At 47.3% G+C, this 57,671-nt stretch carries 51 protein-coding genes and 1 tRNA gene (1 of these 52 only partly in view); 29 read left to right on the top strand and 23 right to left on the bottom strand.

The features are described 5' to 3' along the window. Positions 1-1,334, top strand: partial view of a DNA topoisomerase 3 gene (locus tag DW039_RS01900; RefSeq protein WP_008664059.1) — the 3' portion only. It extends 856 nt beyond the left edge of the window; the window shows 1,334 of its 2,190 coding nt (coding positions 857-2,190); the start codon falls outside the window, past its left edge; the stop codon is at positions 1,332-1,334. 11 nt (positions 1,335-1,345) lie between these two features. Here DW039_RS01900 and DW039_RS01895 read toward each other — a convergent pair whose 3' ends face one another. From DW039_RS01895 to aroC, 4 genes are read right to left on the bottom strand one after another with little or no spacing between them, the layout of a single operon-like run. Next, on the bottom strand, positions 1,346-1,900 hold the full coding sequence (locus DW039_RS01895; protein WP_005827192.1) for an NUDIX hydrolase: 555 nt from the start codon (positions 1,898-1,900) through the stop codon (positions 1,346-1,348). A 14-nt stretch (positions 1,901-1,914) separates the two neighbouring features. Beyond that, positions 1,915-2,994, bottom strand: a complete 1,080-nt coding sequence (locus DW039_RS01890; RefSeq protein WP_005833148.1) for an anhydro-N-acetylmuramic acid kinase — start codon at positions 2,992-2,994, stop codon at positions 1,915-1,917. Positions 2,995-3,009: 15 nt separating this feature from the next. Further along, on the bottom strand, positions 3,010-4,365 hold the full coding sequence (locus DW039_RS01885; protein WP_057087210.1) for a dipeptidase: 1,356 nt from the start codon (positions 4,363-4,365) through the stop codon (positions 3,010-3,012). Between the two features lie 9 nt (positions 4,366-4,374). Continuing rightward, positions 4,375-5,451, bottom strand: a complete 1,077-nt coding sequence (gene aroC, locus DW039_RS01880) for a chorismate synthase (RefSeq protein ID WP_008664052.1) — start codon at positions 5,449-5,451, stop codon at positions 4,375-4,377. Between the two features lie 374 nt (positions 5,452-5,825). Here aroC and DW039_RS01875 point away from each other — a divergent pair, with 374 nt between their 5' ends. Next, positions 5,826-7,019 (top strand): DUF4925 domain-containing protein, encoded by a 1,194-nt coding sequence (locus DW039_RS01875; RefSeq protein WP_165853088.1) that lies wholly within the window; start codon positions 5,826-5,828, stop codon positions 7,017-7,019. Positions 7,020-7,138: 119 nt separating this feature from the next. Then, positions 7,139-8,416 (top strand): serine dehydratase subunit alpha family protein, encoded by a 1,278-nt coding sequence (locus tag DW039_RS01870; protein ID WP_034532834.1) that lies wholly within the window; start codon positions 7,139-7,141, stop codon positions 8,414-8,416. Positions 8,417-8,523: 107 nt separating this feature from the next. Here the strand turns inward: DW039_RS01870 and DW039_RS01865 are convergent, their stop codons facing one another. After that, on the bottom strand, positions 8,524-9,096 hold the full coding sequence (locus tag DW039_RS01865; protein ID WP_005833142.1) for a peptidylprolyl isomerase: 573 nt from the start codon (positions 9,094-9,096) through the stop codon (positions 8,524-8,526). A 489-nt stretch (positions 9,097-9,585) separates the two neighbouring features. On the opposite strand from DW039_RS01865, the gene ilvD reads away from it, so the two are divergent. The 5 genes from ilvD to ilvC all read left to right on the top strand — a co-directional run bounded on the left by ilvD (position 9,586) and on the right by ilvC (position 15,667). Next, on the top strand, positions 9,586-11,388 hold the full coding sequence (ilvD, locus tag DW039_RS01860; protein WP_044467846.1) for a dihydroxy-acid dehydratase: 1,803 nt from the start codon (positions 9,586-9,588) through the stop codon (positions 11,386-11,388). Positions 11,389-11,479: 91 nt separating this feature from the next. Continuing rightward, positions 11,480-13,231 carry a biosynthetic-type acetolactate synthase large subunit gene (gene ilvB / locus DW039_RS01855; RefSeq protein ID WP_120381615.1) on the top strand — a complete coding sequence of 584 codons (1,752 nt, stop codon included), beginning with the start codon at positions 11,480-11,482 and terminating at the stop codon, positions 13,229-13,231. Between the two features lie 32 nt (positions 13,232-13,263). After that, a complete protein-coding gene (gene ilvN / locus DW039_RS01850) occupies positions 13,264-13,824 on the top strand; it encodes an acetolactate synthase small subunit (protein ID WP_005833135.1) in 561 nt (186 codons plus the stop codon). Next, on the top strand, positions 13,824-14,573 hold the full coding sequence (locus tag DW039_RS01845; protein WP_034523242.1) for an acyl-[acyl-carrier-protein] thioesterase: 750 nt from the start codon (positions 13,824-13,826) through the stop codon (positions 14,571-14,573). Before ilvN ends, DW039_RS01845 begins: the two co-directional genes overlap by 1 nt. A gap of 50 nt (positions 14,574-14,623) precedes the next feature. Next, positions 14,624-15,667 (top strand): ketol-acid reductoisomerase, encoded by a 1,044-nt coding sequence (gene ilvC, locus DW039_RS01840; RefSeq protein ID WP_005833131.1) that lies wholly within the window; start codon positions 14,624-14,626, stop codon positions 15,665-15,667. A gap of 61 nt (positions 15,668-15,728) precedes the next feature. Here the strand turns inward: ilvC and DW039_RS01835 are convergent, their stop codons facing one another. After that, positions 15,729-17,624 (bottom strand): AAA domain-containing protein, encoded by a 1,896-nt coding sequence (locus DW039_RS01835; RefSeq protein ID WP_034523241.1) that lies wholly within the window; start codon positions 17,622-17,624, stop codon positions 15,729-15,731. 132 nt (positions 17,625-17,756) lie between these two features. Here DW039_RS01835 and DW039_RS01830 point away from each other — a divergent pair, with 132 nt between their 5' ends. From DW039_RS01830 to DW039_RS01805, 6 genes are all read left to right on the top strand, one after another. Beyond that, the gene (locus DW039_RS01830) at positions 17,757-20,000 is read left to right on the top strand and encodes an aconitate hydratase (RefSeq protein ID WP_057087214.1); all 2,244 of its coding nucleotides are present in this window, start codon (positions 17,757-17,759) and stop codon (positions 19,998-20,000) included. 3 nt (positions 20,001-20,003) lie between these two features. Then, positions 20,004-21,164: an NADP-dependent isocitrate dehydrogenase gene (gene icd, locus DW039_RS01825; protein WP_120381614.1), complete on the top strand. Its 1,161-nt coding sequence runs from the start codon at positions 20,004-20,006 to the stop codon at positions 21,162-21,164. A gap of 12 nt (positions 21,165-21,176) precedes the next feature. After that, positions 21,177-22,520, top strand: a complete 1,344-nt coding sequence (locus DW039_RS01820) for a citrate/2-methylcitrate synthase (protein WP_120381613.1) — start codon at positions 21,177-21,179, stop codon at positions 22,518-22,520. Between the two features lie 248 nt (positions 22,521-22,768). Beyond that, positions 22,769-23,539 (top strand): DUF1295 domain-containing protein, encoded by a 771-nt coding sequence (locus tag DW039_RS01815; protein WP_118264451.1) that lies wholly within the window; start codon positions 22,769-22,771, stop codon positions 23,537-23,539. A gap of 79 nt (positions 23,540-23,618) precedes the next feature. Then, on the top strand, positions 23,619-24,842 hold the full coding sequence (locus DW039_RS01810; protein ID WP_044468476.1) for an NADH:flavin oxidoreductase: 1,224 nt from the start codon (positions 23,619-23,621) through the stop codon (positions 24,840-24,842). A 36-nt stretch (positions 24,843-24,878) separates the two neighbouring features. After that, complete coding sequence (locus DW039_RS01805) at positions 24,879-25,718, top strand: SDR family NAD(P)-dependent oxidoreductase (RefSeq protein ID WP_120381612.1); 840 nt, start codon at positions 24,879-24,881, stop codon at positions 25,716-25,718. A gap of 60 nt (positions 25,719-25,778) precedes the next feature. On the opposite strand, the gene pfkA is transcribed toward DW039_RS01805, so the two are convergent. The 3 genes from pfkA to cmk all read right to left on the bottom strand — a co-directional run bounded on the left by pfkA (position 25,779) and on the right by cmk (position 28,468). After that, positions 25,779-26,759 (bottom strand): 6-phosphofructokinase, encoded by a 981-nt coding sequence (gene pfkA / locus DW039_RS01800; RefSeq protein WP_005827137.1) that lies wholly within the window; start codon positions 26,757-26,759, stop codon positions 25,779-25,781. A gap of 139 nt (positions 26,760-26,898) precedes the next feature. Next, positions 26,899-27,765, bottom strand: a complete 867-nt coding sequence (locus tag DW039_RS01795) for a 4-hydroxy-3-methylbut-2-enyl diphosphate reductase (RefSeq protein WP_120381611.1) — start codon at positions 27,763-27,765, stop codon at positions 26,899-26,901. Positions 27,766-27,772: 7 nt separating this feature from the next. After that, positions 27,773-28,468 carry a (d)CMP kinase gene (cmk, locus tag DW039_RS01790; RefSeq protein WP_034525522.1) on the bottom strand — a complete coding sequence of 232 codons (696 nt, stop codon included), beginning with the start codon at positions 28,466-28,468 and terminating at the stop codon, positions 27,773-27,775. Positions 28,469-28,730: 262 nt separating this feature from the next. Here cmk and DW039_RS01785 point away from each other — a divergent pair, with 262 nt between their 5' ends. From DW039_RS01785 to DW039_RS01745, 9 genes are all read left to right on the top strand, one after another. After that, complete coding sequence (locus DW039_RS01785) at positions 28,731-29,417, top strand: energy transducer TonB (protein WP_005827130.1); 687 nt, start codon at positions 28,731-28,733, stop codon at positions 29,415-29,417. An 80-nt stretch (positions 29,418-29,497) separates the two neighbouring features. Beyond that, positions 29,498-30,472 (top strand): polyprenyl synthetase family protein, encoded by a 975-nt coding sequence (locus tag DW039_RS01780; RefSeq protein ID WP_044468428.1) that lies wholly within the window; start codon positions 29,498-29,500, stop codon positions 30,470-30,472. Positions 30,473-30,490: 18 nt separating this feature from the next. Continuing rightward, entirely contained in the window at positions 30,491-31,192 is a 702-nt protein-coding gene (locus tag DW039_RS01775) for a hypothetical protein (protein ID WP_005827126.1), read from the top strand. 8 nt (positions 31,193-31,200) lie between these two features. Then, entirely contained in the window at positions 31,201-31,980 is a 780-nt protein-coding gene (locus DW039_RS01770; RefSeq protein ID WP_005827124.1) for a TatD family hydrolase, read from the top strand. A gap of 162 nt (positions 31,981-32,142) precedes the next feature. Next, positions 32,143-32,230, top strand: a tRNA-Ser gene (locus DW039_RS01765). A 77-nt stretch (positions 32,231-32,307) separates the two neighbouring features. Then, on the top strand, positions 32,308-33,111 hold the full coding sequence (locus DW039_RS01760) for a MotA/TolQ/ExbB proton channel family protein (RefSeq protein ID WP_009037966.1): 804 nt from the start codon (positions 32,308-32,310) through the stop codon (positions 33,109-33,111). A gap of 5 nt (positions 33,112-33,116) precedes the next feature. Continuing rightward, a complete protein-coding gene (locus DW039_RS01755; RefSeq protein WP_005827118.1) occupies positions 33,117-33,602 on the top strand; it encodes a hypothetical protein in 486 nt (161 codons plus the stop codon). Between the two features lie 36 nt (positions 33,603-33,638). Then, complete coding sequence (locus DW039_RS01750; protein ID WP_005827116.1) at positions 33,639-34,229, top strand: biopolymer transporter ExbD; 591 nt, start codon at positions 33,639-33,641, stop codon at positions 34,227-34,229. After that, complete coding sequence (locus DW039_RS01745) at positions 34,229-34,693, top strand: biopolymer transporter ExbD (RefSeq protein ID WP_005827114.1); 465 nt, start codon at positions 34,229-34,231, stop codon at positions 34,691-34,693. Before DW039_RS01750 ends, DW039_RS01745 begins: the two co-directional genes overlap by 1 nt. A gap of 75 nt (positions 34,694-34,768) precedes the next feature. Here DW039_RS01745 and DW039_RS01740 read toward each other — a convergent pair whose 3' ends face one another. Both DW039_RS01740 and DW039_RS01735 read right to left on the bottom strand, forming a co-directional pair. After that, positions 34,769-35,305: a GNAT family N-acetyltransferase gene (locus DW039_RS01740; protein WP_005827111.1), complete on the bottom strand. Its 537-nt coding sequence runs from the start codon at positions 35,303-35,305 to the stop codon at positions 34,769-34,771. A 24-nt stretch (positions 35,306-35,329) separates the two neighbouring features. Further along, positions 35,330-36,607, bottom strand: coding sequence for an IgA Peptidase M64 (locus tag DW039_RS01735; RefSeq protein WP_120381610.1), 1,278 nt, complete (start codon positions 36,605-36,607; stop codon positions 35,330-35,332). A 239-nt stretch (positions 36,608-36,846) separates the two neighbouring features. Between DW039_RS01735 and DW039_RS01725 the strand changes: the two genes are divergently transcribed. Then, entirely contained in the window at positions 36,847-37,323 is a 477-nt protein-coding gene (locus tag DW039_RS01725; RefSeq protein ID WP_005827104.1) for an Lrp/AsnC family transcriptional regulator, read from the top strand. A gap of 2 nt (positions 37,324-37,325) precedes the next feature. Here DW039_RS01725 and DW039_RS01720 read toward each other — a convergent pair whose 3' ends face one another. The 6 genes from DW039_RS01720 to DW039_RS01695 form a co-directional block, all read right to left on the bottom strand. Then, the gene (locus DW039_RS01720; RefSeq protein ID WP_005833093.1) at positions 37,326-37,814 is read right to left on the bottom strand and encodes a dihydrofolate reductase; all 489 of its coding nucleotides are present in this window, start codon (positions 37,812-37,814) and stop codon (positions 37,326-37,328) included. A 45-nt stretch (positions 37,815-37,859) separates the two neighbouring features. Next, positions 37,860-38,654, bottom strand: coding sequence for a thymidylate synthase (locus tag DW039_RS01715; RefSeq protein WP_005827101.1), 795 nt, complete (start codon positions 38,652-38,654; stop codon positions 37,860-37,862). 72 nt (positions 38,655-38,726) lie between these two features. Further along, on the bottom strand, positions 38,727-39,956 hold the full coding sequence (gene cls / locus DW039_RS01710) for a cardiolipin synthase (protein WP_181979441.1): 1,230 nt from the start codon (positions 39,954-39,956) through the stop codon (positions 38,727-38,729). Between the two features lie 62 nt (positions 39,957-40,018). Next, on the bottom strand, positions 40,019-40,345 hold the full coding sequence (locus DW039_RS01705; protein WP_005827095.1) for a DUF5056 domain-containing protein: 327 nt from the start codon (positions 40,343-40,345) through the stop codon (positions 40,019-40,021). Further along, the gene (locus tag DW039_RS01700) at positions 40,332-40,877 is read right to left on the bottom strand and encodes an RNA polymerase sigma factor (protein WP_009037971.1); all 546 of its coding nucleotides are present in this window, start codon (positions 40,875-40,877) and stop codon (positions 40,332-40,334) included. The genes DW039_RS01705 and DW039_RS01700 overlap by 14 nt, the downstream gene beginning before the upstream one ends. After that, complete coding sequence (locus DW039_RS01695; RefSeq protein ID WP_057281618.1) at positions 40,874-41,500, bottom strand: DUF6249 domain-containing protein; 627 nt, start codon at positions 41,498-41,500, stop codon at positions 40,874-40,876. Before DW039_RS01695 ends, DW039_RS01700 begins: the two co-directional genes overlap by 4 nt. A 196-nt stretch (positions 41,501-41,696) precedes the next feature. On the opposite strand from DW039_RS01695, the gene DW039_RS01685 reads away from it, so the two are divergent. From DW039_RS01685 to DW039_RS01670, 4 genes are all read left to right on the top strand, one after another. Next, positions 41,697-42,086 (top strand): hypothetical protein, encoded by a 390-nt coding sequence (locus DW039_RS01685; protein ID WP_371682730.1) that lies wholly within the window; start codon positions 41,697-41,699, stop codon positions 42,084-42,086. A gap of 73 nt (positions 42,087-42,159) precedes the next feature. Continuing rightward, positions 42,160-44,583, top strand: coding sequence for a TonB-dependent receptor (locus tag DW039_RS01680; RefSeq protein WP_120381609.1), 2,424 nt, complete (start codon positions 42,160-42,162; stop codon positions 44,581-44,583). A gap of 90 nt (positions 44,584-44,673) precedes the next feature. Next, positions 44,674-46,131 carry an rRNA cytosine-C5-methyltransferase gene (locus DW039_RS01675; protein ID WP_005827081.1) on the top strand — a complete coding sequence of 486 codons (1,458 nt, stop codon included), beginning with the start codon at positions 44,674-44,676 and terminating at the stop codon, positions 46,129-46,131. Positions 46,132-46,408: 277 nt separating this feature from the next. Then, the gene (locus DW039_RS01670) at positions 46,409-47,641 is read left to right on the top strand and encodes a serpin family protein (protein WP_005827075.1); all 1,233 of its coding nucleotides are present in this window, start codon (positions 46,409-46,411) and stop codon (positions 47,639-47,641) included. Between the two features lie 56 nt (positions 47,642-47,697). On the opposite strand, the gene DW039_RS01665 is transcribed toward DW039_RS01670, so the two are convergent. The 6 genes from DW039_RS01665 to DW039_RS01640 all read right to left on the bottom strand — a co-directional run bounded on the left by DW039_RS01665 (position 47,698) and on the right by DW039_RS01640 (position 57,115). Further along, a complete protein-coding gene (locus DW039_RS01665; RefSeq protein ID WP_005827073.1) occupies positions 47,698-48,924 on the bottom strand; it encodes a TolC family protein in 1,227 nt (408 codons plus the stop codon). Further along, the gene (locus DW039_RS01660; RefSeq protein WP_057097545.1) at positions 48,917-52,039 is read right to left on the bottom strand and encodes an efflux RND transporter permease subunit; all 3,123 of its coding nucleotides are present in this window, start codon (positions 52,037-52,039) and stop codon (positions 48,917-48,919) included. The genes DW039_RS01665 and DW039_RS01660 overlap by 8 nt, the downstream gene beginning before the upstream one ends. A gap of 168 nt (positions 52,040-52,207) precedes the next feature. Further along, positions 52,208-53,428, bottom strand: coding sequence for an efflux RND transporter periplasmic adaptor subunit (locus tag DW039_RS01655; protein WP_120381608.1), 1,221 nt, complete (start codon positions 53,426-53,428; stop codon positions 52,208-52,210). 119 nt (positions 53,429-53,547) lie between these two features. Continuing rightward, positions 53,548-53,958: a DUF6769 family protein gene (locus tag DW039_RS01650; RefSeq protein ID WP_098032118.1), complete on the bottom strand. Its 411-nt coding sequence runs from the start codon at positions 53,956-53,958 to the stop codon at positions 53,548-53,550. A gap of 62 nt (positions 53,959-54,020) precedes the next feature. Beyond that, a complete protein-coding gene (locus DW039_RS01645; protein ID WP_120138005.1) occupies positions 54,021-55,397 on the bottom strand; it encodes an FAD-dependent oxidoreductase in 1,377 nt (458 codons plus the stop codon). 83 nt (positions 55,398-55,480) lie between these two features. After that, positions 55,481-57,115 carry an ABC-F family ATP-binding cassette domain-containing protein gene (locus tag DW039_RS01640; RefSeq protein ID WP_005827062.1) on the bottom strand — a complete coding sequence of 545 codons (1,635 nt, stop codon included), beginning with the start codon at positions 57,113-57,115 and terminating at the stop codon, positions 55,481-55,483. A gap of 86 nt (positions 57,116-57,201) precedes the next feature. Here DW039_RS01640 and DW039_RS01635 point away from each other — a divergent pair, with 86 nt between their 5' ends. Beyond that, positions 57,202-57,603, top strand: a complete 402-nt coding sequence (locus DW039_RS01635; RefSeq protein ID WP_044468311.1) for a response regulator — start codon at positions 57,202-57,204, stop codon at positions 57,601-57,603. The last annotated feature ends 68 nt before the right edge of the window (positions 57,604-57,671 follow it).

The raw sequence follows: 57,671 nt of genomic DNA, 5'->3' as shown, positions 1-57,671 counted from the left end.
CCGTGACGGATGTCACCAAGAAAGAGGGGAGGGAGGCGCCACTCCGCTTGTTTGACTTGACTTCTTTACAAGTGGAATGTAACAAGAAGTTTGCCTATTCCGCTGATGAGACGCTGAAAATCATCCAGTCTTTGTATGAGAAGAAAGTGGCTACCTATCCACGTGTAGACACTACCTATTTGAGTGATGACATCTATCCCAAATGCCCCGGCATCTTGAAAGGTCTGCGTGATTACGAGACATTTACAGCCCCTTTGACAGGAACTGCATTGTTGAAGTCCAAAAAGGTTTTCGATAACTCGAAGGTAACAGACCACCACGCCATTATTCCTACCGGCCAGCATCCGCAGAATCTGACGGATATGGAGCGTCGCGTATTCGATTTGATAGCACGCCGTTTCATTGCTGTATTCTATCCCGATTGTAAGTTTGCCACTACCACCGTATTGGGCGAGGTAGAGAGCATAGAGTTCAAGGCCACCGGCAAGCAGATTCTGGAACCGGGTTGGCGTGTTATCTTCGGCACCCCCTCGGCACAATCGCAGGAGGAGAAAGAGGAGAAGGGAGAAGAGGAGAATGTGCTTCCGGCTTTTGTGAAAGGAGAAAGCGGACCGCACGTCCCCGATTTGTATGAGAAGTGGACGCAGCCGCCCCGGCCTTATACGGAAGCCACCCTGCTGCGTGCTATGGAAACGGCGGGCAAGCTGGTGGATAACGACGAACTGCGTGATGCGCTGAAGGAAAACGGTATCGGTCGTCCATCTACCCGTGCAGCCATCATCGAGACGCTGTTCAAGCGAAACTATATCCGCAAGGAAAAGAAGAATCTGATAGCCACCCCTACCGGTGTGGAGCTGATACAGATTATCCATGAGGAGCTGTTGAAGTCGGCGGAACTGACCGGTATCTGGGAGAAAAAGCTACGTGAGATAGAAAGGCGGACATATAATGCCGGACAATTCTTGGAAGAATTGAAGCAGATGGTATCGGAAGTCGTGATGAGTGTACTTTCTGATAACAGCAACCGCCACATCACCATCCAAGCGCCTGCTCCCGAAAAGGGCAGTAAGGCTTCTGCCAAGACAGAGGCTGCCGATAAGCCGAAAAAGGAGCCGAAGAAAAGAACACCGAGAGAGTCTGCCGCCGCAGGTAAAAAGACGGAGCAGGCTTCGGGCGCTGTGGCAGCTTCAAGTACGGAGGCTTCCGTACAAGCTGACGATTTCGTCGGTCAGCCTTGTCCGCTTTGCGGAAAAGGTACCGTTATCAAGGGGAAAACGGCTTACGGTTGTTCTGAATGGAAATCCGGATGCACATTCCGCAAGCCGTTTGAATAAGGGTAATCACATTAAATAATTCTCTCCGCCATGTATTTCCAGAGGGGAGCAGCCATCAGCGCCTGGCGGATGCTTCCTTGCTGCAGCAATTCCTTGACCTCTTGCAAGGAAAGCAGGTGTACGGTCAGGTTTTCCGTATCTTCCAACTGTTGCTCGGAGATTTTCTCCACGTCCGTAGCCAGGAAACAGTAGGTAATGTTGGTGTGGGTACTTGGATTGGGAGAGATTTGCATGAACTCTTTCCATACTCCGTTTCCATAGCCGGTTTCTTCCAAAAGTTCCCGTTGTGCGGAAACCATCGGAGAGCCGTCCTCTTCTTCGCATACCCCTGCACAGAGCTCATAGGACGTTTCTTGTATGCCATGCCGGTATTGGCGGATAAAGACAAATTGTCCATCACGGGTGATGGCAATGGTATTCACCCAGTTGGGATATTCCAATATATAATAGGAGGGGATGTGGTTGCCGTTGGGCAGCACTACATGGTCCTTACGCACAGTGAGCCACGGAGCCCGATGAAGGTATTCGCTGGATAAGACGGTCCAGGTGTCTTTTGATTTTTCCATAATGGTAAAATTAACTATATTTTAAACAGCATCCCTCCGATATTATCTGTCGTGGCTCCCGTCACCGAGGCGAGGCATCCGGGTGTGTCCGCCATATAGAGGGCACCCAGGAAAGCAAAGATTAGGGCTTCCTTGTATTCTATGATTTGCCGGCTGGGAATCACGATTTCACACGGACACAAGGCGTCGATACGTTCTATGAGGAACTTGTTGAATGCACCTCCGCCGGTAATCAGCAGTTTTCCGTTACCATCGGGCAAGGGGCGGGCGGTGATGATGCGTGATATTTGCCAGGCGGCATGCTCGTAAAAGGTACGTAGCATATTCTCCATACTCAAGCCATAACGCTCGAGCATGGGATATACCAGCGTTTCCACCCACTCCCGTCCCAATGACTTCGGTCCGGACTGATGGTAGAAATCCATTCCGTTCAGTTCGTCCAGCAGTTCTTGGCAGATGTTGCCTTGCCGTGCTATCTCGCCGTCACGGTCAAATTCCAATCCTATTTGCCGGCAGTAATGGTTGATGACGTAATTCACCGGACTGATGTCAAAAGCGATGCGCCGCCCGTCCTGCTCGAATGAGATGTTGGAGAAACCGCCGATATTCAAACAGAAGTCGTAGTCGGCAAAAAGCAACCGGTCGCCAATAGGTACGAGTGGAGCGCCCTGCCCACCCAGCATGATGTCCAGCCGCCGGAAATCCGAAACGGTAGGTATACGGGTTTCAGCGGCAATGGCGGCTCCGTCACCTATTTGGTACATGATTCTCTTTTGAGGCTCATGGAAGATGGTATGCCCGTGGGAGGCGATAATATCGGGGTGGACTCCAAATTCTTGCATGAACTCGTTGACACGTTCACCGAGAAACTTTCCATAGGAGCTGTGGAAAGTGATGAACTCCAAAGCACTCATTGTCTGTGCACCGGTACCCAATATCTGCTTCATGGCGTCGGGGTAGCTATAGCCTTTTGCACAGTCTATGTGGAAAGACCATTTTCCGGCTTGCTGCCGGAAAGTGCAACAACATACGTCCAGCCCGTCAAGGGAAGTGCCGGACATCAGGCCGATGGCTTGAATTTGGAAGTCTTTCATCCTGATTTTCTTGTTTTATTTATAATTGAGGTAGAATTCGACAACAGCTTCTATTCCTTTACGGAAGATGTCCAACGGTATATTCTCATTAGGTGAGTGGATGGCGTTGGATTCGAGCCCGAAGCCCATCAGAACGGTTTTGATGCCTAGTACTTGCTCGAAAGTGGAGATGATGGGGATACTTCCACCCCGACGCACTGCCAGCGGTTTCTTTCCAAAAGCTTTTTCAAAACCTTTTTCGGCGGCTTGGTAGGCGGGTAGGGTGATGGGGCATACATATCCTTGGCCTCCATGCATCGGAGTGACTTTTACCTGTACTGAATCCGGCGCTATGTCCAGAATGTAGTCGGCAAAGAGCCGGGATATCTTGTGGTGGTCCTGGTGGGGAACCAACCGGCAGGATACCTTGGCGTATGCCTTGGATGGGAGCACGGTCTTGGACCCTTCACCCGTATATCCGCCCCAGATGCCGCATACGTCGAAAGACGGACGGCAACTGTTACGTTCCAGCGTACTGTAACCTTTCTCTCCGAAAAGTGCTTTTACATGGATAGCCTTTTTGTATTTCTCTTCGTCGAAAGGAATGCGGGCTATCATGTCGCGCTCGGCTTGGGGAACTTCTTCCACATCGTCATAGAAGCCCGGTACGGTGATACGTCCCTCTGCGTCCGTCACTTGGCTGATTATCTGGCAAAGTACATTGATGGGGTTGGCAACAGCACCGCCGAAGTGACCGCTGTGTAGGTCGCGGTTGGGGCCGGTCACTTCTATTTCCCAATAGGCCAGTCCGCGCAGTCCGGTGGTCAGTGAAGGCAGGTCTGCACCAAGCATGCTGGTGTCCGAAACCAGAATGACGTCTGCTTTCAGCAACTCTTTGTGCTCCTGGCAGAAGCTTTCTAAGCTGGGCGAACCGATTTCTTCTTCTCCTTCGAAGATGAATTTTACGTTGGTTTGCAGCAGTTCGTTGCGTACGAGGTATTCAAACGCTTTCACTTGTATGAAAGATTGCCCTTTGTCATCATCAGCACCACGTGCCCAGATATGTTCGTCGCGTATTTCCGGTTCAAAGGGGTCGCTTTTCCAAAGTTCGAGAGGTTCGGCTGGCATCACGTCGTAGTGGGCATATACCAATACGGTCTTGGCGTCCGGGTCTACGATTTTCTGTCCAAAAACAATCGGGTTACCTTTGGAGGGCATTACGAGGGCTTCATCCGCTCCGGCTTCGAGCAGCAACTGTGCCCAGCGTTCGGCGCAGGCAAGCATATCGTCGTGATGCTCGGGTTTGGCACTGATGCTTGGAATGCGAATGAGGCTGAACAAGTCTTCCAGCATTTTAGGCTCGTTCTCGGTGATGTATTTCTTTATTTCCATGGGTGAATATTATAGTTGTGTTGTTCTGTCAATCAGGTAATAATCCAACAATGTCATTGCTGTCATTGCTTCCACGATGGGTACTGCGCGTGGCAATACACACGGGTCATGGCGTCCTCGGGCTTTCAGGGTGGTGTCTACACCGTCAATGTTCACGGTGTGTTGCTCCATCAGTACGGTTGCCACGGGTTTGAAGGCTACACGGAAATAGATGTCTTGCCCGTTACTGATTCCACCTTGTATACCGCCCGAATGATTGGTGCGGGTCTCGATACGTCCGTTATTGTTGTAGAACACATCATTCTGCTCCGAGCCTTTCTGCTTTAATCCCTTGAAACCGTCTCCATACTCGAATGCTTTTGCTGCATTGATGCTGAGCATGGCTGCTCCAAGTGCTGCATGGAGCTTGCCGAATACGGGTTGTCCCAGTCCGATGGGGCATCCTTTGACGACACAAGTCACCACTCCTCCGATGGTATCTCCTTCTCCCTTTATCTTGAAGATGAGTTCTTCCATTTCTTTTGCCTTCGCCGGGTCGGGGCAGCGGACCGGATTGGTCTCTATCAGGTCGAGGTCGTATGCGGTATAATTTTCTTCAAGGCGGATAGGACCTACTTGTGAAGTGTACGCCGTGATGTGTATACCCAGCTGCTTCAGCGCCAATTTGGCCAGGGCACCCGCTACTACACGCGAGATTGTTTCACGGGCTGATGAACGTCCACCTCCGCGGTGGTCGCGGATGCCATATTTCACTTTATAAGTATAGTCGGCATGTGACGGTCGGTAGACTTCTTTCAGATTATTGTAATCGTCAGAATGTTGGTTTTGGTTCCATACAATGAATCCTATGGGGCAGCCTGTGGATTTTCCTTCGAAGATGCCGGAGAGGAACTCCACTTTATCACCTTCTTTCCGGGCGGTAGTGATACGTGACTGTCCGGGGCGGCGTCGGTCGAGCTCTGCCTGGACGAAATCCATATCAATGACTATTCCTGCAGGGAATCCGTCTATCACTCCTCCCACGCCCTTACCGTGCGATTCCCCAAAACTGGTAAGACGGAGAATATTTCCAAATGAGTTGAACATATCAAATGCTTTAAAGGTTTATATATGAGGTTAATGTGCCAATACGCTTTATAAGAAATGCTTTTGACTTTATAAAGATAACAACTTTTTTTCATAAAACGTTTAAGGAAATAAGATAAAAAGTCTTTTCCGCATAAAGTTGCCTGCCTTTGCCAGAGTTTGGTCAATGGCTTGTTCTTTATAAAAATGGCTTACTCTTTATGAAATCTGCATCCGAATTTCACTCGTAATGATGAAAAAAGGAACATTTATTTTTTAGAAAAGACCTTGTACTGTAACCTTAAAAAGTGTTACTTTGCACCTTTGATTTAAAATGGGAAATTAATAGCTCCCTTGGGAAGCTTTTTATTAACTAAACAAGTACTCAAAAAAGTATGAAAAAGAATTTATTTTATTTATTTGCATTGATCTGTTCAATGAGTTTATTCACGGCTTGTAGTGATGATGACGATGACAAGGTAGTATGTCCTGTGCCGCAAACAGAGTTTACAGTTGCAACAGGTTTGAACTTGACTTATAACGGTGGATCAATGTTGGGAAAGAAAGTAACTTTTACTCCGGATGCTTCTGATGCAACCAAGGCTACTTTGGTATTGGCTGGCAATTTGGATCTTTCCGGTATTCTTACACGTGAAGCGGCTTCCGGTTCTTTTGGTGCAGGCGTATTCCCTGGTTCTCCGGTTGTAACCCTTCCGGTTACTTTGAATATACAAGGTGATGAATGTTCGTTTTCCGGCACAAGTGAGACCGATTATTGTACTTTTGACTATGCAGGAAAGGTTACTGCTTCTTCCTTGAAATTAGATTTAACTAATGTCGCATTGAAAAATTCCGCTTTATCCGGAACAACTTGGGTTCCTACACCCCTTAATTCTGATTATACGGAAGAACCGATTCATTTGATTTGGGAATCCAATAAGAATGTAGAGGTAATGCCTGGCTGGGAGCTACCGATTCAAACAATTTTGACGTTAGCTCTTCGTATGCCTTTAATTGACGCAGGTGGTGATGATAAAGTGAATGTAGAGAATATGTTGTGTAGTGTGTTGCATGATATTACTTTGGGTGTTGACGGTAATATTTCAGCTTCTTATGTTGATGCCGCTCAGGGAGGTACCTCTGTTGTTAAGACTCCTGCGAATGTTGCACAATATGTAGTTCTCAGTGATACCCAAATGAAGGTATATTTGAATCTGGATGCCATCATTGCCAATGTAAAACGTCTGGGCAGTTCTACCAAGGCTATAGATATGAGTGAAATTTTGTCTCAGGCTGTTACGTCTTTGCTTCCTTTGGTAACTGACGGTGTGCCTTTGACTTACGAAAAGAACGAAGGTAAATTAAAGGTTTATTTGAATACGGATTTGTTATTGCCTTTGATGAAAAATATAGTTGCTCCTTTATTCTCGGATGAGGAGTTTGTAAATATGCTTATCGAAGCAATGAAAGCTGATCCTGATTTTGGAAGTATGGCCGGTATGGCAGAAGGTATGTTGAAGGGTTTACCTGAAATAATTAATGAAACAACTCGTTTGGAAGTTGGTTTGAACTTGACTGCCGCTAAATAACTTTTTTTTCGATATGGAATTTTCCCTCCTTTGTCTCCTGATTTTCAGGTTATAGAGGAGGGATTTTTGTTTGTTTTTTCCTACATTTGCATGATAAATAATCAAATTGTAGAAATGATATGACAGAAACGGAAAGACGACAGATTATTGCTTTGGTTAAATCTGAAGTAATTCCTGCCATTGGTTGTACAGAACCTATAGCTGTGGCATTGTGTGTAGCAAAGGCTGCGGAAGTGCTGAATAAGCGTCCCGAAAAGATAACTGTATTGCTGAGTGCCAATATTCTGAAAAATGCAATGGGAGTGGGTATTCCAGGTACGGGGATGATTGGATTACCGATTGCTGTGGCGCTTGGCGCCTTAATAGGTAAGTCGGCGTATCAATTGGAGGTTTTGAAAGAAAGTACTCCTGATGCAGTGGAGGCAGGAAAGCGTTTCATAGAAGAAAAGCGTATTCATATATCTTTAAAAAACGATATGGAAGAGAAGCTTTATATAGAAGTATGTTGTGAAGCTGATACGAACAAGGCAACAGCTATTATTGCCGGTGGGCATACTTGTTTTACTTATATAACGCGCAACGGTGACATCTTATTGGACAAACAAATTGCCTCTTGTATCGAAGAGGAGGATGTATTGGACTTGACTTTACGCAAAGTGTATGACTTCGCCATGACAACCCCATTAGACGACATCCGTTTTATTCTTGATACGGCACGACTGAACAAGACTGCCGCCGAACGTTCCTTCGAAGGTGAATATGGTCATGGACTAGGTAAAATCCTACGTGGCACTTACGAACACCGGATTATGGGCGACAGTGTCTTCTCTCATATCCTTTCTTACACTTCGGGAGCATGTGATGCCCGTATGGCCGGTGCCATGATTCCGGTGATGAGCAATTCCGGCAGTGGCAATCAAGGGATATCTGCTACCCTTCCCGTACTGGTCTATGCCGAAGAAAATGGAAAATCGGAAGAAGAATTGATTCGTGCCTTGATGTTGAGCCATTTAACAGTAATCTATATCAAGCAGAGTTTGGGACGCTTATCTGCCTTATGCGGTTGTGTGGTTGCTGCTACGGGTTCCAGTTGCGGTATAACTTGGCTAATGGGAGGAACTTATGAACAGGTGGCATATGCTGTGCAGAACATGATTGCCAATCTTACCGGAATGATTTGTGATGGTGCCAAACCCAGTTGTGCATTGAAAGTAACTACCGGAGTTTCAACCGCAGTGCTTTCAGCCATCATGGCCATGGAAAACCGTTGTGTGACTTCCGTAGAAGGTATTATTGATGAGGATGTGGATCAGAGTATCCGTAATCTGACAAAAATCGGTTCTAAAGGAATGAATGAAACGGATAAATTGGTATTGGAGATAATGACAAGTAAATAATATAGAATTTGAAAATTAAAGAATTAAAAATTAAAGAATTACCATGCGGCATGCTTAATACTGTGTAGTCTGATTCTTTAATTTTTAATTCTTTAATTTTTAATTCTTTAGTGGCAGCATCCGCCTCCACATTCATGGTCGCCGCATCCGTCGCCACAGTCACCACAACCGCAGCTGCCGCAACCGCCACCCATCATACGGGCAACTTCAGCAAGCTCTTCGTTCGTAGCCGGACGGCTTTCCACCACTTCTCCGGTAAAGTTCAAATCACAACCTGCGAGTGGATGATTCATGTCCATTACAACTACGTCTTCCTTTACTTCTACTACACTTCCATTGATGCGTTGACCTTCAGAAGTCATCAAGGGGATGACGGCGCCTTCCACTACACGGTCGCTGTCGAATTCTCCTTCTATCATGAAGATTTCTTTGGGGAGGTCAATAACATGGTCGTCGTCATATTCACCATAAGCTTCTGATGCCGGAATGGTAAAGTCGAATTTATCGCCTATCTGCAAGTCTTTTATCTGGGCTTCAAAGGGTTCGAGTGTCATTCCCAGACCTGAGATAAACTGAAAAGGATGCTCTACGGGTGCTTCTTCTTCGAAATCTTTTTCTCCGTTTTCGATTGAGTACAGCTTATATGCTACGGTGATGTACTTGTTTTCTACTGTTTCCATTAATTTTCTATCTTTATTTAATTAGTAAATACTTTTTTTTGAGTATTTGAAGAGACAAAGATACGAATTATTTGTTTCGGGATGTAGAGAGCCTTTGGTAATTTTCAGATTATTAAATGGTTTCAATGATTGGCAATACATTTACATTGGCTGTCTGAATGGTTCTATTTAGAACTGTTAAGTGATAAAATAGGATTTTAGGGCGATATTTTCTTACGATTATTCATATTTATCTTATTTTTTTCTTCAATTTGTTTGGAGATTATAAAAAAGCCCTTACCTTTGCAGCACGTTTGAAACAAAAAAGAAGAATTAAGTTATGAATTTACATACATCTATTAACCTGGCAGTCCTGCATATTATTCGCGTCGTGGTGGTGGCATCAAGAGCGTGAGAAAGGTTATGTATGTATTCGTACGTTAGAAGATAATTTATTAAGCCTTTCTCACTATAGTGGGAGAGGCTTTTTCATTAAAAGGAGATTTGAAAATGAAGCATCAGTTACGCAGCTCGTTCAGCACACAAGGTCGCCGCATGGCGGGAGCCCGTGCATTGTGGACGGCGAATGGTATGAAGAAGGAACAGATGGGTAAGCCCATTATCGCTATAGTCAATTCATTTACACAATTCGTCCCCGGGCATGTACATCTGCACGAAATAGGCCAGTTTGTAAAGGAAGAGATTGAAAAACTGGGGTGTTTTGCTGCGGAGTTCAATACGATTGCCATTGACGACGGTATCGCTATGGGACACGACGGTATGCTTTATTCCCTGCCTTCAAGAGATATCATTGCCGATAGTGTGGAGTATATGGTAAATGCCCATAAGGCAGATGCTATGGTTTGCATCAGTAACTGTGACAAGATTACTCCGGGGATGCTGATGGCGGCTATGAGGCTGAATATACCGACTGTGTTTGTTTCAGGCGGTCCGATGGAAGCCGGGGAATGGAACGGACAGCATTTGGATTTGATTGATGCCATGATTAAATCTGCTGATGAAAGTGTGGGCGATAAAGAGGTGGCACAGATTGAGCAACATGCCTGCCCCACTTGCGGATGCTGCTCAGGCATGTTTACCGCTAATTCCATGAATTGCTTGAATGAAGCGATTGGATTGGCACTGCCCGGTAACGGCACGATTGTAGCCACTCACGAAAATCGCAAGAAACTATTTGAGGATGCAGCCAGGTTGATTGTAGAGAATGCCTTTAGATATTATGAAGAAGGGGATGAGAGTGTACTCCCGCGCAGTATTGCTACCCGCGAGGCATTTTTGAATGCCATGACGCTGGATATTGCGATGGGCGGTTCCACTAATACGGTACTTCATTTGTTGGCTGTGGCTCACGAAGCCGGAGCGGATTTTAAGATGGACGACATTGACATGCTCTCCCGCAAGACCCCCTGCTTATGCAAGGTGGCTCCCAATACCCAAAAGTATCATGTACAAGACGTTAACCGTGCCGGTGGCATCATTGCCATCATGGATGAGCTTGCCAAGGGCGGATTGGTCGATACGAATGTCCGCCGTGTGGATGGAATGACGTTGGCAGAGGCAATCGACCGGTATAGTATTACCAGCTCTAATGTATGTAAAGAGGCAATCAAGAAATACTCCAGTGCGGCAGCCGGAAAGTTCAATCTGGTACTCGGCTCACAAAATGCGTCTTATAAGGAACTCGATACGGACCGTGCGACCGGTTGTATCCGTGATTTGGAACATGCATACAGCAAGGATGGCGGTCTGGCGGTTTTGAAGGGAAATATAGCTCAGGACGGTTGCGTTGTCAAGACTGCCGGTGTAGACGAGAGTATCTGGAAATTTACGGGGCCAGCGAAAGTCTTCGACTCACAAGATGCGGCTTGTGACGGTATTCTGGGTGGAAAGGTGGTCAGTGGAGACGTCGTCGTCATCACTCACGAAGGGCCGAAAGGTGGACCGGGTATGCAAGAGATGCTTTATCCTACTTCTTATATCAAATCCCGCCATCTGGGTAAGGAGTGTGCATTGATTACCGACGGGCGTTTCAGTGGTGGTACTTCCGGACTAAGTATCGGACATGTTTCTCCCGAAGCGGCTGCCGGTGGTAATATCGGCAAGATTAAGGATGGGGACATTATCGAAATTGATATACCGAACCGTTCTATCAATGTGAAGTTGACGGATGAAGAGCTTGCAGCACGCCCTATGACTCCGGTAACCCGCAACCGTGAAGTCTCCAAAGCATTGAAAGCATATGCCAGTATGGTGAGTTCCGCTGACAAAGGGGCTGTGAGGCTGATTGATTAAAAGCCCCCCTTTCCGAAAGCGAGGGGAGGAGAGAATGAAACAAATTTTTCAAGCTACTATTGAGCTTTTAAATATAATGAATAGATAAAGTATGGCTGATAATAATAAAAAGAGTAACTTTTCCTCCCTCTCCCAAGGAGAGGGTCGGGGTGAGGCTCTAATAACAGGCGCAGAAGCATTGATGCGCTCTCTGGAGCATCAGGGAGTAAAGACTATTTTCGGTTATCCGGGAGGGAGCATCATGCCGGTATTCGATGCCTTATACGACCACCGGAAGGAATTGAACCACATCTTGGTTCGCCATGAACAAGGAGCAACCCATGCGGCACAAGGCTTTGCACGTGTATCAGGCGAGGTTGGCGTTTGTCTGGTTACCAGTGGACCGGGTGCTACCAATACTATCACGGGCATTGCAGATGCCATGATTGACAGTACGCCTATCGTTGTCATTGCCGGCCAGGTAGGGACGAACTTCTTGGGTACGGATGCATTTCAGGAAGTGGACTTGGTAGGCATTACTCAGCCTATCACGAAATGGAGTTACCAGATTCGTCGTGCAGAAGATGTGGCCTGGGCAGTGGCACGTGCTTTCTATGTGGCAAAGAGCGGACGTCCGGGACCGGTCGTGCTGGATTTTGCTAAAAACGCCCAAGTGGAGAAAACAGAATATGCGCCTACTAAGGTGGACTATGTCCGTAGCTATCTTCCCGTTCCCGAAATGGAGCCGGAGGCCATACGGAAGGCTGCTGAATTAATAAATGGTGCGGAACGGCCTTTGGTGCTGGTAGGACAAGGCGTGGAGCTGGGAGAAGCCCAGCAAGAGCTTCGTGCTTTCATTGAGAAAGCCGGAATGCCTGCCGGATGCACTTTATTGGGACTTTCCGCATTACCTACGAACCATCCGTTGAACAAAGGAATGCTTGGTATGCACGGTAACCTGGGGCCCAATATCAATACCAATAAATGTGATGTCCTTATCGCCGTAGGCATGCGCTTTGATGACCGTGTGACGGGTAAATTGGAAACATATGCCAAGCAGGCGAAGATTATCCACTTTGATATTGACCCTGCCGAAATAGATAAGAATGTAAAGACCGATGTTGCTGTCCTGGGAGATTGCAAAGAGACACTGGCTGCCGTTACCCAATTGCTGGAACCCGCCAACCATCAGGAATGGATTGACAGTTTCCGGCAATACGAGGAAGTGGAAGAGGAAAAGGTAATCCGTCCGGAATTACATCCGGCAGGAAAAGCGCTAAGCATGGGTGAAGTGGTGCGTGCTGTGAGTGAGTCTACCCATAACGAGGCGATATTGGTGACTGATGTCGGCCAGAATCAGATGATGTCCGCCCGTTATTTCAAATACAGTAAGGAACGTAGCATTGTTACTTCCGGTGGCCTGGGTACTATGGGCTTCGGCCTTCCGGCAGCTATCGGTGCCACTTTTGGACGTCCGGACCGCACGGTATGCGTATTCATGGGAGACGGCGGCTTGCAGATGAACCTGCAGGAACTGGGTACCATCATGGAACAAAAGGCTCCGGTGAAGATGATTCTGTTGAACAATAACTTCCTGGGCAATGTTCGTCAATGGCAGGCGATGTTCTTCAATCGTCGTTATTCGTTTACTCCGATGATGAATCCGGATTATATGAAGATTGCTTCGGCATATGATATTCCTGCACGCAGGGTAATGACCCGCGAGGAGCTGGCAAAAGCGATTGACGAGATGATAGCGACTGACGGACCATTCCTGCTCGAAGCTTGTGTGGAGGAAGAAGGAAATGTAATGCCGATGACACCTCCGGGCGGTTCGGTCAATCAGATGTTGTTGGAATGCTGAAGTCATGCGAAATTAAAGAATTTACTCTATCTATGGATAAAAAACTATATACAATCATTGTTCATTCGGAAAACTTTGCCGGTTTGCTGAATCAGGTGACGGCTGTGTTTACCCGCCGGCAGATAAACATCGAGAGTTTGAATGTATCGGCCTCCTCCATCAAGGGGGTACATAAATATACCATTACCGCTTGGACGGATAAGGATACCATTGAAAAGGTGACCAAGCAGATTACCAAGAAAATAGATGTGCTGCAAGCCCATTATTTCACGGATGATGAAATCTATCAGCACGAGATTGCCCTTTATAAAATAACGACCCCTACGCTGGAAGAAAAACCGGAGGTGTCCAAAGTAATCCGTAAGTACAATGCCCGTATTGTGGAGGTGAATGCTGTATTTGCCATTGTTGAGAAGAATGGCATGAGTGAGGAAATAACCAATCTTTATGAGGAGTTGCGCCAGTTGGATTGCGTACTTCAGTTCGTCCGTTCGGGTCGCGTAGCCATTACGACCAGCTGCTTTGAGCGTGTCAATGAATATCTGGCGGACCGTGAAGCAAAATATCGTCAAAGTAAACACCAGGAATCATGATGAGCGAGAACAATAAAATAGGTACCTACAAGTTTGTTGCCGAACCGTTTCATGTCGACTTTACCGGACGGCTGACAATGGGAGTATTGGGCAACCATTTGTTGAATTGTGCGGGTTTCCATGCCAGCGACCGAGGTTTTGGCATCGCGACTCTAAACGAGGACAATTATACTTGGGTATTATCCCGCTTGGCTGTCGAACTGGATGAAATGCCTTATCAGTACGAAGATTTCTCCATTCAGACTTGGGTGGAGAATGTCTATCGCCTTTTTACAGACCGTAATTTCGCTATCATCGATAAGGAGGGTAAGAAGATTGGGTATGCACGTTCCGTTTGGGCGATGATTAGCATGAATACCCGTAAGCCGGCAGATTTGCTGGCTCTTCATAGTGGCAGCATTGTAGATTATGTTTGCGATGAGCCTTGCCCGATAGAAAAACCTTCGCGGATAAAGGTGGCCTCAAAGGAACCGGTTGCTGCTTTGGTAGCCAAATACAGTGATATTGACATTAACGGGCATGTGAACAGCATCCGTTACATCGAGCATATCCTTGATTTGTTCCCGATAGAGATGTATAAGGAGAAGCGCATCCGTCGTTTTGAGATGGCATATGTAGCCGAAAGCTATTATGGGGATGAGTTGACTTTGTTCATGGATGATGCCGGTGAGGGCGTTTACGATGTGGAGGTGAAAAAGAATGGCAGCGAAGTGGTCTGTCGCTCTAAAGTGATATTTACAGAGAAATAAATAAATTTATCAACGTTGGCGTAAGCCACAAATAAAAATTAAAACAAAAAATGGCACAATTGAATTTTGGCGGTGTTATTGAGAATGTAATGACCCGCGAAGAATTTCCTTTGGAAAAAGCACGTGAGATTTTGAAAGATGAAACAATTGCAGTAATCGGTTATGGCGTACAAGGCCCGGGCCAGGCTTGCAACTTGCGTGATAACGGTTTCAATGTGATTGTAGGACAACGTCCGGGCAAGACATACGAAAAGGCTGTGGCTGACGGATGGGTGCCGGGTGAGACTTTGTTCGGCATCGAAGAGGCTTGCCAGAAAGGTACTATCGTCATGTGTCTGTTGTCTGATGCGGCTGTAATGTCTGTATGGCCGACTATCAAACCTTATTTGACTCCCGGAAAGGCTCTTTACTTCTCTCATGGTTTTGCTATTACCTGGAACGACCGTACCGGCGTGGTTCCTCCTAAAGATATTGATGTTATTATGGTTGCTCCCAAAGGTTCCGGTACTTCACTTCGTACCATGTTCCTCGAAGGGCGTGGCTTGAACTCATCATATGCCGTCTATCAGGATGCTACGGGTAAGGCTTTTGACAAGACGATTGCACTGGGTATCGGTATCGGTTCGGGATATTTGTTCGAGACAACTTTCATCCGCGAAGCCACTTCCGACTTGACCGGTGAACGCGGTTCATTGATGGGTGCTATCCAGGGATTGCTGTTGGCTCAGTATGAAGTATTGCGCGAAAACGGCCATACTCCTTCTGAAGCATTCAATGAAACAGTGGAAGAGTTGACTCAATCTTTGATGCCATTGTTTGCCAAGAACGGTATGGACTGGATGTATGCCAACTGTTCTACTACGGCACAGCGTGGTGCGCTGGATTGGATGACCCCGTTCCATGATGCCATCAAGCCGGTTGTACAGAAATTGTATGCAAGTGTGAAGTCGGGCAACGAAGCTCAGATTTCTATCGACAGTAACTCCAAACCCGATTATCGTGAGAAGCTGAATGCAGAATTGAAAGCCTTGCGTGAAAGCGAAATGTGGCAGACAGCTGTTACAGTTCGTAAACTTCGTCCGGAAAACAATTAATCAGCTTTATATAAATAGGTGAAATACCCTCTTCGGTGTTACCGGAGGGGGTATTTCTTTATTATTGATTCCCTATATTTTGAATAAACTCCAATAGCTTCCGGTAAAAACCGTGATGTTTCAGCGTCTCTGCCTCTCCCAATATCACCAGCTTCATACGTGCCCGGGTGATGGCTACATTCATTCTCCTTAAATCATTCAGGAATCCTATCTGTCCTTCTTCGTTGGCACGGACAAGGCTGATGAAGATAACATCGCGCTCTTGCCCTTGGAAGCCATCCACCGTATTTACAGTGAACAAGCTGCGATAAGGCTTGAGTGAAGCGTCTGCCTTTATCTTGCTGCGGAGATATTGCACTTGTGCCTTGTAAGGGGAGATGATGCCGATGTCTATTTTTTCTTCCAGAATGCGGTTGCCACCGATACGGTTGATGTAGATTTTCAGTTCTGATAGGAGCAGGTCCGCTTCCGCCTTATTAATGCGTCCGAAAGTCTCTCCCACAAATTCTTCTTTGAAATCCATTTCGGAGGTGTCAATCCAGTGGATGGGGGTATCCCAGTCCAGGATGCCCCGGTAACGCACTTCGGGAGCGGCTTCCAACTCGCCATTATAAAACCATTGGGAAGGAAATTTCATGATTTCCTCGTGCATGCGGTATTGCACTTTCAGCAAAGAGACAACGGCAGGTTTGTTGGACACCACTTTCTCCATCAATGTTCGTTCCAGACCTCCACGGGCAGCTTCGTAGCATTTTATGGTGGGCGGAAGTTGGCAGTGGTCACCCGCCAACACCACGCGGTCTGCTTTTCGGATAGCTATCCAGCAGGCAGCTTCTAAGGCCTGGGCTGCTTCATCAATGAAAAGGGTGCCGAAACGGCGTCCGTTCAGCAGCCGGTGATTGCTGCTTACTAGCGTGGAGGCTATGACATGTGCCCCATCAAAAAGCTCTGCATTGATTTGTATTTCCAATGCGGTGGCGCGGTCGCGCAGGCGGCTCATACGGCTGCGTACTCCTTCGCGTTCGTCATAGCTGCCACGGCGGGCACGGCTGCCCAGTTCACGGAGATTTTTCCGGATGCTCCACAGCTCCGGATAAAGCGGATGGTTCTCGAAACGACGCTCGTAGGTAAAGGAAAGCATCTTGTCGTTGACACGGGTCGGATTGCCGATACGCAGGACATTGACGCCACGGTCTACCAATTTTTCCGAAATCCAGTCGACGGCAGTATTGCTTTGGGCACATACCAGTACCTGCGGTTCCCGATGCAGGGTTTCGTAGATGGCTTCCACTAAGGTGGTCGTTTTTCCGGTTCCCGGAGGACCATGTACAATGGCCACGTCGCGGGCACACAGCACTTTGTTTACAGCTGTCTCCTGCGTGGAGTTCAGCCAGGGAAACCGTACGGGGTAGAGCTCTCGGAAACCGGCTTTCGAGGTTCCCAGCAATATGTCCCGCAATTCGGCCAGGCGGTTGCCTTTGGAGCGTAACGTATCTTCCAAGGCTTCGAACATGGTCCGATAGGATGTTTCGTCGAAATAAAGTTGCACGCCGAGGTTGTCCGTTTCCTGCACTTCCATAACGGCACCGGCTCCGGGCATTATCGCTACCATCCGTGTCTCGTCGGCATAGCTTACGGTAGCGGTGAAGTTCATATAGGTTATTTTTCCATCGGCAGACTGGCGGAAAAAACATACGGGACGGCCGAACTCAAAATTATGTTCTATATCGGTATTTTCTGTGTGTGTAATTTCTATTACTAATTGATTCAGTGAATTATAGTAACTTCGTCCCGGAGTGGCAGGATACCAGCAAAGTCCCCGTTTCACTTTCCGGGCAACTCCCATGTTTTCGGTTTGGCGTTTGAATTCCTCTTTTTCGTATTCGTATTCCATGCGCAGCAAAAGTTGTTGCTGCTGGAGGTGAATAATAGGACTATTTGAATCTTGTTCCTTCATGGTTGCAAAGGTAATCATTCTTCGCTTCCGACAGAAAAAATGCTTTATTTTGTTAAACTATTCAGCCTTTTTATTTGTTTATGATATTAATTTGTAATCTTTACAATAATGAAAAACTAAAAAATAGTGGTTATGGTATATGATTTAACGATGCTCAAAACGTTTTATGCCGCTTATTCGGAGAAGATAGAACGCGTACGGAACGTACTGCGGCGTCCGATGACTTTAGCAGAGAAAATTTTGTATGCTCATTTGTATGATGGGGATAAAGTGAAGAACTACAGACGGGGAGAAGACTATGTGAATTTCCGTCCCGACCGTGTGGCCATGCAGGATGCAACGGCTCAAATGGCCTTATTGCAATTTATGAATGCAGGCCGTGAGCAGGTTGCCGTGCCTTCCACTGTGCACTGTGACCATTTGATTCAAGCATATAAAGGTGCAAAAGAAGATGTTGCGACTGCTACGAAGACCAACGAGGAGGTCTATAATTTTCTCCGTGATGTTTCTTCCCGCTATGGCATAGGTTTTTGGCAGCCGGGAGCAGGCATTATTCACCAGGTGGTATTGGAGAACTACGCATTTCCGGGTGGAATGATGGTAGGCACGGACTCTCATACGCCCAATGCCGGAGGTTTGGGCATGGTGGCCATTGGTGTGGGTGGTGCCGATGCGGTGGATGTGATGACCGGCATGGAATGGGAACTGAAAATGCCGCGTCTGATAGGCGTACACTTGAAGGGTAAATTGAGTGGCTGGGTAGCTCCCAAAGACGTTATTCTGAAGTTGGCGGGTATTCTTACTGTAAAAGGGGGAACCAATGCCATCATTGAATATTTTGGACCGGGAACCGCTTCATTGTCTGCCACTGGAAAGGCTACCATCTGCAATATGGGGGCAGAGGTGGGGGCGACTACCTCCCTTTTCCCTTACGATGAGCGCATGGGTACTTATTTGAAGGCTACCGGACGTGAAGAAGTGGCAAAAATGGCTGCTTCCGTAGCTGCCGACCTTCGCGCCGACGACGAAGTGCTGGCAAATCCGGAAAAATATTACGACCGCATCATTGAAATAGACCTCTCGCTGTTGGAACCGTATATCAACGGGCCCTTTACGCCGGATGCAGCAACACCGATATCGAAATTTGCCGAGGTAGTGATAACCAATAACTATCCCCGCCGGATGGAAGTCGGCCTGATAGGGTCGTGTACCAATTCGTCCTATCAGGATTTGAGCCGCGCAGCCTCCCTTGCCCGGCAGGTAAAGGAAAAGAATTTGAAGGTTGCTTCCTCGCTGATTGTCAACCCCGGTTCGGAGCAGATACGTGCCACTGCTGAACGCGACGGCATGATTGCCGCTTTCGAAGATATTGGCGCAACGATAATGGCGAATGCCTGCGGACCTTGTATTGGCCAGTGGAAGCGCCATACTGATGACCCTGAACGAAAAAATTCCATCGTCACCTCTTTTAACCGTAATTTTGCCAAACGTGCCGATGGAAATCCCAACACTTTTGCTTACGTCGCTTCCCCGGAGATAACGATGGCGCTGACCATTGCCGGTGACCTTTGTTTCGACCCGTTGAGGGATACGCTGGTCAATGCCAAAGGAGAGGTTGTGAAACTGTCCGAACCGGTCGGTGAAGAACTGCCGGCACACGGGTTTATAGGAGGAAAGGAAGGATACATTGCTCCAGGCAAAGGACAGACGGAAATTACGGTCAATCCTCATTCACAGCGCTTGCAACTGCTGACTCCCTTCCCTGCCTGGGATGGCATGGACTTGCTGAATATGCCTTTATTGATTAAAGTGCAAGGGAAATGTACCACCGACCACATCTCTATGGCGGGGCCATGGCTCCGTTTCCGGGGACATTTGGAGAATATTTCGGACAATATGCTGATGGGGGCTGTCAATGCTTTCAATGGAGAGACGAACAAGGTTTGGAACCGCTCCACCAATACCTATGGAACAGTGTCAGGCACTGCGAAGCTGTATAAATCAGAAGGCATCCCTTCCATTGTCGTTGCCGAAGAGAATTATGGTGAAGGTTCCAGCCGTGAGCATGCTGCCATGGAACCACGCTTCCTGAATGTACGCGCCATTTTGGCGAAAAGCTTTGCCCGTATCCATGAGACGAATTTAAAGAAACAAGGCATGTTGGCGCTGACCTTTACGGATAAGGCCGATTATGACAAGATTCGGGAACGCGACCTGATTTCTGTCATGGGGTTGAAAGATTTTGCTTCGGGACGTACGTTGAAGGTGGTTCTTCATCACGAGGACGGGAGTAAAGAAAGTTTTGAAGTACAACATACGTATAACGAACAGCAGATAGCCTGGTTCCGGGCCGGTTCTGCACTTAATGCAAGATAGAATATGGAAAAAATTACTGTACCTTTTATTACCGGCGATGGAGTGGGAGCAGAAGTGACCCCATCCATGCAGGCTGTCGTGAATGCCGCTGTCAAGAAATCCTATGGTGACCGGCGTGGCATTGAATGGAAAGAAGTGCTGGCAGGAGAACGTGCTTTCCACGAAACCGGCTCCTGGTTGCCGGACGAAACCATGGAAGCCTTCCGCACCTATAAGGTGGGCATCAAAGGTCCTTTGACAACTCCCGTCGGTGGAGGTATCCGTTCCTTGAACGTAGCCTTGCGTCAGACGCTCGATTTGTATGTCTGCCAACGTCCGGTACGTTGGTATAAGGGCATTGTTTCTCCACTCAAAGAGCCACAGAAGGTGGATATGTGCGTATTCCGTGAGAATACCGAGGATATTTATGCAGGCATCGAATGGGAAGCCGGAACTCCGGAGGCTGAAAAGTTCTATCGTTTTCTCCGTGATGACATGGGGGTGACAAAAGTCCGTTTTCCCGAAACCTCCTCGTTTGGCGTGAAGCCCGTTTCAAGAGAAGGAACAGAGCGCTTGGTGCGTGCCGCCTGCCAATACGCCCTTGAGCATCATCTGCCTTCCGTGACGTTGGTACACAAAGGAAACATCATGAAATTTACGGAAGGCGGTTTCAAGAAGTGGGGGTACGAACTGGCAGAACGTGAGTTTGGTAAAGAGCTGGCAGAAGGGCGTCTGGTCATCAAGGACTGCATTGCCGATGCATTCTTGCAGAACACGTTGCTTATCCCTGAAGAATATTCCGTGATTGCCACGTTGAATCTGAACGGCGATTATGTGTCCGACCAACTGGCTGCCATGGTAGGCGGCATCGGCATTGCACCGGGTGCGAATATCAACTATAAAACGGGGCATGCCATTTTTGAGGCTACTCACGGGACGGCTCCGAACATTGCCGGGAAAGACATTGTGAATCCCTGTTCCATCATCCTTTCCGCTGTGATGATGCTTGAATATCTGGGTTGGAAGGAAGCAGCCTCTCTTATAGAGAACGCTTTGGAGCAAAGTTTCACAGAAGCCCGTGCTACTGCCGACTTGGCCCGTTTTATGCAGGGTGGCGTCTCGCTGTCCACTTCGGCTTTCACCCGGGAGATTGTAAGGAGAATAGAAAATGGGAATAACGAATAAAACGAAACGATTATGAAGAAGGAGTATCTGATTTACAAGCTTTCCGAAGATTTGAAGGAAGCTACCCGGATTGAGAATGAACTGTTCAGGAAGTTTGATGTGAAGCGCGGTTTGCGTAATGAGGACGGCACGGGAGTCTTGGTGGGGTTGACCAAAATAGGCAATGTGGTCGGCTATGAACGCATCCCCGGTGGAGGGCTGAAGCCTATTCCCGGCAAATTGTTCTACCGCGGTTATGATGTGGATGACTTGGCACACGCCATCATCAAAGAGAAACGGTTCGGTTTTGAGGAAATTGCCTACTTGCTGCTTTCCGGCCGCCTGCCCGACAAGGAAGAACTCTCTTCTTTCCGTGAACTCATCAACGACAACATGCCGCTGGAGCAGAAGACCAAGATGAATATCATTGAACTTGAAGGAAACAACATTATGAACATCCTGGCGCGCAGCGTGCTCGAGATGTACCGTTTCGACCCGGATGCCGATGACACTTCCCGCGACAACCTGATGCGCCAGAGCATTGAGCTTATCTCGAAATTCCCGACCATCATCGCGTATGCCTATAACATGCTTCGCCATGCCACCCATGGCCGTTCATTGCATATCCGCCATCCGCAGGAAGACCTTTCCATTGCCGAGAACTTCCTTTATATGCTGAAGAAGGACTACACGGAGCTGGATGCCCGCACGCTCGACCTGCTGCTGGTTCTTCAGGCAGAGCACGGTGGCGGTAACAACTCCACTTTTACCGTACGCGTCACTTCTTCTACCGGGACAGATACGTATTCTTCGATAGCGGCAGGTATCGGTTCCTTGAAAGGGCCACTTCATGGAGGTGCCAATATCCAGGTTGCCGATATGTTCCACCATCTGCAGGAAAACATTCAGGACTGGACGAATGTGGATGAGATTGATACTTACTTCACCCGCATGCTCAACAAGGAAGCCTATAACAAGACCGGCTTGATATATGGTATCGGACATGCCGTCTATACCATTTCCGACCCGCGCGCCATTCTGCTGAAAGAGCTTGCCCGCGACCTTGCCCGCGAAAAAGGGAAAGAACGCGAGTTCGCTTTCCTTGAACTGCTCGAGGAGCGCGCCATTGATGTGTTTGGCCGTGTGAAGAATAATGGAAAGACGGTTTCGAGCAATGTGGATTTCTATTCGGGCTTTGTCTACGAGATGATTGGGCTGCCGCAGGAAATCTTCACGCCTTTGTTTGCCATGGCACGTATTGTCGGTTGGTGTGCTCATCGCAATGAAGAATTGAATTTCGAAGGCAAGCGTATTATCCGTCCTGCCTATAAGAATGTTTTGGATGAGGTGACTTATGTGCCCATTAAGAAACGGTAAGGATTAAACTTGTATCTTTTAAATCGTTCCATTACGGGGGAAAAATCGTTCCACCATGGTGGAACGATTTTTTCTCCATGGTGGAATGAATTTTACTCCATGATGGAACGATTAGGCTTTTGTATCTCTGCTGCTTAATCCTCTCAGTAAAAAACGCTGGTTTTTGTATGAAAAAACAATTTTATCCGGAGAAAACGATTTGTTTGTTGTGAGTTTTCTTTATCTTTGCTTCGCATAAATAAAGAACTATGAATCAGGAAACTTTTCAGATATTTCTGTGGGTAATGAGTGCTGTGGCATTGGCTGTCTTTATTGCACTCTATTTTGTCAAGGCAGGCTATGGCATGTTCCGTACTGCTTCGTGGGGAATTTCCATCAATAATAAACTGGCATGGGTGCTTATGGAAGCGCCGGTATTCATCGTCATGTTTGGGTTGTGGGGGAAGAGTGGAGCGGGATTTACCGTGCCGGTATATTTCTTCTTCCTGCTGTTTCAGTTGCACTATCTTCAGCGGGCCTTTATTTTTCCGTTCCTGCTGAAAGGTAAAAGCCGGATGCCGGTAGCTATTATGGCGATGGGTATCGTCTTCAACCTTTTGAACGGGATGATGCAGGCGGGCGGTTTGTTCTATTTCGCTCCCGAAGGCTTGTATGCCGATGGCTGGGCCTATTTGTTGAAACCTCATGCCTTGTTGGGAGTCATTCTGTTTTTTGCGGGTATGTTCATCAATTTGCATTCCGACTATGTGATACGTCATTTGCGTAAGCCGGGTGATACGAAGCACTACCTTCCCGGAAAAGGACTTTACCGATATGTCACTTCTGCCAATTACTTCGGTGAGCTGGTGGAATGGACTGGGTTTGCCATACTCACAGCTTCCCCTGCCGCTTGGGTGTTCGTCTGGTGGACGTTTGCCAACCTTGTTCCCCGTGCCGATGCCATTCACCGCCGTTATCGGGAGGAGTTTGGCGATGAGGCGGTAGGAAAGCGCAAACGCATCATTCCATTTCTTTATTAATGGAAAATGGAAAGTTGAAAATGGAAAATGAATAATTCATAACTTATAATTCATAACTCATAACTCATAACTCATAACGATGGAATCCAAGTTATTCACCCCCGTCACTTTCGGACCGTTGACCTTGCGTAACCGTACCATCCGTTCGGCTGCTTTCGAGAGCATGTGTCCCGGAAACGCTCCGTCGGACATGTTGCTCGACTATCATCGGTCGGTAGCGGCGGGCGGTATAGGTATGACTACTGTTGCCTATGCGGCAGTTACTCAGAGCGGCCTGTCTTTTGACCGCCAGTTGTGGATGCGTCCCGAGATTATCCCCGGACTCCGTAGGCTGACTGATGCCATACATGCGGAGGGGGCTGCGGCAGGCATCCAGTTGGGACACTGTGGCAACATGTCCCATAAGAGCATTTGCGGTTGTATGCCCGTCGGCGCATCTTCCGGTTTCAATCTTTACTCTCCTACCTTTGTGCGCGGACTGCGTGCCGATGAGCTGCCGGAGATGGCGCGTGCTTATGGGCGTTCGGTGAATCTGGCACGGGAGGCCGGATTTGATTCTGTAGAGATTCATGCAGGGCATGGCTATCTCATCAGCCAGTTCTTGTCCCCGTCCACCAACCATCGGAAAGACGAGTTCGGAGGCTCGTTGCAGAACCGTATGCGTTTTATGGATATGGTGATGGAAGAAGTGATGAAGGCTGCCGGCAGTGATATGGCTGTGCTGGTGAAGATGAACATGCGCGACGGTTTCCGTGGAGGGATGGAGCTGGACGAGACGATGCAGGTGGCCCGGAGACTGGAGCAGTCGGGAGCACATGCGCTGGTCTTGAGCGGTGGGTTCGTCAGTAAGGCGCCGATGTATGTCATGCGGGGCGAAATGCCTATCCGCAGCATGACGCATTACATGACCTGCTGGTGGTTGAAATACGGTGTACGTATGGTAGGCAAATGGATGATACCGAGCGTACCGTTTAAGGAAGCCTATTTCCTGGAAGATGCCTTGAAATTCCGTGCCGCCTTGAAGATACCGTTGGTTTATGTGGGTGGCCTGGTTTCCAGGGACAAGATAGATGAGGTGCTGGATGACGGTTTCGAGGCTGTGCAAATGGCACGTGCTCTGCTCAATGAGCCGGGGTTCGTCAACCGCATGCGTGCCGAAGAGAATGCACGTTGCAACTGCCGGCATAGTAATTATTGCATTGCCCGGATGTATTCCATCGAGATGGCATGCCATCAGCATTTGAAGGAGGAGCTTCCACCTTGTCTGAAAAAGGAGATAGAGAAAATCGAAGCGAAAGGCTGATTTTTAGTTTTTAATTTTCAATTTTTAATTATTAAAGTGAATTTAGCTGTTATAACCGGGGCAGACGGTGGCATGGGCATGGAAATTACCCGCGCAGTGGCAACTGCCGGCTATCAGGTCATCATGGCATGCCGTGACCCCCAAGCTGCCGAACCCAAGCGGCAACTACTGATGCGTGAAACCGGTAATCCGCGTATTGAGACTGCTCCCATTGATTTGGCATCTCTGGCTTCAGTGGCCGCATTTGCAGAGCATCTGTTGAAGCGGGGAGAGCCGTTGGCGTTGCTGATGAACAATGCCGGAACCATGGAAACGGAACGCCGCATTACCGAAGACGGACTGGAACGGACGGTGAGTGTCAATTATGTAGGGCCTTACCTGCTGACCCGCAAGCTGCTGCTGTTGATGGGAGAGGGGAGCCGTATTGTCAATATGGTATCTTGTACGTATGCCATCGGCCGTCTTGACTTCCCGGATTTTTTCCTCCGGGGCAGGAAGGGCGACTTTTGGCGCATTCCTATATATAGCAACACGAAGCTGGCATTGACTCTGTTCACCATTGACTTGGCCAGTCGTGTCAAGCACAAAGGTATTGTTGTGAATGCGGCCGACCCGGGGATTGTGTCTACCAATATCATCACCATGCATATGTGGTTTGACCCGCTGACAGATATGCTTTTCAGGCCTTTTATCCGTACTCCCCGTAAGGGAGCTGCAACGGCTGTCGGCTTATTGCTGGATGAGGATGCCGGTAAACGTACGGGTACATTGAATGCCAGTTGCCGTCCCAAGTCTCTTTCGGAGAAGTATACCCGGCATGTACAGATGGAAGAACTGTGGGAGAGGACGGAAAATATAGTGAAGAAATGGTTGTAAAAAACAGAGAAGGCGCATATGTCGCCTTCTCTGTTTATGGGGTATCTGAACTGTCTGTCATTAGATAGACAGTTCTCTCAATACATTTACAAGGTCTTTCTTGATGGGTTTGTCATTCTTGATGGCCTTCGTGAAGGGAACGTATACCACTTCATCGTGGTCAATGCCTATCATGACATTGCGCTGTCCTTCCATGATGGCGTCGATGGCGGCTGCGCCCAGACGGCTGGCAAGGATACGGTCGTGTGCCGTAGGGCTACCGCCGCGTTGCAAGTGACCGAGGATGGTTACGCGTACGTCATATTGGGGGTATTCGTTCTTTACACGCTCTGCATAGTGCATTGCACCGCCGGTCAGTTCACTCTCGGCTACCAGTACGATACTGCTGTTCTTGGATTTCCGGAAACCGTTCTTGATGAATTCTTCCAGTTGGTCCACTTCCGTACTGAATTCCGGGATAATGGCTGCTTCTGCTCCGGAGGCGATGGCGCCGTTCAGAGCGAGGAAACCGGCATCGCGTCCCATGACTTCTACGAAAAACAAGCGCTCATGGGAAGTGGCTGTATCACGGATTTTGTCCACAGCATCCAGGATCGTGTTCAGCGCGGTGTCGTAGCCGATAGTGGTATCTGTTCCATAAAGGTCATTGTCGATAGTTCCCGGCAGCCCGATACAAGGCACGTCAAACTCTTGTGCAAAGATACGAGCACCGGTCAGCGAACCGTCGCCTCCGATAATCACTAAGGCGTCAATGCCTTCTTTCTTCATGTTGTCGTAAGCAATTTGGCGGCCCTCGGGAGTCGTGAACTCTTTGCAGCGGGCTGTCTTCAAGATTGTACCACCCAGCTGGATGATGTTGCTGACATTTTGGCTTTTGAATTCTTTGATTTCGCCGGTTACCAGACCTTTGTAACCTCTATATATACCTTTAACTGAAAGTCCGTTGTAAATAGCAGAGCGTGTCACGGCACGTATGGCTGCGTTCATTCCCGGAGCATCACCTCCTGATGTCAAGATACCAATGCACTTAACTGTTCCCATAACAATCTTTTTGTTTAGTATTAATAATCATGATGAAAAATAGATTGGAACTATTTTTTCATGCCGCAAAGATAGTAAAAAGCTGAGGCCGTGACTAATAAATTACGTTAATTTGCTGTTCCAAAAGGATGACAAACTGTTATTTAAGTTTTGACTTTATGGCTTCTGAAATTTCTTCCATCAGCCATTTGGGGGTGGAAGTGGCTCCGCAGACACCGATGGAATTGGCACCGGCTAACAGAGAACTGTCTATTTCTCCGGCACTGTCTATCAAGTGTGAGTTGGCATTGACTTTTTTACACTCACTGAACAGCATCTTGCCGTTGGAACTTTTTTTACCGCTGACAAAGAATATTAAATCATGGGAAGCTGCAAATTTCCGGATATTAGGTATCCGGTTTGCTACTTGTCGGCAGATAGTGTCATAGGACTCGAAAGTGACTTTCGGTGAGATATGTCCCTCTATGTATTTCACAATGTTTTGAAATCCGTCCAGAGACTTTGTGGTCTGGGAATAGAGACGGATATCTTTGCTGAAATCCAGTTTCCTTGCCTCTTCCTGCTTTTCGATGACGATGGCCTTTCCCGTAGTTTGGCCTACCAGTCCCAGTACTTCGGCGTGTCCATTTTTGCCATAGATGACAATTTGTTTGTCTCGGCCGTCTTCCTGGACATACTCTTGCTTTATCTTCTTTTGCAGGCGGAGTACGACCGGGCAGGTTGCGTCAATGATTTCTATATTGTTGCGGCGGGCAATGTCATAAGTTTCGGGGGGCTCTCCATGGGCGCGCAACAGCACCTTGGCGTTGTGGAGGCGGTTGAATTCCTCATGGTTGATGGTAATCAGCCCCATTGCCTTCAGGCGTTCCACTTCACGGCTGTTGTGCACGATGTCTCCCAGACAATAGAGGGTCCCTCCTTTCGCCAGTTCCTCTTCTGCCTTGTTTATTGCAGTGACAACTCCGAAACAGAAGCCGGAGCCTTCGTCTATTTCTACTTTTGCCATATCCGGTTCAGTTCTTCTCCTTTATAACCCGTTCGAATTGTTCCGCCAGCCATTCCTTTTGTTGGGAAATGCTCAGGTGGCTGTTGTCCAACAATAAAGCGTCAGAAGCTTTGCGCAGCGGACTTACATCCCGGTTTTGGTCAATATAGTCCCGTTGTTTCACATTTTCCAGAATTTCGTCAAAGCTGGCTTCTTCCCCTTTGGCCTTTAGTTCGTCATAGCGGCGTTGTGCCCGTATCTCGGGGGTGGCGGTTACAAAAATTTTCAGCTCGGCATCCGGAAAAACGGTAGTGCCGATGTCGCGCCCGTCCATAACGATACCCTTGGCCTTGCCCATCTCTTGTTGCTGTGCCACCATAGCTTCGCGTACGAAATCCAATGTTGCAATGGGACTGACACGTGAAGACACTTCCATGGTACGGATTTTGTTTTCTACATTTACTCCGTTCAGGTAGGTATCCGGGCGTCCGGTTTCGGGGTTCAGGCGGAAAGAAATATGTATATCCTTTATTAGACTTTTCAGTTTTTCGGCATCTATGCGGTCACCCTGGAAAATACCATTCTCTATACTATATAATGTTACTGCCCGATACATGGCACCGCTATCTATATATATGTAACCAATTTCGCGGGCAAGGTCTTTGGCCATAGTGCTTTTTCCGCAAGAGGAAAAGCCGTCGATTGCTATTGTTATCTTTTTCATGACTTTTATGCTATAGTTATATAGGTATAACACCTGCAAAACAGAAAATTTCAATATTTCATTTAAAATTCTTGCCAAAGATACGGTATTTTTAAAATATCTCGTTACATTTGTGGCACAAAAGCACATGGAGGTTTTTGAAGGATTAAAAAAATGAAAATGGAGCGCCTATTGTGTAAAAAAAAACAGCAGAGCGTGAACATTCTTGGGAAAAGTGCTATATTTGCCCCAAATGAGAAACACTAAAATTATATTATAAATTATGGAAATTAAGAAATCACCTAAGGCAGACCTGGAGAGTAAGAAGTCGACTTGGCTGCTTGTCGGTTATGTAATCGTGCTCGCTTTCATGTTTGTTGCGTTCGAGTGGACAAAGCGTGACATCAAGATTGACACGAGCCAGGCTATTACCGACGTATTTTTTGAAGAGGAAATCATCCCTATTACAGAACAGCCGGAGCAGGTTACTCCTCCGCCTCCCGAAGCCCCTTCAATTGCAGAGACGTTGACTATCGTTGAAGACGATGCTGACGTGGAAGAAACGGCCATTGTATCTTCTGAAGAATTGAACCAGGCAGTGGAAATCAAATATGTTCCCGTAGCAGTGGAAGAGGAAGAACCGGAAGAACAGACTATTTTCGAGGTGGTAGAACAGATGCCTGAGTTCCCGAATGGTGGTATGGCTGGTTTGATGCAGTATTTGAGCAAGAATATTAAATATCCTACTATTGCACAGGAAAACGGAACTCAAGGCCGTGTAACTGTACAGTTCGTGGTTAATAAGGACGGTAGTATCGTAGATGCTAAAGTTCTGAGAGGCGTTGACCCGTATTTGGACAAAGAAGCTGTCCGCGTGATTATGGGCATGCCGAAGTGGAAACCCGGTATGCAGCGTGGTAAACCCGTTCGTGTTAAGTATACCGTGCCTGTAATGTTTAGATTGCAGTAATAAAATATATATAAGTGGGAGAGGCTGCCGGAATGCAGCCTCTTTTCATTATCCGCTATTCCCTAAATTCTGAAAATGCCATGTTTACAGCTTCCGAGCTTTTAGAAAGAATAAATTCTCATATTGCAGAATTGCAGTTTACCCGTACTCCTCAAGGTTTATATGCTCCCGTTACCTATGTGTTGTCCATGGGCGGAAAAAGAATCCGTCCGGTATTGATGTTGATGGCCTACAATCTGTATCAGGAGGATATTACCCGTATTTTTAACCCTGCAACGGGGATTGAAGTGTATCATAATTATACTCTTTTGCATGACGACTTGATGGACCATGCAGACCGTCGCCGTGGTAAGGAGACGGTACATAAAGTTTGGGATGACAATGCTGCCATCCTTTCGGGGGATGCAATGCTTGTATTAGCTTATCAGTTTATGGCTCAATGTCCGGTTGAACACCTGAAAGAGGTGATGGATATATTTAGCCTGACTGCACTGGAAATCTGTGAAGGACAGCAGCTGGATATGGAGTTTGAACATCGGAAGGATGTGAAGGCAGAGGAGTATCTGGAAATGATTCGTCTGAAAACTTCGGTATTGTTGGCTGCAAGCTTGAAGATTGGCGCTCTTTTGGGAGGGGCTTCTTCTGAAGATGCGGAGCAGTTGTATGATTTTGGCATGAACTTGGGTGTCGCTTTTCAGTTGAAAGATGATTTCCTGGATGTTTATGGCGATGCTGCCGTCTTTGGAAAGAATATTGGAGGTGATATTCTGTGCAATAAAAAGACCTACATGCTGATAAAGGCTTTTGAACATGCGGATGAGGAGCAGTTGACCCGCTTGAATGCTTGGGTGGATGCTGTTGCATTCAACCCGGAGGAGAAAGTTGCTGCGGTGACGGAACTGTATAACCGGATTGGCGTCAAGGAACTGTGTGAGAAAAAGATGGAAGAGTATTGTGAACGCGCAATGGAAAGTCTGTTGGCGGTGAAGGTGGCAGATGAAAAGAAAGAGGAATTGAAGAACCTGATGGCTAACCTGATGCATCGGGAAGTATAACTTTAAATCCGGGAGAAAATGCCTTATAGAAGATTGCCTAATACAGATCAAGCGAGAATACGGGCGCTGAAAGCAGTGGTCGTCAAGGGTGATATATGTAATGTGTATGATTTGGCCGTATCTTTGAAGGCGTTGACTGATGCGCGGAATTTTCTTACAAAGTTTGAAGCTGCGCAAGCTTATTATGCCGACTGTTTTGAGCGGCAGGCTCGGGCGGGACGTAAGCATCAGGCTAATGTAAAGACTGCCCGTCTGTATATTTCTCATTTTATCCAGGTGTTGAATTTAGCTGTCATCCGTTCTGAAGTGCGTATTGCTCATAAGGAATATTACGGTTTGGACACAAGCAACAATAATGTGCCTGATTTATCGACAGAGCCTGCCTTGGCAGAGTGGGGGCGTAAAATCGTGGATGGGGAAAACAAACGTATATCCCAGGGAGGAATTCCCATTTATAACCCTACGATTGCAAAAGTGAGGGTGCATTATGATATTTTCATGGATAGTTATGAGAAGCAAAAGAATCTTCAATCTTTGACAGCCCGCAGTTTGGACACCTTGGCTTCGATGCGTGCAGAGGCGGATGGTTTGATTTTGGATATATGGAACCAGGTTGAAAAGAAATTCGAGGAGGTCACTCCCAATGAGAAACGTTTGGATTTATGCCGTGATTATGGAATAATCTATTATTACCGTACCGGTGAGAAACGCAAAGAGTAAGTTGAAGAATGAGATTGATTGATTCACATTCCCATCTTTTTTTAGAAGAGTTTGCAGAGGATTTGCCTCAAGTGATGGCTCGTGCCCGTGAGGCAGGAGTCACGCATATTTTTATGCCCAATATCGATAGTACCACCATAGGACCTATGCTTCGGGTGTGCCGTGAATATAAAGGGTATTGCTATCCGATGATTGGATTGCACCCTACCTCTGTGGGTGCGGATTATGAAAAGGAGTTGGAAATAGTGGCCCGGGAGCTGGCTTCACCGAATGAATTTGTTGCGGTTGGCGAGATTGGTATGGACTTGTATTGGGATAAGACTTTTCTTAGAGAGCAGCAAAGGGTGTTGGACAAGCAGATTGAGTGGGCTTTGGAATACGGTTTGCCGGTAGTGCTGCATTGTAGGGAAGCGTTTGACCATATATATAATGTGTTGAAACCCTATCAGCAGACTCCTTTGAAAGGAATTTTCCATAGTTTTACGGGAACCTCGGAAGAGGCCTGCAGGATTATGGAATTTGCGGATTTCATGATAGGAATAAATGGTGTGGTGACTTTCAAGAAATCAACTTTGCCCGAAGTCTTGAAGAATATTCCTTTGGAACGCATCGTGCTGGAAACCGATTCCCCTTATCTGACTCCGGTTCCCAATCGAGGCAAGAGGAACGAAAGCGCATATGTTAAGGATACTTTGGTAAAGGTGGCCGGAATCTATGGGAACTCTCCTGAAAAGGTGGCCCAGGTTACTTCTGATAACGCTTTAAAAGTGTTCGGAATGCTCAAATAAGCTCTTTAAGATTTTAAAGTTTATTAATTTTGAGATTTTATTTAATATAAAACGGGGAGAATGAGGCAGAACAACAAAAAAAAGAATACATTTGTAGCTGAAAACGCTGGTGGTTCGCATTTTTTTTGTAATTTGCACCCGATTTCAGAAAAGGCGTCTATTGGAGAGATGCTCGAGTGGTTGAAGAGGCACGCCTGGAAAGCGTGTATACCCCTAAAGGGTATCCGGGGTTCGAATCCCCGTCTCTCCGCAGTGTGATAAAATGGAGATAAAACAACAAATTATAATAAATAAATTAATTAATTAATCTTAAAAATTAGACACACAATGAAAAAGTTATTTGCAATTGTTGCTGTGATGGGAGTCTTAACATTTGGCTCAACTCAACTTGCTCAGGCTCAAGATGCTCCTGCAGCTGAACAAACTGAACAAGCAGCTGTAGCACCTGCTGCTGACGCTGCTGCTCCTGCCGCTATGGAAGCTGCAGAAGGTGGTATCCACAAAGAACTCAAAACTAAGTTTATTGAAGGTACTGCATCTTTCATGAGTTTGGTAGCTATCGCATTGGTTATCGGTCTTGCATTCTGTATTGAACGTATCATTTATTTGAGCTTGGCTGAAATCAACACAAAGAAGTTCTTGGCTGCTATTGAAGCTGCTTTGGAAAAAGGTGACGTTGAAGCTGCTAAAGACATCGCACGTAACACTAGAGGTCCTATCGCTTCTATCTACTATCAAGGTCTGATGAGAATTGACCAAGGTATCGACGTAGTAGAAAAGTCAGTAGTTTCTTACGGTGGTGTACAAGCTGGTTACCTGGAAAAAGGTTGCTCTTGGATTACACTGTTCATCGCTATGGCTCCGTCTTTGGGATTCTTGGGTACTGTAATCGGTATGGTGCAGGCATTTGATAAGATCCAGCAGGTAGGTGATATCTCTCCGACGGTTGTAGCAGGTGGTATGAAGGTTGCCTTGATTACAACTATCTTCGGTTTGATCGTTGCCTTGATTCTGCAGGTATTCTATAACTACATCCTGGCTAAGATTGAAGCTTTGACCAGCGAAATGGAAGATTCTTCTATCTCTCTGTTGGATATGGTTATCAAATATGACTTGAAATACAAAAAATAATTAAGATGGCTAAGTTATCATATAAAGTATCATACTATGCACTGTATGTCATGTTCGCTATCATCTTGGTAGTGTTGGGCATGTTCTTCTTCGGTGGAGATGCTCAGGGCGATGCAGTGTTGGCAAGCGTTGACGCAGAAATGTGGCAACCGGCTCATACAGACGCATTGATTTATTTGATGTACATTCTGTTCTTTGTAGCTATTATTGCTACCGTGGTTGGTGTTTTGTTCCAATTTGGAGCTGCACTGAAAGACAATCCGGGAGCAGCGTTGAAATCTTTGATTGGTTTGGTTATATTGGTTGCAGTTGTTGTTATTTCTTGGACTATGGGTAGTGAAGAACCACTTGTTATTCCGGGTTATAGCGGAACTGAGAACGTACCTTTCTGGTTGAAGCTTACTGACATGTTCCTTTATTCTATCTATATCTTGTTTGCTGGTACAGTCTTGGCAATCATTTTTAGTAGCATTAAGAAAAAATTATCATAATCAATTGAGGTAACTCAATTTAAAGATATAATTACAATGGCTAAAAAGAAAAGAGAAGTTCCTGAAATTAACTCAAGTTCTACTGCGGACATCGCTTTCTTGTTGCTGATTTTCTTCTTGATTACAACATCTATGGATACCGACCGTGGTTTGGCAAGACGTTTGCCGCCTCCACCGGAAAAGGACCAGAAGTTGGACGATGCAAAGAAGAAGGAACGCAACGTATTGCAAGTCTTCTTGAACATGCAGGACCAGTTAATGTGCGGGAATGATTATATTACTGTTGACCAATTGCGTGCAAAAGCAAAAGAATTTATTGCCAATCCGTATAACGAAGATACAAAACCGGAAAAGATTTCTAAGAATGTTCCTTTCTTCGGTACAGTACAAGTGACGGAAGGCCATGTGATTTCTTTGCGTTGTGACCGTGGTTCTTCATACAAAGCATATATGTCTGTACAGAATGAGTTGGTAGCAGCTTATAACGAGTTGCGTGATGAATTGGCTCAGGAAAAGTGGCAGAAGAATTATATGGAGTTGGATCAAGAACAACAAGATGCAATTCGTGAAATTTATTCTCAGAAGATTTCTGAGGCAGAACCTAAAAAGTACGGAGAAAAGAAGTAATGGGAAAATTTAATAAGACTGGTAAACGTGGAATGCCGGCGTTGAACACTTCTTCTCTGCCTGACCTTATCTTCACCTTGTTGTTCTTCTTCATGATTGTAACAACGATGCGTGAGGTAACATTGAAGGTTGAGTTTAAGGTTCCGCAAGCTACAGAATTGGAGAAACTTGAAAAGAAGTCTTTGGTTACGTTTATCTATGTAGGAAAACCTACTGCCGAATTTCGTAAGAAGTTAGGTAATGAGAGCCGTATCCAGTTGAACGACAGCTATGCTGAAGTTGCTGAAATTCAAGATTACATTATTGGTGAACGTGCCAGTATGAAGGAAGAAGATCAGCCGCAGATGACAGTGTCTTTGAAAGTTGACCAAGATACGAAAATGGGTATCGTAACAGATATCAAAGAAGCGCTTCGTAAGGCTTATGCTTTGAAGATTAACTATTCTGCGCAACCGCGTCAGTAAAAGTTAGTTTAATGATATAATAAAGGTCGTTTCATTTGTTGAAACGACCTTTATTGTTTTAAGTATATTGTTTTTTTAAGATTTCACATTATATACTTCGCGGTAGATGTGTTCCTTTACAGAGTCAAAATCCTTTCCACATTCTATATCTCCATAGGCCATGATGAGCATAGGCAGGTAGTTGTCGCCTGTTTTATAGGGTGGTTGTTGGTAGGGCTTTTCCCATAAGGAGAATCCTTGCCGTTGATAGAAGTTAATGCGGCGTTTAGCCATTTCTTCTTCGGGTATTTCCACTTCCAAGACGATGGGATGTTTTAAGAGTTGGCATAAATGGTTCAGTACGCTCTTTCCATATCCGCCGTTACGCTGTGCGGGGTCAATGGCAAAATGCTCTATATAGTAAAAATGTCCGAAATCCCAGTAAGTGATGAGACCTACCGGGGTGTTGTTATGGAAGATGATATTGTTATAGAAGTGCGTTTTGGTATCTGTATACTTGCGCAATTCCTCCAGTTCCCGGTACTCCTCTGAAGGGAACGATTGAGTCATTAATTTCTCCATGTAGCTGTACAAGTCTGTGTCAGCTGTTGTAATACGTTGAAGTCTGATCATAAGTTCTTTTAGTTTAGTTTGTTTTTATTCAGTATAAAATTCAATGACGCGGCAGATGGCCCGTTGGCAGACCGGGCAGAAAGTAGGGTATTCATTGGTGCGCATGCGGCAATTGTCTGCCGGACGGTAGATGTCTTTGGCAGAATAGCCAGCTCCTTCATATACGCCTACGGGATATGTTCCACTTTCAGAAGAGGGAGTAGGAACGGGAGTTCCTTGAGCAAGCATATCTTTCCATTTGGAAGTGAAATCGATTCTTGTGCTGATGTTCTGTTCCCAGGGTTCCACATCTAGTGGATAGGTATCTGTCATCACGTCATTGTCGTAGAAGTATTCATCGGCCAGTCCGCCAAAGCTATGCCCGAACTCATGTACCACAACGGGGCGGAACATGGGATGGTGGGCGGTAGTAAGGGTATAGGAATTATAGATTCCACCGCCTCCGTATTCTTCCGTATTGGCAAGGATGATGATGTGTTCATACGGTATTCCCGCCAGCGCATCGTGTATGGATTTGACACGGGAGGTTGTCAGATACCGGTCTGAATAGAATGTGCTGAAATGAGAGCTGAATGCTGTCCGTTTCCATTCTCCGAGGCGTGGTACGCTTACTCCGCTGTCTTCGGAGGGGCTGGCCACTGCTACAATGTTGAAGTGCTTTTTCATGGACCGGAAGGGTTCGTGGGCAAACAGACTTTCGCAGGCAATGGCTGCGTCTTCGTAGAATACCGGCATCTCTTCGGGAGTATATCCTTCTGCAAGGATGGCTACGTCGATGCATTTGGCCGTATTGCCGCTTTGCAGCAGATATTTATGTGGTGTGATGTGGGCAGTACCTTTCTGATGTATCAGGATGTCGTCGGGACTGACCGTATGTTTCATGCTTGCCCGTACATTTCTACGCGGGTCGAGAAGTGTTATTTCTATTTCTGCAGGACGAAGGGGATAGGGAAGGAGAAAGGTGTTTTCGAATCCTTTGGTCACTGCTTTGGCTTCATCCGTTTCCAGCCACTCCTGGAAGAGCGAAGAAAAGGATGTTTTGTAGATTACGCTGCCATTGGCTGCATCCCGCATAATGATTTGTCCGTTTCCTTGCAAGGGCAACTCAGACAAATGATGCTTCCTTCCTGCCCAAGAGGGTAGACAAGACAATCCGTCCAGGCATATTTCTTGTCTGGCTGCATTTCCGGTAAAGATATAGTCGACACGCAGGGTCTTATCTGCAAAATAATCGGCAAAGCGTTGGGCATGCAAGGATATTGCCGCCATCAGGCATAATAGGAATAAGGAATACTTTTTCATAACAGTTCATTATTATTGCTACGACAAAGATAATATCTTTAAAGCTCATCTGCAATTTTCCGGTCGTGCGAGATGGAATTTTGCATATGCACTTTGAAATGCCTGATATGCGGTATTATTCTTTTTTTTGTAAGAAAAGTTATAAACCGTATTTTTATTGGCGAAAAAATAGCTAACTTTGCATGTTGCCGTATAGATATGCGGGAGATATAGTAATTTATTAATCATTAGAATTTGAAATGGGACATCATCAGTTGGATACTTTAGACGAACAGATTTTAAAACTTATAGCCGATAATGCACGCATTCCTTTCCTTGAAGTGGCTAGAGCTTGTAATGTATCGGGAGCAGCCATTCATCAGCGCATTCAAAAGCTGACAAACTTAGGTATATTGAAAGGTTCTGAATATGTGATTGATCCGGAGAAGATAGGATATGAAACATGCGCCTATATCGGTATCTACCTAAAGGATCCTGCTTCCTTCGATGCTGTAACGAGAGCATTGGAAGCTATTCCCGAGATTGTGGAATGCCATTTTACAACGGGCAAGTATGATATGTTCATAAAGCTTTATGCCCGCAACAACCATCATTTGCTGAGCATCATACATGATAAGTTGCAACCGCTGGGACTGGCGCGTACGGAAACCTTGATATCTTTCCATGAAGCCATCAAGCGGCAGATGCCTATAACGGTAGAAGAAGAGGAAGATTAATTCTACCGGCGGATATAATCGACGAATGCATAAGGGCAGGGATGCTTCTCATCTGCGGGATGGGACTCCCTGCTTTTTTCTTGCCATACAGTCGGAGCGACTTCGGGAAAGTAGGCATCCACCTGAGGGGCTTCTGCATCCACCTCGGTCAGGCAGAGGGCACCTGCAAAGGGGAGTGCCTGGCGATAAACGCTTGCACCGCCGATGATGTAGACGTGTTCGTCGGGCTGGCAACTGTTCAGTGCTTCTTCCAGTGAGGAAAAAACTTCTGCATCGGGACAAATCAAATCTTTTTGAGTGGACAGAACAACGTTGCGGCGGTTGGGAAGCGCGCCTTTGGGGAGAGATTCAAAGGTCTTTCGGCCCATGATGATGGTATTTCCCGTGGTGAGGGCTTTGAAACGCTTCAAATCATTGGGAAGCCAGAATAACAACCGGTTCTGATAACCGATACCTCTTTTTCTATCTACTGCGGCGATAATACTAATCATATGTGTGTAAAATTCTTTTCTCTTTCTATCTTTTTATTGTAGGATTTATACTGACACTTTCCCTGCAATATGCGGATGCGGGTTATAGTTGACCAACTCAAAATCCTCGAACTTGAAATCGAAGATGTTTTTCACATCCGGATTGATTCTCATCTGCGGCAAATCCCGCGGTTCACGAGATAGTTGGAGCTTTACCTGCTCCAGATGGTTCAGATAGATGTGGGCGTCTCCTAAGGTATGGATGAAATCTCCGGCTTTCAGTCCGGTGACTTGCGCCATCATCTGCAGGAGCAGGGCATAGGAAGCAATGTTGAAAGGCACTCCTAAAAAAATGTCCGCACTACGCTGGTACAGTTGCAGGCTCAGCCGTCCGTTGGCGACATAGAACTGGAAGAAAGCGTGGCAGGGAGGGAGGTTCATGTTGTCCAAATCGCCTACATTCCATGCGCTGACTATAATCCGGCGTGAGTCGGGATTGTGCTTGATGGTTTCTACAGCTTCGCTGATTTGGTCGATGAATCCACCTTTATAGTTCGGCCAGGAGCGCCATTGATACCCGTAGATATGTCCCAGGTCACCGTTTTCGTCCGCCCATTCGTTCCAGATGCGTACACCGTTGTCCTGAAGATATTTCACATTGGTGTCTCCTTGGAGGAACCATAGCAGTTCGTATATGATTGATTTCAGATGCAGCTTCTTGGTAGTAAGGCAGGGGAAGCCTTCATCCATGTTGAAACGCATCTGGTGGCCGAATACGCTGATGGTGCCGGTACCCGTACGGTCGCTTTTCTCTACGCCTTCGGTCAGTACGCGGTTCAGCAGGTCTAAATATTGTTTCATGATGTAGCTCTGTTTTTATCCGAACGCAAAGGTAGGGGAATTAATTAATAATTAATAATTAATAATTAAAAATTAGAGGAAGGGGGTCATCAAGTTCCCCACCCAGCCTACGAATTTCTTCCATCCGGAACGCTTTTTCCAGACTTCGGGAGTGAGTAGTGTACTGTTTTGCACGTCCCGTTCGAACATGGCATTCAGCTCATTGGTGGTCTTAGGGTCGAAGATGAAAGCGTTTGTCTCGTAGTCGTAGCGCAGGCTGCGGCTGTTGAGATTGGCGGTACCTACTGTGCAGAAAGTGCTGTCTACCATCATTATCTTGGAATGGTGGAAGCCGCCGTTGAAGAGATATATCTTGGCTCCTTTCTTCATCAGCTTATGTGCTATATAGAATGAGGCATCCGGTGTAAAGGCTATGTCTGACACGGCAGGTATCATGATTTCCACTTCAGTACCTTTTTTCAGTGCGTTCTTGATTGCCTTGCGGATTGATTTGGTCGGAACGAAATAGGGATTCACGATTCGGATATTCTTCTGTGCGGCTTGTATGGAAGCAGCATAGGCATGGCTGATGGAGCGTGGTGTTTCGCGTGGCGTGCGGTCCACGATGGCTATTTCTTCGGCAATACTGTCGGGCAGTTGCTGAGTATCCGGGAAGTAGGCAGGTCCACCTACGTGTTGTCCCGTTTCCCGGTTCCACATGGTCAGGAAGATGCCCTGCAGATAGCGCACGGCATCTCCTTCAAGATGTATGTGCATATCGTGCCATTTACCGATTTTAGGCAATCCGTTGATGTAGTAGTCGGCAATGTTCATGCCGCCGGTATAACCTATCTTGCCGTCAATCACTACTATTTTCCGATGGTCGCGGTGTATGGCATGATTCACCCAGGGAAAAGTGATAGGATCGAACTTAACGATTTCGATGCCTTGGGCGCGGATGGATTTCAGATGGCGTTCCTTCAATGGTTGGTTGTTGGACCAGTTGCCGAAGGCATCGAACATGGCACGGACTTTAACCCCCTCCTTGACTTTCTCTGCCAGAAGGCTGAACAAGGCATTGGCTATGGAGTCGTTGCGGAAGTTGAAGTATTCCAAATGGATATGATGCCGGGCATGGCGGATATTCTCGAAGAGATCGACGAACTTGTCATGGCCGGTCATCAGCAATTTCACTTCATTGTTATAAGTGACGGGGGCGCCCATTTCCTTCAAATAATTCATGACAATGGAATCGCTTGTTGCTTGCGCCCCGGCATTCCCAATAGAAAAAACGAATAATATGATGAATAGAATCTTTCTCAAAACTTTCTCCTCTTAGTTAGTTTTATGAGGGGACAAAGATACGATTTATCATTGAAAAACAACTATGCCATAGATGAAATCTTGCGGTAACCGAAATAGAGCAATACCACTCCGGCAATGATTAACGACTTGGGGTCAAGCTCTGAAGCTCCGCTCCGGATGGCAGTGTCGAAGGTTTCGCGCAAGGTGTCCAGTATCAGCTGCACTCCGTCGAGGGAGACGAACAGTACGAGGGCCAGAGTAAAGCAGAATGCTGTCCATATCTGCGCCAAGTGGCGGCTACGGTCGGGCAGATGTCGCAGTACGCGGCGGCTGAACCCGTTATCGGCTATTTCCTGCCGGTGTTCGGCAAAGAATGAAGTCAGGAGTTTATCATCATTTTCCATCATAACCATTTTGTTTTAAGTAGGAAGCCATTTTGTCTTTCGCCCGCGAGAGGTGGCTTTTTACCGTTCCCGCCGGACATCCGGTGATACCTGCAATCTTTTCGATGCTTTGGTCTTCCATGTAGAAGAGCGTGATGCAGGTGCGTTCCATTTCCTTCAGTGTGGCCAGGGCACGGTAAATGTCCATGTGCTGTCCCACGTCCTGCTGCAGTGTGCTGCATTGAGCGTCCACTCGGTACGTATCCAAATCGTCCGTTTCTTTCCGGCTGCGAATATAATCATAAAAAACGTTATAGGCAATACGGTAGAGCCAGGTTGAGAAGCTGGACAGATTCTTGAACGAAGCGATGTTTGTATAGGCCTTGATAAACGTATCTTGTGCCAGGTCGTCACTCAACTCGCTGTCGCCGCAGGTCTGGTGCAGGAAGAACCGCCGCACGGGCGACTGGTACTTCTTTACCAACTGGTCGAAGGCCCTGGTGTTGTGAAACACCACGACCTGTGCGACTAACGATATGTCACCCATCTGACTCATTTTTCTTCGTTCTTCTTCTGTTGGCTGTAGAAAATCACCAATTGCCCGAAGCCGGTGAACATGACGAGCAAGCCGATACATCCGAGACCGAATTCTCCGGTAATGGCCCAAAGGAAGATGAACAGGCCGATGCCGACGAATATGTTGTTGATGCCTTTGCTGCGGATATCCGTTGCTGCGGCTTCTTTGAAGAAGTTTTCAGGCAGTTGCTGTCCGCTGGCCAGGGCCTGTTCCGCCAGGCGGTACTTGGCTTTCCGGTTTTTATAGCGGAAGAAGAATACTACGAATATGATGAGTAGCGGCAGTCCGAATACAAAGACGATGGCTGTTACGGCAATCACGGTTTCCGAGGTCTTGCTCCCGAGGTCGAACCCATTCCAGTCCATACCGCTGCTGTGGTGGGTTCTCCATTTTTCCGGAGCATTGCTACTGCCGGCACTGTTTTCATAAGTCATGACACTGAGTGTGTCTGTTACGGTTTCTCCATTGATGACAGTGTCCCTCAATTCGATGACTCTTTTCTTGTTCCCTTGACCGTCGTTCTCTGTTACGGTTCTGTTTGCGCCTTGCACCAGTGTGCAGAACATCATGGCAAGCATTAATCCAAAAATGATACGTTTCATAATCTATGGTCTTTTAATTTGTTTCTTTGTTGGTTAGACGTATCGTCACCTTTATAAAGTTGCAAAGAGAAGATATTTTTTTTAGAAAACCGGAAATAAGACGATATTTTTAATGGAAATGCTCTATTGTCTTTTTCCTGGAATAACAAGAAGTAGGTATTTGTGACTGTAAATAGAGGTAAATATATAAACCGGGTTGTCTCTTATTGTAAATACTGCTATCTTCGCACATCTGTTTTATTGGGAAGTCTTGACGAAGTTGAAGAATATAATGAAGTATATCCTCCCTCTGCTGTTCATTGCCTATCTGGGAGGGATTACGCTGTTTACCCACTCGCATGTGGTGAATGGTGTCATCATTGTGCATTCCCATCCATTCAAGGGCCAGCATGAGCATACAGAGGTGCAGTTGGAAACCATTTTCTATCTTGCCTCTTTCGTTTCCTCTTCCCTTCCACCGTTTCCGGTTGCCGCGACGGTTTTACTTGTTTTGTTGCGTGTACTGAGCATGCCTGCCACGGAATGCATTAAGTGTGTAAAGCCTCGTGGCGGCATCTGTTTGCGCGCTCCCCCTTCCTTTCTTTGAATCCGATAGATTATGGCGATTCCGTTGTGGGATTGCGTCAACCTCATTGATTAACATATTATTTTAGAAGTACATGAAAAAATATATATTTTTTGTGGTGGGAGCAGTATGTCTGTTACTCTCATCAACCGTTTATGCCGAAGATTTGAAGAGTACCGATGCCAATATTGTCGGTCATGTAATAGAAAAAAGTACAAGGGAACATTTGCCTTATATGACAGTTTCGCTGAAAGGCACCACCATCGGGACCATGACCGATGCCACCGGTCACTATTTTCTAAAGAATCTGCCCGAAGGTGAGTTTACCTTGTCCGTCAGTGCTGTAGGGTATAAGTCGCAGGAGCGCAAAGTCGTTCTGAAACGTGGCAAGACCTTGGAGGAGAACTTTGAATTGGAAGAAGATATGGTGGCACTGGATGGAGTGGTAGTTACTGCCAATCGTAGCGAGACTGCCCGGCGCTTGGCACCTACCTTGGTCAAAGTGGTCACTCCTAAACTGTTTGAACAGACAAACTCGCATACTTTGTCGCAAGGACTGGTCTTTCAGCCCGGTGTGCGGGTAGAGACCGATTGCCAGAATTGCGGCTACTCACAAGTACGCATCAACGGCCTGGGTGGAAAATATACCCAGATATTGATAGATTCGCGTCCCATTTTCTCCTCTTTGGCAGGTGTGTATGGGCTGGAGCAGATTCCGGCCAATATGATAGAGCGTGTGGAAGTGGTGCGTGGAGGCGGTTCCGCCTTGTTCGGCTCTTCGGCCATTGCCGGAACAGTGAACATCATTACGAAGGAACCGGTCCGTAATTCAGGTTCTTTCTCGCATACCATTTCCAATTTCGACGGTTCCGGTTCGTTCGATAACAATACGGCCTTGAACCTCTCCCTTGTCTCTTCGGACAATAAGATGGGGGCTTATGTGTATGGACAAAATAGGCACCGTTCGGCCTGGGATTCCAATGGAGACGGTTTCTCCGAATTGCCGAAACTGAAGAACCAGACTATCGGTCTGAATGCTTACTACCGGACAAGTGCCTATTCCAAGCTAAGCCTTGAATACCATCATATGGAGGAATTCCGCCGTGGTGGAAGTGGTTTCAGCTTGCCGCCCCATATAGCCGAGGATGCCGACTTGAATGGTACCGGAGCACCCGGACTTGTGGAGCAGCTGAAGCACTCTATCAATACGGGTGGGCTCAAGTTCACAGCTTTCTCTAAGGACCAGAAACATACGTTCAGCACCTATGCTTCGGCTCAGCACATCGTGCGCAATAGTTATTACAGCGCTTATGGAATGACTACGGACTTTACCGGTGTGCTGGGTGCCCAGTATATTTATCATTTTGACAAGTGTCTGTTTATGCCTGCCGATTTGACCGGAGGCATTGAGTTCAATCACGACAATCTGCATGACAAGGCAACGGACGTACAGAAGTATCGTGATGCTGCTTTGGCCGAAGATCCTACGGCAACGGGTGACCGCTTGCAACAACTGATTGAGAAATATACCCCCGCCCCGTTGAACCAAGTGGTGAATATAGCAAGCGTCTATGCCCAGAATGAGTGGAAGAACGAACAGTGGAGTTTCCTGATTGGCGGGCGCGTGGATAAAAACAGCATCATGGACAAGGCTGTTTTCAGTCCCCGTGCCAATATCCGTTATAATCCTACTCAGGATGTGAATATCCGTTTCAGTTATGCTGAGGGATTCCGTGCTCCACAAGCGTTTGATGAAGATCTGCATATCAGTAATGTGGGTGGAGAGTTGGTTTCCATTGTCCGCGCCAAAGGATTGAAGGAAGAGCGTTCGCGCAGCTTCAATGCTTCGGTAGACTGGTATCATTACTTCGGAGATTTCCAGGCAAACTTACTGGTGGAAGGCTTCTACACGAAACTTTCCGACCCGTTTGTCTTGACGCCTCCGGTGAAAGACCCGGACGGTAGTGCTTATCTGATACGGACCCGCATCAATGGTTCGGGAGCTAAAGTGTATGGCGGCACATTGGAAGGAAAGGTTGCCTATAAGGATAAGGTTCAGTTGCAGGCAGGGCTGACGCTTCAACGAAGTATCTATGACTCTCCCGAAGAATGGAGTGCGGATGAGGAGCACTTGTCGGAGAAAGAACGTTACAGCGACAAGATACTGCGTACTCCCGACGTCTACGGCTACTTTACAGCTACCTATATGCCGGTTAAAGCCTTCTCAATAGCTTTGAACGGCAATTATACCGGGCGGATGTACGTTCCCCATTTGCTTTCGGAGGTGAACGGTGAGGCGGATGTATTGGTAAAGAGTCCGGACTTCTTTGAGCTTGGAACAAAGATAGCTTACGACTTTGATTTTCAAGGATTCTGTTTGCAGCTCAATGCCGGTGTACAGAATATATTCAATTCTTATCAGAAAGATTTTGATAAAGGAGCGAGCCGCGATTCCGGTTATATCTACGGACCGGGTGCACCGCGTTCCTATTTTGCAGGGGTGAAACTCAGTTTTTAAAAAGAGTATTGAACCGTGCTTTTTGTTTAGCCCCGTAGATTGGTGAAACGTATTTTGCACTATCTTTGCTGCCATAAAACAGTTCAAAGCATGAAGCTACCCTCATCTTTCACCGATTATACACGCGCCCTCTTGGGTGTGGAAGAATATGAAAAGCTGGCTGCCGCCCTGGAAGGGGAGCAGCCGGTCAGTATCCGACTGAATGAAGATAAATTACCGGAATCTTCATTCAGTCTTTTTCGTTCCTCTTTTAGGCATGTTCCTTGGTCTACTGCCGGATACTATCTGGACAAGCGGCTGACATTCACTTTTGACCCGCTGTTTCATGCAGGCTGCTACTATGTGCAGGAGGCTTCGTCTATGTTTGTGGAGCAGGCTTTGAGGCGGTATGTGGGCGAAGGACCGGTGGTGATGCTTGACCTCTGTGCGGCTCCCGGCGGGAAATCCACGCATGCCCGTAGCGTGTTGCCCGCAGGCAGTCTGCTGGTGGCCAATGAGGTAATCCGCAACCGCTCGCAGGTATTGGCGGAGAATCTTACGAAGTGGGGGCATTCCGGTGTGGTGGTCACTAATAATGACCCGGCAGATTTTTCTTCCTTGACGGACTTCTTCGACGTCATATTGACGGATGTCCCCTGCTCTGGCGAGGGGATGTTCCGTAAAGACCCCGTTGCGGTAAGTGAGTGGAGTGGGGAGAATGTGGAAATCTGCTGGCAGCGCCAGCGTCGCATCGTTACGGATATCTGGCCTTGCTTGAAGTCCGGAGGCATTCTCATCTACAGTACTTGTACCTATAATACAAAGGAAAACGAAGAGAACATCCGTTGGATACGGGATGAATTCGGGGCGGAGGTATTGCCGTTGGAAATTTCTACTGACTGGAATATTACGGGTAATCTATTGTCGGGAGAGGACTTTCCCGCCTATCGTTTCCTGCCCCATCGGACGAAGGGGGAAGGATTCTTTTTGGCAGTTCTCCGCAAACCGGGCGTGAGCGATGGGAATACCTGGGCCGGGCAGGTGAAATCCTGGGAAAAAGGAAGAAAACCTCAAGGAAAAGGAGCGAAAACTCCGGGTGTTTCCAAAGAACAGCTTTCGGCACTGCATGAGTGGTTTGCGGTTCCGGATAATTACGAATTTATCGTCAATGGCAACAACGTCAGCGCTTTCCCTAAAGCGTATCTCTCCGAACTGTCGGCTTTGCGTTCGTCACTCCGTATCGTGCAGGCTGGGGTAGATGTTGCCGAGTTGAAAGGAAAAGACTGGATGCCTGCTCATGGGCTCGCCATGAGTATAGCACTGAATCCGGATGCCTTTGCCCATGAAGAGATAGGCCGCGAGCAGGCCATCAGCTATCTGCGCAAGGAGGCTGTTGTCCTTTCGGAGACTGCTCCGCGCGGCATTGTCTTGCTCACCTACAAACAGATACCTCTAGGATTTGTCAAGAATATAGGTAACCGTGCCAATAATCTTTATCCCCAGGAATGGCGCATACGCAGCGGATATTTGCCGGAAGGGGTGCTGGAATTGGCAACAATAACCGGGTGAAATCAATCACGTTACTGCAAAGCTGCTGTATATATTTTGCAGTAGCACTGCAGAGCTGTTGCAGTGACACTGCAAATATATATGCAGCGCGACTGCAACACATATGCAGTGGTGCTGCAACACATATGCAGTGCGACTGCAAAAAATATGCAGAACTTTGCAGTATAATAATAGAGTAGGAATGTACTATTTTTTATTGTTTCTTCAATGCAGTATTTTGTTTGTTCAAGCATTTTCTATATATAGATAACTGTTTTAAAACTAATACTATTTGCTTATGCTTAAAAAAACGATTACTGCCTTAAGCCTACTTTGTATCCTTGCAGCCTGCCAGAGTGACGACAACTCTTCACCACAACCCAAGCCTCGCAAAGACATTGCCTTGACCCGTGCCGAGCAGGAGATGATGGATTTAGGAACGGATTTCGCTTTCCGTTTCTTTAATCAGGTTTGTAAAACTGAGGTGGAAAAGCCCAATCTGTTCATCTCTCCTTTGAGCGCTTCGCTCTGTCTGTCTATGATTGCCAATGGAGCGTTGGGAAACACACTATCTGAGATGACAGATGTCCTGGGCTTTTCGGGCTATTCGTTGGAAGAAATGAACAACTATAATAAGAAGCTGGTGGAGGCGTTGCTCGATTTGGACAATACCACACAGTTGGGAATTGCCAATTCCATCTGGATAAAGAAAGGGTTCGGTGTTCATGACGACTTTGTAAGCGTAAACAAAAAGATGTATGACGCGCAAGTGCAGGAGCTGGATTTTGCCTCTCCCAAGGCTCCGGACATTATAAACGGCTGGTGTGCCGGGAAAACGAATAATTGCATCCCCAAAGTCTTGAATGAGATTCCGGAGACGGCGCGTCTTTATCTGTTGAATGCGCTTTATTTCAAGGGGATTTGGAAGAATCAATTCAAAAAATCGGATACGGCAGAAGAGGCTTTTACGAATGCTGACGGAAGCAAATCGACTGTACACATGATGAATCTTCGTGACGAGAGATTCAACTATGCCGAGAATGAGTATTTCTCAATGGCAGAGTTGCCTTACGGCAATGAGGCTTTCAGTATGGTGGTGCTCTTGCCGGCAGAGGGAAAATCGTTGGATGAGTGCCTGCCGCAGCTGAATGACGAGCGCTGGGGGGAATGGAACAGTAGTTTATCAAGCTCTGCCTTGAACCTTAAGTTACCCCGGTTTGAAATGGAATATGATAAAGAACTCATTGACGATATGATGGCAATGGGAATGCAGGAGGCTTTTACTCCATCGGCCGATTTTTCCGGAATGGCGGATGAGGATTTGTTTATCAGTTTGCTGCAACAGTTCACTTATGTGAAAGTGAATGAAGAGGGGACGGAAGCTGCGGCTGTAACTGTCGGAGGAATGGACGTGGCCGCTCCCGGACCAAGTACGGTAATTCCGTTCTATGTGGACCGTCCTTTCATCTTTCTGATAAAGGAGAAGAGTACGGGAGTTATTCTGTTTATGGGTAAAGTCACAAAACTATAACTACAATATATTGAAATAGAAAGAGCTGTCTGTCAACCGCAGACAGCTCTTTCTATTTATAACCGGCTCTTGTATATCTGTGCCATTGCCTTCTGATACTGGTTTTCCAGTTGCAGGAGGTTTGTCTTGCTTTGATAGACAACCGATATTTCAACGAAGTATTCAATCATACTGATTTGTCCTCCCATAAGTGCTTGTTTCAGTAAAGAAAGGTCTTGCTGTTGATGGAAGGTGCGCTCGTATTCCTCCATGGAAGCGTGCAGGTTCTTGGCCTCTTCATAGAGTTGCCACAAGGCAGAGCTGGCTTGCAGTGCGGCGTTCTCCTTTTGGTAGTCAATGTTGAGCGCTTGTGTCTTGGCTATCTTGACCTTATTGCGGTTTTCGAAAAGCGGGAAAGAGAAGCCTACTACTACACCGTTTAGCGGATGCCCCGATTCGGTATTTCTACGGTAACCCAGTTCCAGTTTGGGCAGCCAGCCTTGCTTGCTTGCCGAAATCTGTTTCCGGGCGGCAGAACTTTCACCCTGCAAGGATTGCAGGGTGGGGTCTGAAGCCAGCAGTTCGTCGGCCAGCGGGTGGAAGTCGGCCGGCAACGGCACTGCCGGGTATTCTGTCAATCCGAGTGTTTGGGCGTCGGGTGTGGTATCGGGTCTGGGACGTCCCGGTGTGAGCGGCTGGTTTCCGTTGAGGACAAGCAGCTCTTTCAGTTTATTGTTAAGTGCCGTCTGGTTCATGCGGGCTTCCGTGCGTACATTCAGCAACTCCAGATTAATCTTGTTGGTTTCCAGTGCATTGGCATCTCCCGTTTCCAAACGCCGGGTGTACATGGCCGACAGTTCCTCCGCATTCTTCAACCGTTCGTCGAGCAGGGCTTGCTGGCGTTGCAGCATGATGATGTCCAAGCATACTTCCTTCGCTTGCAACAATATCTGCTGGCGGAAGGCGGTGGCTTGTGCATCCAGTGCATTTGTCTTGAGTCGGTTCATCTTCCCTCGGGTGGCGTAAAGCGTGGGGAAGTCGAAGCTTTGCGAGATGACCATTTCACCGACTGTCTCGTCACTGTTCTTGGAGTCCCAAAGGTGGGCGTATGACAGTGTAGGGTCGGGGAGGTTGTTGTTTGTCTTGTTCTCCAGTTTTTGTGAGGAAATGAGGTGGGAGTTAGCCTGCAATTCCTTGTTGTTGGCCTCTATCTGCTGGAGCACGGCATCAATGCCGGACGTTTGTGCGCTCATCCCCGCAAAAGCGAGGATGGCGGCGCTGAATATGAAAAATCTTTTATTCATTGTCTGACGTTTTAGGTTGTTGGTTATGGTGCATCATCAGGTAAACAATCGGAATGATGAAACCGTTCAGGAACGTGGATGTTAAAAGGCCGCCCAAGATAACCTTTGCCATCGGGCTTTGTATCTCGTTGCCCGGCAGGTCGCCACTGAGAGCCAGCGGGATAAGTGCCAGTGCACTGGATAGGGCGGTCATCAGGATTGGATTCAGACGGTCGAGCGAACCGCGGATAACGCTGTCGTAGACGCCATAGCCTTCTTCCTGCTGCAAGTGGTTGTAATGGCTGATGAGCAGCATTCCGTTTCGGGTGGCGATACCGAACAGTGAGATGAAACCGATGATGGCGGGGATACTCACTTCTCCCGTTGTGATGAGCAGGGCGAATACACCGCCTATCAATGCCAGCGGCAGATTGATAAGGATGATGGCACTCTCCTTCACACTGCGGAATTCATGGTAGAGGAGCAGGAATATCACCACGATGGACATGAACGAAGTAAGTGCCAGCGTGCGGCTTGCTGCCTGCTCGCTTTCGAATTGTCCGCCGTATTCGATGTGGTATCCTTCCGGCAGTTTGATTTGTGCGTCTACCTGGGCTTGTATATCATTGACTACACTTCGCAGGTCGCGGTCGGCCACGTTGGCGGAGATGACGATTTTACGCTTTACATTCTCGCGGCTGATGGTGTTCGGACCCATGGCCGAGCGGATTTCCGCTACATAGTTCAGTGGAATTTTCTGTCCGTCACCCGTATCAATCATCAAGTTGCGTATTTTTTCCATTTCGTCGCGTAGGTTGTCTTTCACGCGTACGGTCAGGTCGAAGCTCTTTCCCTTTTCGTAAACTTGGGAAACGGCTTCACCGGCCAGGCAGACATTGACAAACTCCGAAAATTCGGGCAGTGAAATGCCGTATTTGGCAAGCATTTCCCGTTTGGGTGAAATGACAAGTTGCGGACGCTCAATCTGCTGTTCCACGTTCAGGTCGGCAATACCGGGAATCCCCTGGATGGCACTCTTGATTTCATTGCCCAGAGTGAACATGCGGTTCAGGTCGTCGCCGAACAGTTTGATGGCGATGTTCGCCTTTGTACCGGATAGCATGGCGTCTATACGGTGGCTGATAGGCTGGCCTATTTCCACGTTTGCCCCTACAATGGTACCCAGTTTTTCGCGGACTTCTGCCACGAGCTCGCTGCGCGAGCGGTCTTTCAACTCAAACGGTGCCTCGATCTCAGAGACGTTTACTCCCAGAGCGTGTTCGTCCAGCTCTGCACGTCCCGTTTTACGGGCCACGGTCTGTATTTCGGGGATGGAAAGCAGCAGCTCCTCGGCACGGTGCCCCATCTTGTCGCTTTCTTCCAGGGAAATGCCTGGAAGCGAGGAGATATTGATGGTGAACGAACCTTCATTGAAAGGCGGCAGGAACGAGCGGCCCAGGGTGAAGAAACAGCCGAGCGCTACTACAAATAGTCCGATAGTACCTCCCAGTACCCCTTTCTTATGCCCCAATACGAAAGTCAGTGCAGAACCATACCATTGCTTCATCTTGCGTGCTACGGCAGAATCGCTGTTTTCGTTGTTTTGTTTTTTCGTTTTCTCTTTTCCCAATAGATAGGAGCAAAGTACCGGCGTTACGGTCAGTGCCACAACAGTTGAAGCCGCCAATGCCACAATGAACGCAATACCCAGTGGTACCAACATCCTACCTTCCATACCACTAAGGAAGAACAGTGGTACGAAGCTGACAATGATAATCAGCGTTGAATTGAGGATAGGCATACGCACTTCTTTCGAAGCATTGAACACCACTTCCAGAATAGGAAGTTGCTCGCCGGCAGGTTTCAGTCGGTTTTCGTGCAAACGCTTGTAGACATTCTCCACGTCCACGATGGCATCATCCACCAGCGAACCGATGGCGATAGCCATACCTCCCAGGCTCATGGTATTTATCGTAAAGCCCATATAGTGCAGGGCAAGGATGGAGGCAATCAGTGACAACGGCAGTGTCACCAGCGAGATGACTGTGGTACGTATGTTGGCAAGGAACAGGAAAAGCACGATGACAACGAAAATACCTCCCTCCAACAACGACTTCTGAACGTTTCCGATGGAACTTTCGATGAAACGGCTTTGACGGAAGATGTCTGTGGAAACCTTTACGTCTGCCGGTAAATTCTTCTGCAGGTCTTGCAGGGAAGCTTCCAGTTTGTCTGTAAGCTCCAGCGTGCTTGTGGCGGGTTGCTTGGTGACTGTCAGCAGTACGGCATGCTTACCGCGTTCCGAGGCGGTACCCAGTTTAGGAAGTTTGGCTCCGACTTGAACGTCGGCAATATCTTCCAGCAGGATAGGGGCACCGGAGACCCCGTTGCTCCGCACCACGGCCTTGGCTATCTGGTCTACCTTGTCGGTAGAAAGTACGCCGCGTACGATATATTCATTGCCATATTCATAGAGCACTCCACCATTGGCATTCAGGTTCATTTCGCGGGTGATGTTCATCACTTCGCTCAATGTTACGCCGTAATGGCGCATCCGTTCCGGGTCCAGCTGCACTTGATATTCCTTGATGTCGCCACCCAGTACGGCTACTTGTGCCACACCGCCCGTAGAGAGCAGGCGGGGACGTATGGTCCAGTCGGCAATGGTACGCAAATCCAACATAGAGGTCGAATCTGCTGTCAGACCTACAATCAGCATCTCGCCCAAAATGGACGATTGTGGGCCTAGTGTCGGCTTGCCTACGTTGGCCGGTAAGGATTCGCTGACGACTGCCAGCTTCTCACTGACAATCTGCCGGGCAAGATAGATATCTGTATCCCAGTCGAATTCTACCCAGACTACAGAAAAACCGTTCGTTGAGGAAGAGCGTACACGGCGCACACCCGTTGCACCGTTTACAGCCGTTTCTACGGGAAAAGTGACCAGCTGTTCCACTTCCTCTGCTGCCATACCATTTGCTTCGGTCATGATGACCACGGTCGGCGCATTGAGGTCAGGGAACACATCCACTTCCGTATGCATGGCGGTATAAGTACCGCCAATCAGCAACAGCACCGATGCTACCAGCACCAGGATGCGGTTCTGAAGAGAAAAACCAATTATTTTGTTTAACATCTTTTTATTTACTATTTACAATGTACAATTGGGCTGCGCAATGTCAGCCGCACTTGCTGTTTTATCTAATATTTCTTGTTTATCTGACTTTACACTCCCCATTCGTCACGTAACCCTTATACTGCATAGCGAAATGGTACTTTGTAAATTGTCAAATTGTACATGAGATTAGTGTTCATGGCTATGTGCCGGAATAGCATTCGTTGCCGATGCCAGCTTCACTTGATAGGCTCCTTGGGTTACGACGCGATCGCCTGCTTTTATGCCGGAAAGGATTTGTACACTTTCGCCATTGTCGGCACCCAGGGTGACAAGCTGTTTTTTGTAGCCCTCTTCATCCAGTTGCAGGTAGACAAAGAAGCTGCCTTGTTCCTCGGTCAGCGCACTGTGAGGAAGAGACAACACGTTCTCCATTGGTGAGGATAATAGGAATACTTCTACAAACGAGCCGGGAATAACGTCTCCCTTATTGTCGAATTCAAAAGTTACGGGTACATAATATCCGTTCTCACCCGAAGCCTTTCCATAAGAAAGCATGCGCCCGCCCAGTTCTTTCAATGTATATACCTTATTATTATAAGGAGTACAGAAGTTGGCAGAACTGATGCTGTTTAGGTAAGGATAGTACTTTTCGGATACATCCGCACGCAGGAAAAGCTTACGGTTCTGGGTGACGCTTACCAACGGCTGGCCGACGCTGACGTAGTCCCCTTCTTTCACCAACAGATTCTTCACATAACCGCTGATGGGAGAAACAACAGCCTGGCCGCTTGCCGAATGGTTCTTTGCGACTGCCTCGTAACTGATACGGGCATTTTCGTAAATCTGTTCGGCTTGCGCGAATTCCTTTTCAGATACGATTTTGTTGCCTACAAGCGCTTTCATACGCTCGTATTCTTTTTTGGAAACCTCGTAGGCTATCCGGGCTTTCTGCACCGGGTCTCCGTCGGCCATGTTTTTGGATGACAATACTACCAAAGGAGTACCTTTGCTGACGCTCATTCCTTCGATAACTTTTCCCTTGAAGGAAACCACGCCTGCTACTGTAGCTACGGCTACGCTCTCGTCTCCCTGGGCTGCCATCACCTGGCCGCTGGTCTTGATGACTTGATGGAAACTACCCGGTTCAACAGTGCTGACTGCTACGCCGGCAGCTTGCGCCTTTGCTGGTGGCAGGATGATTTCATCGCTTCCTCCGGCATGGTTTTCCTGCTCTTCGTGCTCATGGTTGTGTCCCTCATGTTCGTGGTCATGTCCCTCGTGGTCATGTCCGTCATGATTGTGCTCTTCTGTTTCGTGATTATGTCCTTCGTGGCTGTCTCCGGACTTACTGTTACAGGAGCCTAAAAGGAATAATCCCAAGACTCCCATGAAAATAACTTTTTTCATGATGATATTTGTTCTTACTTTTTGATTTTGAATACAAAGTTAGGGCATAGGGCGTGCAACCAAATTGCATTGTTCCTTATGCCGGATAGAAATCTGTCCCGGTGATGTTCCGGTAACAGTTAAGCAAGAAGAGACGGAGGGGCACGAAGTCCCGTAGCACATATGATAAATGTGCTATGAAGAGATTCCAGATAGATACACTCCTGCCTGCTTATGTCAAACTCGGGTAGGATGAGTAACTTGGAAAAAGGTTCAATGAGTAGGGTGACTGCCCACAAGGCATCCGGATGTGCACACACATCATTGGAAGAGCTGGGCGTCTGTTGTACAAAGTGGGTTGTCATGCATCCCGTGTCGCAACAGCAGTGCTCGTTGCCCGGGCTATGACGGTGTCCGCAGCAATCGGCGGTGATATCATTCTTCATGCATATCATTCCGTCGGCATGATGATGGTGGGGAATGACGGGTATCACCAGCATTATCAAGCTGATGAAAAAAAGAATATAGGTTATGTACTGTTTCTTTTTCATTCCTCTATCTTTGGACGGATGCAAAGATAGAGGTTAAGGACTTAATTACCAAATAGAAAATGCTAAAAAGGTTTGAATAACATATTCAATCCCTCATTCATGCTGGGGTGGGTGAAAATGAAGTCCCGCAGGAAATGGTAACGCTGTCCCGTTTTCATGATTGATGCTACGGTATTGATTACTTCTGGTGCATCGGCACAAAGTAGGGTACAACCCAGAATCCGTCCGGTATGGATGTCTACAATAGCTTTGAGCATACCGTCTATGCTGTGTAGCGTACGGGCACGTGGAATCATGGCAGCAGGGATACGTGCCACATGTATGGAATAACCGTTCTTCATCGCTTCCTCTTCCGTCAGTCCTATATGTGCCAGCGGTGGGTCGGTGAAAATGGCAAAGGGGATTGGATACTGGTCTTTTGTACTCCTTTTTTTGTTTTCAAAGAGTTGATTACGGATGATACGGAAATCATCGATGGACAAGTTGTCGAACTGTTCGTCTCCTTTTACGTCCCCCAGGGCCCATACGTGTGGGGCTGTAGTCCGTAATTGGTTGTCGACAACGATGGCTCCCCGCTTGTCTGTTTGTATACCCGCTTTTTCCAGATTCAGCTCTGCAGTCATAGGCTTGCGGCCGATGGCTACCAGCAAGGCATCTCCTTTCAGGTAGTAGGGAGTGCCGTTTGCACTGTCCGTATAGGTCAGAGTTATTCCTTCGGCTGTGTCGTACACGGATTGGACACGGGCGTTCAACCGGACATTGATACGCTTTCGGTTCAATGCTTCCAGCATGGAGGCGGCAATGTCGCGGTCCACTTTAGGCAGAAAGCGGTTTCCCGCTTCCAGCAGTGTGACATGGCTTCCAAAGCCTGCATACATAGTGGCAAACTCCAATCCGACAGCACCGCCGCCGATGACGAGCAGGTGTGCGGGCAGTTTGTTCGATTGCAGCAAGGTCTCACTGGTATATACGTACTTGCTCTCCTTGAGTCCGTCGATGGCAGGCAGGATAGGGGTGGACCCGGTGTTGATGAATATCTCTTTTCCCTCAAGAATCGTTTCGTCCTTGCCGGAGACTATACGGATTGTATTTTCGGACAAGAAAGAAGCAGTTCCGTCATAGAGGGTTATATTAGGCTTGTTTTTTACATTTTCATAATTTTTCTCACGCAGGAAGGATACAAGCTTGTCTTTCCGCGCCACGGCAAGTGCATACAGTTTGGACTGGTTCTTATAATCGTCATAGTATCTTTTTTCCGCATATTCCGATTCGTGAATCAGAGCTTTGGTAGGGATACATCCTACGTTTACACATGTTCCTCCGTACATCTGAGGGGAACGTTCCACGATGGCTACTTTCCAATTCCGTTCGGCCAGTTCGGCGGCCAATAACTTGCCGCCCTTGCCGAATCCTATTATGATGGCATCATATTGTTTCATTTTAATATCTCTTAGTTAAGTGTTTAGTAAAATGAAAACAATATGTATCGGCCATTTGTTCGGACGCCGGGTTTAGCAGATGCTTATCGTTCCAGTTCGCGGAGGGAGTCCATTTTCTTCTTTTCAAGGAATTCGTAGATGCCGCTCAAGTGCTCTTTCACTTGTTTGTTGCCGAATTCATATACCTTGCTTACCAGTCCGTCCAGGAAGTCACGGTCGTGGCTGACGAGGATAAGGGTACCGTCAAAATCCAGTAACGCTTGCTTCAGGATATCTTTGGTTTTCATGTCCAGATGGTTGGTCGGTTCGTCCAGTATCAGCAGATTCACCGGTTCGAGCAAAAGCTTTATCATGGCGAGGCGCGTGCGCTCTCCACCGGAAAGCACCTTGACCTTCTTCATGGACTCTTCGGGGCCACCGAACATGAAGGCACCCAGCAGGTCGCGTATCTTGTTGCGGATTTCCCCTTTTGCCACATCGTCGATGGTCTGGAATACGGTCAGGTTCTCATCCAACAATGAGGCCTGGTTTTGTGCGAAATATCCAATCTGCACGTTGTGTCCTATCGTGAGGGTGCCTTCATGTTCTATTTCCTTCATGATGCACTTCACTAACGTTGACTTTCCTTCACCGTTCTTACCAACGAAAGCAACCTTGTCTCCCCGTTCTATGGTGAGGTTGGCATTCTTGAAGACCACATGGTCACCGTAACTTTTCCCTACTCCCTCCATGATGACGGGATAATTGCCTGAGCGGGGAGAAGGAGGGAATTTGAGGCGTAACGCTGAAGTGTCTTCTTCATCCACTTCCAGCAGTTCCAGCTTCTCCAGCATTTTTACGCGGCTTTGCACTTGCAGGGTTTTGGAGTAGGTGCCTTTGAACCGTTCGATGAATTCCTTGGTTTCGGCAATGAACTTCTGCTGGTCGTCGTAGGCTTTCTGTTGCTGTTCGCGGCGTTCCTTGCGGAGTTCCAGGTATTTGGAGTAGTTTACTTTGTAATCGTATATCCGTCCCATGGTCACTTCAATGGTACGGGTGGTGATGTTGTCTACGAATTTACGGTCGTGGCTGATGACGATGACAGCCTTTCCATTGCTGATAAGGAAATCTTCCAGCCATTGTATGGATTCTATGTCCAGATGGTTGGTAGGCTCGTCTAGCAACAGCACGTCAGGCTTTTGCAGCAACAGCTTGGCAAGCTCGATGCGCATGCGCCATCCGCCGCTGAAGTCACTGGTCTGGCGGTTGAAGTCTTCGCGTACAAAGCCCAGTCCGAGCAGTGCTTTTTCCACATCCTCCTCGTAATTGGTGGAGTCGATGGCATAGAACTTTTCGCTTAAGGCGGAGACATTCTCGATAAGTTCCATGTAGCTGTCGCTTTCGTAGTCGGTACGCGTTTCCAGTTCCTTGTTGAGGCGCTCTATTTCAGCTTCCATTTCATGCAGGTGGGCAAAGGCTTGCGCCGCTTCCTGGAATACGGTACGTCCGTCTTCCGTCATAAGGTGCTGTGGAAGGTAAGCTATGACACTGTCCTTGGGGGCTGAGATTTTTCCACGGGTAGGTTGTCTTACACCTGCCAGGATTTTCAACAATGTACTTTTCCCCGCTCCATTTTTACCCATCAGGGCGATACGGTCTTTTTCGTTGATAACGAAAGATATGTCACTGAATAAAGTAGTTCCGCCGAATTCTACGGCCAGTCCGTCTATAGAAATCATTATATATTTTTTTAATGAGCTGCAAAGATAGTGCAAATCTATTATTTTTTATATCTTTGCCCCTATATAAACAAAACGCATAGGTCATGGAAATAGAAAAAGTGTCAGGAGATTACCGTCCGCTTATTCTGGTTGCGGAAGATGATGATAGTAACTTTAAACTGATAAAGGCTATCATCGGCAAGAAATGCGAGATACTATGGGCAAAGAATGGTGAGGAGATTGTAAATTTGTTCGAAGAGAATCGCGACAAGGCGGAAGCTATTCTGATGGATATAAAAATGCCTATTATGAACGGGCTGGATGCTACGGTGATTATTCGCAAGAAGGATAAGGAACTTCCCATCATCATGCAGACCGCTTACGCCTTTACTGCCGACCGCGAAAAAGCCTTGGAGTGTGGAGCCTCGGAAGTGTTGGTAAAACCCATCACTCTGTCTGCTTTGCGTACATGTCTAAGCCGTTATTTACCCAAATTGGTTTGGTAAGGCTTTACTGATAATAAAAAGGGAACCGGACGACTAAGTAATGAATATTATCATCCGGTTCCCTTTTT

This window comes from Bacteroides sp. AF39-16AC, assembly GCF_003602735.1.
GTDB classification, from domain to species: Bacteria; Bacteroidota; Bacteroidia; order Bacteroidales; family Bacteroidaceae; genus Bacteroides; species Bacteroides uniformis.
This window is presented reverse-complemented; position numbering and strand designations above follow the sequence as displayed.

Excerpts from the sequence above, each read along its gene's own strand:
- DW039_RS01740 (WP_005827111.1), bottom strand. The coding sequence starts at position 35,305 with ATGATCAGACTTCAACGTATTACAACAGCTGACACAGACTTGTACAGC.
- DW039_RS01865 (WP_005833142.1), bottom strand. The coding sequence starts at position 9,096 with ATGGAAACAGTAGAAAACAAGTACATCACCGTAGCATATAAGCTGTAC.
- DW039_RS01770 (WP_005827124.1), top strand. The coding sequence starts at position 31,201 with ATGAGATTGATTGATTCACATTCCCATCTTTTTTTAGAAGAGTTTGCA.
- DW039_RS01785 (WP_005827130.1), top strand. The coding sequence starts at position 28,731 with ATGGAAATTAAGAAATCACCTAAGGCAGACCTGGAGAGTAAGAAGTCG.
- DW039_RS01675 (WP_005827081.1), top strand. The coding sequence starts at position 44,674 with ATGAAGCTACCCTCATCTTTCACCGATTATACACGCGCCCTCTTGGGT.
- DW039_RS01660 (WP_057097545.1), bottom strand. The coding sequence starts at position 52,039 with ATGTTAAACAAAATAATTGGTTTTTCTCTTCAGAACCGCATCCTGGTG.
- DW039_RS01890 (WP_005833148.1), bottom strand. The coding sequence starts at position 2,994 with ATGAAAGACTTCCAAATTCAAGCCATCGGCCTGATGTCCGGCACTTCC.
- ilvD (WP_044467846.1), top strand. The coding sequence starts at position 9,586 with ATGAAGCATCAGTTACGCAGCTCGTTCAGCACACAAGGTCGCCGCATG.
- ilvN (WP_005833135.1), top strand. The coding sequence starts at position 13,264 with ATGGATAAAAAACTATATACAATCATTGTTCATTCGGAAAACTTTGCC.
- DW039_RS01645 (WP_120138005.1), bottom strand. The coding sequence starts at position 55,397 with ATGAAACAATATGATGCCATCATAATAGGATTCGGCAAGGGCGGCAAG.
- DW039_RS01760 (WP_009037966.1), top strand. The coding sequence starts at position 32,308 with ATGAAAAAGTTATTTGCAATTGTTGCTGTGATGGGAGTCTTAACATTT.
- DW039_RS01725 (WP_005827104.1), top strand. The coding sequence starts at position 36,847 with ATGGGACATCATCAGTTGGATACTTTAGACGAACAGATTTTAAAACTT.
- cmk (WP_034525522.1), bottom strand. The coding sequence starts at position 28,468 with ATGAAAAAGATAACAATAGCAATCGACGGCTTTTCCTCTTGCGGAAAA.
- DW039_RS01870 (WP_034532834.1), top strand. The coding sequence starts at position 7,139 with ATGACAGAAACGGAAAGACGACAGATTATTGCTTTGGTTAAATCTGAA.
- DW039_RS01845 (WP_034523242.1), top strand. The coding sequence starts at position 13,824 with ATGAGCGAGAACAATAAAATAGGTACCTACAAGTTTGTTGCCGAACCG.
- ilvB (WP_120381615.1), top strand. The coding sequence starts at position 11,480 with ATGGCTGATAATAATAAAAAGAGTAACTTTTCCTCCCTCTCCCAAGGA.
- ilvC (WP_005833131.1), top strand. The coding sequence starts at position 14,624 with ATGGCACAATTGAATTTTGGCGGTGTTATTGAGAATGTAATGACCCGC.
- DW039_RS01795 (WP_120381611.1), bottom strand. The coding sequence starts at position 27,765 with ATGGCAAAAGTAGAAATAGACGAAGGCTCCGGCTTCTGTTTCGGAGTT.
- DW039_RS01650 (WP_098032118.1), bottom strand. The coding sequence starts at position 53,958 with ATGAAAAAGAAACAGTACATAACCTATATTCTTTTTTTCATCAGCTTG.
- pfkA (WP_005827137.1), bottom strand. The coding sequence starts at position 26,759 with ATGGGAACAGTTAAGTGCATTGGTATCTTGACATCAGGAGGTGATGCT.
- DW039_RS01810 (WP_044468476.1), top strand. The coding sequence starts at position 23,619 with ATGGAATCCAAGTTATTCACCCCCGTCACTTTCGGACCGTTGACCTTG.
- DW039_RS01775 (WP_005827126.1), top strand. The coding sequence starts at position 30,491 with ATGCCTTATAGAAGATTGCCTAATACAGATCAAGCGAGAATACGGGCG.
- DW039_RS01875 (WP_165853088.1), top strand. The coding sequence starts at position 5,826 with ATGAAAAAGAATTTATTTTATTTATTTGCATTGATCTGTTCAATGAGT.
- DW039_RS01705 (WP_005827095.1), bottom strand. The coding sequence starts at position 40,345 with ATGATGGAAAATGATGATAAACTCCTGACTTCATTCTTTGCCGAACAC.
- DW039_RS01665 (WP_005827073.1), bottom strand. The coding sequence starts at position 48,924 with ATGAATAAAAGATTTTTCATATTCAGCGCCGCCATCCTCGCTTTTGCG.
- DW039_RS01670 (WP_005827075.1), top strand. The coding sequence starts at position 46,409 with ATGCTTAAAAAAACGATTACTGCCTTAAGCCTACTTTGTATCCTTGCA.
- DW039_RS01750 (WP_005827116.1), top strand. The coding sequence starts at position 33,639 with ATGGCTAAAAAGAAAAGAGAAGTTCCTGAAATTAACTCAAGTTCTACT.
- DW039_RS01745 (WP_005827114.1), top strand. The coding sequence starts at position 34,229 with ATGGGAAAATTTAATAAGACTGGTAAACGTGGAATGCCGGCGTTGAAC.
- DW039_RS01715 (WP_005827101.1), bottom strand. The coding sequence starts at position 38,654 with ATGAAACAATATTTAGACCTGCTGAACCGCGTACTGACCGAAGGCGTA.
- DW039_RS01695 (WP_057281618.1), bottom strand. The coding sequence starts at position 41,500 with ATGAAACGTATCATTTTTGGATTAATGCTTGCCATGATGTTCTGCACA.
- DW039_RS01640 (WP_005827062.1), bottom strand. The coding sequence starts at position 57,115 with ATGATTTCTATAGACGGACTGGCCGTAGAATTCGGCGGAACTACTTTA.
- DW039_RS01720 (WP_005833093.1), bottom strand. The coding sequence starts at position 37,814 with ATGATTAGTATTATCGCCGCAGTAGATAGAAAAAGAGGTATCGGTTAT.
- DW039_RS01680 (WP_120381609.1), top strand. The coding sequence starts at position 42,160 with ATGAAAAAATATATATTTTTTGTGGTGGGAGCAGTATGTCTGTTACTC.
- DW039_RS01635 (WP_044468311.1), top strand. The coding sequence starts at position 57,202 with ATGGAAATAGAAAAAGTGTCAGGAGATTACCGTCCGCTTATTCTGGTT.
- aroC (WP_008664052.1), bottom strand. The coding sequence starts at position 5,451 with ATGTTCAACTCATTTGGAAATATTCTCCGTCTTACCAGTTTTGGGGAA.
- DW039_RS01895 (WP_005827192.1), bottom strand. The coding sequence starts at position 1,900 with ATGGAAAAATCAAAAGACACCTGGACCGTCTTATCCAGCGAATACCTT.
- DW039_RS01735 (WP_120381610.1), bottom strand. The coding sequence starts at position 36,607 with ATGAAAAAGTATTCCTTATTCCTATTATGCCTGATGGCGGCAATATCC.
- DW039_RS01835 (WP_034523241.1), bottom strand. The coding sequence starts at position 17,624 with ATGAAGGAACAAGATTCAAATAGTCCTATTATTCACCTCCAGCAGCAA.
- DW039_RS01885 (WP_057087210.1), bottom strand. The coding sequence starts at position 4,365 with ATGGAAATAAAGAAATACATCACCGAGAACGAGCCTAAAATGCTGGAA.
- DW039_RS01755 (WP_005827118.1), top strand. The coding sequence starts at position 33,117 with ATGGCTAAGTTATCATATAAAGTATCATACTATGCACTGTATGTCATG.
- DW039_RS01815 (WP_118264451.1), top strand. The coding sequence starts at position 22,769 with ATGAATCAGGAAACTTTTCAGATATTTCTGTGGGTAATGAGTGCTGTG.
- DW039_RS01700 (WP_009037971.1), bottom strand. The coding sequence starts at position 40,877 with ATGAGTCAGATGGGTGACATATCGTTAGTCGCACAGGTCGTGGTGTTT.
- DW039_RS01780 (WP_044468428.1), top strand. The coding sequence starts at position 29,498 with ATGTTTACAGCTTCCGAGCTTTTAGAAAGAATAAATTCTCATATTGCA.
- DW039_RS01820 (WP_120381613.1), top strand. The coding sequence starts at position 21,177 with ATGAAGAAGGAGTATCTGATTTACAAGCTTTCCGAAGATTTGAAGGAA.
- DW039_RS01830 (WP_057087214.1), top strand. The coding sequence starts at position 17,757 with ATGGTATATGATTTAACGATGCTCAAAACGTTTTATGCCGCTTATTCG.
- DW039_RS01655 (WP_120381608.1), bottom strand. The coding sequence starts at position 53,428 with ATGAAAAAAGTTATTTTCATGGGAGTCTTGGGATTATTCCTTTTAGGC.
- icd (WP_120381614.1), top strand. The coding sequence starts at position 20,004 with ATGGAAAAAATTACTGTACCTTTTATTACCGGCGATGGAGTGGGAGCA.